At 57.3% G+C, this 54,883-nt stretch carries 47 protein-coding genes, 1 pseudogene and 1 riboswitch; of the genes and pseudogenes, 21 read left to right on the forward strand and 27 right to left on the reverse strand.

Annotation, left to right across the window (positions count from 1 at the left end; translation table 11 throughout):
• Both carB and ACI2JR_RS03955 read left to right on the forward strand, forming a co-directional pair.
• Positions 1-609, forward strand: a pseudogene (carB, locus tag ACI2JR_RS03950) (carbamoyl phosphate synthase large subunit); the annotation flags it as partial.
• Positions 610-777: 168 nt separating this feature from the next.
• Positions 778-1,011, forward strand: a complete 234-nt coding sequence (locus tag ACI2JR_RS03955; protein ID WP_004857757.1) for a YgdI/YgdR family lipoprotein — start codon at positions 778-780, stop codon at positions 1,009-1,011.
• A 51-nt stretch (positions 1,012-1,062) separates the two neighbouring features.
• On the opposite strand, the gene ACI2JR_RS03960 is transcribed toward ACI2JR_RS03955, so the two are convergent.
• The 3 genes from ACI2JR_RS03960 to idnO are packed head-to-tail and all read right to left on the reverse strand — an operon-like array spanning position 1,063 to position 2,836.
• Entirely contained in the window at positions 1,063-1,530 is a 468-nt protein-coding gene (locus tag ACI2JR_RS03960; RefSeq protein WP_132729955.1) for a NanQ anomerase/TabA/YiaL family protein, read from the reverse strand.
• On the reverse strand, positions 1,527-2,057 hold the full coding sequence (locus ACI2JR_RS03965) for a gluconokinase (protein ID WP_032698183.1): 531 nt from the start codon (positions 2,055-2,057) through the stop codon (positions 1,527-1,529). Before ACI2JR_RS03965 ends, ACI2JR_RS03960 begins: the two co-directional genes overlap by 4 nt.
• Positions 2,058-2,071: 14 nt before the next feature.
• Complete coding sequence (gene idnO, locus ACI2JR_RS03970; protein WP_132729954.1) at positions 2,072-2,836, reverse strand: gluconate 5-dehydrogenase; 765 nt, start codon at positions 2,834-2,836, stop codon at positions 2,072-2,074.
• Positions 2,837-3,123: 287 nt separating this feature from the next.
• Here idnO and ACI2JR_RS03975 point away from each other — a divergent pair, with 287 nt between their 5' ends.
• The 6 genes from ACI2JR_RS03975 (at position 3,124) to folA (ending at position 9,800) form a co-directional block, all read left to right on the forward strand.
• Positions 3,124-4,116 (forward strand): LacI family DNA-binding transcriptional regulator, encoded by a 993-nt coding sequence (locus ACI2JR_RS03975; RefSeq protein ID WP_132729953.1) that lies wholly within the window; start codon positions 3,124-3,126, stop codon positions 4,114-4,116.
• Between the two features lie 210 nt (positions 4,117-4,326).
• Complete coding sequence (locus tag ACI2JR_RS03980; RefSeq protein WP_132729952.1) at positions 4,327-5,277, forward strand: 2-hydroxyacid dehydrogenase; 951 nt, start codon at positions 4,327-4,329, stop codon at positions 5,275-5,277.
• A gap of 72 nt (positions 5,278-5,349) precedes the next feature.
• The gene (locus ACI2JR_RS03985; protein ID WP_132729951.1) at positions 5,350-6,654 is read left to right on the forward strand and encodes an MFS transporter; all 1,305 of its coding nucleotides are present in this window, start codon (positions 5,350-5,352) and stop codon (positions 6,652-6,654) included.
• A gap of 95 nt (positions 6,655-6,749) precedes the next feature.
• Positions 6,750-7,280, forward strand: coding sequence for a glutathione-regulated potassium-efflux system oxidoreductase KefF (gene kefF, locus ACI2JR_RS03990; protein WP_462477931.1), 531 nt, complete (start codon positions 6,750-6,752; stop codon positions 7,278-7,280).
• On the forward strand, positions 7,273-9,138 hold the full coding sequence (gene kefC, locus ACI2JR_RS03995; protein ID WP_462477932.1) for a glutathione-regulated potassium-efflux system protein KefC: 1,866 nt from the start codon (positions 7,273-7,275) through the stop codon (positions 9,136-9,138). Before kefF ends, kefC begins: the two co-directional genes overlap by 8 nt.
• A 182-nt stretch (positions 9,139-9,320) precedes the next feature.
• A complete protein-coding gene (folA, locus tag ACI2JR_RS04000; RefSeq protein WP_132729948.1) occupies positions 9,321-9,800 on the forward strand; it encodes a type 3 dihydrofolate reductase in 480 nt (159 codons plus the stop codon).
• A gap of 82 nt (positions 9,801-9,882) precedes the next feature.
• On the opposite strand, the gene apaH is transcribed toward folA, so the two are convergent.
• The 6 genes from apaH to lptD form a co-directional block, all read right to left on the reverse strand.
• The gene (apaH, locus tag ACI2JR_RS04005) at positions 9,883-10,731 is read right to left on the reverse strand and encodes a bis(5'-nucleosyl)-tetraphosphatase (symmetrical) ApaH (protein WP_132729947.1); all 849 of its coding nucleotides are present in this window, start codon (positions 10,729-10,731) and stop codon (positions 9,883-9,885) included.
• 4 nt (positions 10,732-10,735) lie between these two features.
• Positions 10,736-11,113: a Co2+/Mg2+ efflux protein ApaG gene (gene apaG, locus ACI2JR_RS04010; protein WP_132729946.1), complete on the reverse strand. Its 378-nt coding sequence runs from the start codon at positions 11,111-11,113 to the stop codon at positions 10,736-10,738.
• A 2-nt stretch (positions 11,114-11,115) separates the two neighbouring features.
• Positions 11,116-11,937, reverse strand: a complete 822-nt coding sequence (gene rsmA, locus ACI2JR_RS04015) for a 16S rRNA (adenine(1518)-N(6)/adenine(1519)-N(6))-dimethyltransferase RsmA (protein WP_132729945.1) — start codon at positions 11,935-11,937, stop codon at positions 11,116-11,118.
• Positions 11,934-12,923 carry a 4-hydroxythreonine-4-phosphate dehydrogenase PdxA gene (pdxA, locus tag ACI2JR_RS04020; RefSeq protein WP_165905724.1) on the reverse strand — a complete coding sequence of 330 codons (990 nt, stop codon included), beginning with the start codon at positions 12,921-12,923 and terminating at the stop codon, positions 11,934-11,936. Before pdxA ends, rsmA begins: the two co-directional genes overlap by 4 nt.
• A 124-nt stretch (positions 12,924-13,047) precedes the next feature.
• Positions 13,048-14,334, reverse strand: coding sequence for a peptidylprolyl isomerase SurA (surA, locus tag ACI2JR_RS04025; protein WP_132729943.1), 1,287 nt, complete (start codon positions 14,332-14,334; stop codon positions 13,048-13,050).
• Positions 14,335-14,388: 54 nt separating this feature from the next.
• On the reverse strand, positions 14,389-16,734 hold the full coding sequence (gene lptD / locus ACI2JR_RS04030; RefSeq protein ID WP_132729942.1) for an LPS assembly protein LptD: 2,346 nt from the start codon (positions 16,732-16,734) through the stop codon (positions 14,389-14,391).
• A gap of 244 nt (positions 16,735-16,978) precedes the next feature.
• Between lptD and djlA the strand changes: the two genes are divergently transcribed.
• Positions 16,979-17,809 (forward strand): co-chaperone DjlA, encoded by an 831-nt coding sequence (gene djlA, locus ACI2JR_RS04035; protein WP_132729941.1) that lies wholly within the window; start codon positions 16,979-16,981, stop codon positions 17,807-17,809.
• 30 nt (positions 17,810-17,839) lie between these two features.
• On the opposite strand, the gene ACI2JR_RS04040 is transcribed toward djlA, so the two are convergent.
• A complete protein-coding gene (locus ACI2JR_RS04040) occupies positions 17,840-18,538 on the reverse strand; it encodes a response regulator (RefSeq protein WP_132729940.1) in 699 nt (232 codons plus the stop codon).
• Positions 18,528-20,153 carry an ATP-binding protein gene (locus ACI2JR_RS04045; protein WP_462477933.1) on the reverse strand — a complete coding sequence of 542 codons (1,626 nt, stop codon included), beginning with the start codon at positions 20,151-20,153 and terminating at the stop codon, positions 18,528-18,530. The genes ACI2JR_RS04040 and ACI2JR_RS04045 overlap by 11 nt, the downstream gene beginning before the upstream one ends.
• 463 nt (positions 20,154-20,616) lie before the next feature.
• Here ACI2JR_RS04045 and ACI2JR_RS04050 point away from each other — a divergent pair, with 463 nt between their 5' ends.
• Together ACI2JR_RS04050 and citX are read left to right on the forward strand one after the other, a co-directional pair.
• Positions 20,617-21,981: a 2-hydroxycarboxylate transporter family protein gene (locus ACI2JR_RS04050; protein ID WP_132729938.1), complete on the forward strand. Its 1,365-nt coding sequence runs from the start codon at positions 20,617-20,619 to the stop codon at positions 21,979-21,981.
• Between the two features lie 170 nt (positions 21,982-22,151).
• Positions 22,152-22,682 (forward strand): citrate lyase holo-[acyl-carrier protein] synthase, encoded by a 531-nt coding sequence (gene citX, locus ACI2JR_RS04055; protein WP_462477934.1) that lies wholly within the window; start codon positions 22,152-22,154, stop codon positions 22,680-22,682.
• Between the two features lie 115 nt (positions 22,683-22,797).
• On the opposite strand, the gene rluA is transcribed toward citX, so the two are convergent.
• From rluA to araB, 6 genes are all read right to left on the reverse strand, one after another.
• Entirely contained in the window at positions 22,798-23,457 is a 660-nt protein-coding gene (gene rluA, locus ACI2JR_RS04060) for a bifunctional tRNA pseudouridine(32) synthase/23S rRNA pseudouridine(746) synthase RluA (protein ID WP_132729936.1), read from the reverse strand.
• 12 nt (positions 23,458-23,469) lie between these two features.
• Complete coding sequence (gene rapA / locus ACI2JR_RS04065; RefSeq protein WP_132729935.1) at positions 23,470-26,376, reverse strand: RNA polymerase-associated protein RapA; 2,907 nt, start codon at positions 26,374-26,376, stop codon at positions 23,470-23,472.
• 188 nt (positions 26,377-26,564) lie between these two features.
• Positions 26,565-28,922: a DNA polymerase II gene (gene polB, locus ACI2JR_RS04070; RefSeq protein WP_462477935.1), complete on the reverse strand. Its 2,358-nt coding sequence runs from the start codon at positions 28,920-28,922 to the stop codon at positions 26,565-26,567.
• A gap of 98 nt (positions 28,923-29,020) precedes the next feature.
• Positions 29,021-29,716, reverse strand: coding sequence for an L-ribulose-5-phosphate 4-epimerase (gene araD / locus ACI2JR_RS04075; protein WP_462477936.1), 696 nt, complete (start codon positions 29,714-29,716; stop codon positions 29,021-29,023).
• 85 nt (positions 29,717-29,801) lie between these two features.
• Entirely contained in the window at positions 29,802-31,304 is a 1,503-nt protein-coding gene (araA, locus tag ACI2JR_RS04080; RefSeq protein WP_462477937.1) for an L-arabinose isomerase, read from the reverse strand.
• A 10-nt stretch (positions 31,305-31,314) separates the two neighbouring features.
• A complete protein-coding gene (araB, locus tag ACI2JR_RS04085; RefSeq protein WP_462477938.1) occupies positions 31,315-33,024 on the reverse strand; it encodes a ribulokinase in 1,710 nt (569 codons plus the stop codon).
• Positions 33,025-33,361: 337 nt separating this feature from the next.
• On the opposite strand from araB, the gene araC reads away from it, so the two are divergent.
• Together araC and ACI2JR_RS04095 are read left to right on the forward strand one after the other, a co-directional pair.
• Positions 33,362-34,207 (forward strand): arabinose operon transcriptional regulator AraC, encoded by an 846-nt coding sequence (araC, locus tag ACI2JR_RS04090; protein ID WP_132729930.1) that lies wholly within the window; start codon positions 33,362-33,364, stop codon positions 34,205-34,207.
• A 128-nt stretch (positions 34,208-34,335) separates the two neighbouring features.
• Positions 34,336-35,100 carry a DedA family protein gene (locus tag ACI2JR_RS04095; RefSeq protein WP_462477992.1) on the forward strand — a complete coding sequence of 255 codons (765 nt, stop codon included), beginning with the start codon at positions 34,336-34,338 and terminating at the stop codon, positions 35,098-35,100.
• On the opposite strand, the gene thiQ is transcribed toward ACI2JR_RS04095, so the two are convergent.
• From thiQ to sgrR, 4 genes are all read right to left on the reverse strand, one after another.
• The gene (gene thiQ, locus ACI2JR_RS04100) at positions 35,087-35,788 is read right to left on the reverse strand and encodes a thiamine ABC transporter ATP-binding protein ThiQ (RefSeq protein WP_462477939.1); all 702 of its coding nucleotides are present in this window, start codon (positions 35,786-35,788) and stop codon (positions 35,087-35,089) included. The genes ACI2JR_RS04095 and thiQ overlap by 14 nt on opposite strands.
• A complete protein-coding gene (gene thiP, locus ACI2JR_RS04105; protein WP_462477940.1) occupies positions 35,772-37,382 on the reverse strand; it encodes a thiamine/thiamine pyrophosphate ABC transporter permease ThiP in 1,611 nt (536 codons plus the stop codon). Before thiP ends, thiQ begins: the two co-directional genes overlap by 17 nt.
• Positions 37,358-38,341: a thiamine ABC transporter substrate binding subunit gene (thiB, locus tag ACI2JR_RS04110; RefSeq protein WP_165905723.1), complete on the reverse strand. Its 984-nt coding sequence runs from the start codon at positions 38,339-38,341 to the stop codon at positions 37,358-37,360. The genes thiP and thiB overlap by 25 nt, the downstream gene beginning before the upstream one ends.
• A 32-nt stretch (positions 38,342-38,373) precedes the next feature.
• Positions 38,374-38,496, reverse strand: a riboswitch (TPP riboswitch).
• A gap of 149 nt (positions 38,497-38,645) precedes the next feature.
• Entirely contained in the window at positions 38,646-40,301 is a 1,656-nt protein-coding gene (gene sgrR, locus ACI2JR_RS04115; RefSeq protein ID WP_132729926.1) for an HTH-type transcriptional regulator SgrR, read from the reverse strand.
• 87 nt (positions 40,302-40,388) lie between these two features.
• Between sgrR and sgrT the strand changes: the two genes are divergently transcribed.
• The gene (gene sgrT / locus ACI2JR_RS04120; protein WP_132729925.1) at positions 40,389-40,541 is read left to right on the forward strand and encodes a glucose uptake inhibitor SgrT; all 153 of its coding nucleotides are present in this window, start codon (positions 40,389-40,391) and stop codon (positions 40,539-40,541) included.
• 188 nt (positions 40,542-40,729) lie between these two features.
• Positions 40,730-41,914, forward strand: a complete 1,185-nt coding sequence (locus ACI2JR_RS04125) for a sugar efflux transporter (RefSeq protein WP_462477941.1) — start codon at positions 40,730-40,732, stop codon at positions 41,912-41,914.
• 40 nt (positions 41,915-41,954) lie between these two features.
• Here ACI2JR_RS04125 and aroD read toward each other — a convergent pair whose 3' ends face one another.
• The 6 genes from aroD to leuL form a co-directional block, all read right to left on the reverse strand.
• Positions 41,955-42,710 (reverse strand): type I 3-dehydroquinate dehydratase, encoded by a 756-nt coding sequence (gene aroD / locus ACI2JR_RS04130; protein ID WP_132729923.1) that lies wholly within the window; start codon positions 42,708-42,710, stop codon positions 41,955-41,957.
• Between the two features lie 111 nt (positions 42,711-42,821).
• On the reverse strand, positions 42,822-43,427 hold the full coding sequence (leuD, locus tag ACI2JR_RS04135; RefSeq protein ID WP_132729922.1) for a 3-isopropylmalate dehydratase small subunit: 606 nt from the start codon (positions 43,425-43,427) through the stop codon (positions 42,822-42,824).
• A gap of 10 nt (positions 43,428-43,437) precedes the next feature.
• A complete protein-coding gene (gene leuC, locus ACI2JR_RS04140; protein ID WP_132729921.1) occupies positions 43,438-44,838 on the reverse strand; it encodes a 3-isopropylmalate dehydratase large subunit in 1,401 nt (466 codons plus the stop codon).
• A gap of 2 nt (positions 44,839-44,840) precedes the next feature.
• Entirely contained in the window at positions 44,841-45,932 is a 1,092-nt protein-coding gene (gene leuB / locus ACI2JR_RS04145; protein WP_132729920.1) for a 3-isopropylmalate dehydrogenase, read from the reverse strand.
• Positions 45,932-47,503 carry a 2-isopropylmalate synthase gene (gene leuA, locus ACI2JR_RS04150; RefSeq protein WP_462477942.1) on the reverse strand — a complete coding sequence of 524 codons (1,572 nt, stop codon included), beginning with the start codon at positions 47,501-47,503 and terminating at the stop codon, positions 45,932-45,934. The genes leuB and leuA overlap by 1 nt, the downstream gene beginning before the upstream one ends.
• A gap of 96 nt (positions 47,504-47,599) precedes the next feature.
• Positions 47,600-47,686, reverse strand: coding sequence for a leu operon leader peptide (gene leuL, locus ACI2JR_RS04155; protein WP_132730087.1), 87 nt, complete (start codon positions 47,684-47,686; stop codon positions 47,600-47,602).
• A 606-nt stretch (positions 47,687-48,292) separates the two neighbouring features.
• On the opposite strand from leuL, the gene leuO reads away from it, so the two are divergent.
• The 6 genes from leuO to rsmH form a co-directional block, all read left to right on the forward strand.
• Complete coding sequence (leuO, locus tag ACI2JR_RS04160; RefSeq protein WP_132729918.1) at positions 48,293-49,264, forward strand: transcriptional regulator LeuO; 972 nt, start codon at positions 48,293-48,295, stop codon at positions 49,262-49,264.
• A 393-nt stretch (positions 49,265-49,657) separates the two neighbouring features.
• A complete protein-coding gene (gene ilvI, locus ACI2JR_RS04165; RefSeq protein ID WP_462477943.1) occupies positions 49,658-51,382 on the forward strand; it encodes an acetolactate synthase 3 large subunit in 1,725 nt (574 codons plus the stop codon).
• Between the two features lie 2 nt (positions 51,383-51,384).
• Positions 51,385-51,876, forward strand: a complete 492-nt coding sequence (ilvN, locus tag ACI2JR_RS04170) for an acetolactate synthase small subunit (RefSeq protein ID WP_132730086.1) — start codon at positions 51,385-51,387, stop codon at positions 51,874-51,876.
• Positions 51,877-52,056: 180 nt separating this feature from the next.
• A complete protein-coding gene (gene cra, locus ACI2JR_RS04175) occupies positions 52,057-53,061 on the forward strand; it encodes a catabolite repressor/activator (RefSeq protein ID WP_462477944.1) in 1,005 nt (334 codons plus the stop codon).
• A 646-nt stretch (positions 53,062-53,707) separates the two neighbouring features.
• Entirely contained in the window at positions 53,708-54,166 is a 459-nt protein-coding gene (mraZ, locus tag ACI2JR_RS04180; RefSeq protein ID WP_132729915.1) for a division/cell wall cluster transcriptional repressor MraZ, read from the forward strand.
• 1 nt (position 54,167) lies between these two features.
• Positions 54,168-54,883, forward strand: a 716-nt coding sequence (gene rsmH / locus ACI2JR_RS04185) for a 16S rRNA (cytosine(1402)-N(4))-methyltransferase RsmH (protein WP_462477945.1), incomplete at its 3' end; no start/stop codon positions are given.

A 54,883-nucleotide genomic window follows, 5' to 3' on the forward strand; every position in this document is an offset into this window, starting at 1 on the left:
ACGCTGGCTCAGCAGGGCGTGACCAAAGAGATTATCCCGCCGTACTACTCGGTGAAAGAAGTGGTGCTGCCGTTCAACAAATTCCCGGGCGTGGACCCGCTGTTAGGGCCGGAAATGCGCTCTACCGGGGAAGTGATGGGCGTAGGTCGTACCTTCGCGGAAGCTTTCGCCAAGGCGCAGCTGGGCAGTAGCTCCACGATGAAAAAGCAGGGGCGCGCGCTGCTCTCAGTACGCGAAGGCGACAAAGAGCGCGTGGTGGACCTGGCGGCGAAGCTGCTGAAGTTCGGTTTCGAGCTGGATGCGACCCACGGCACTGCGATTGTGCTGGGTGAAGCCGGTATTAACCCGCGTCTGGTGAACAAGGTGCATGAAGGTCGTCCGCACATTCAGGACCGTATCAAGAATGGCGAGTACACCTACATCATCAACACCACCGAAGGTCGTCAGGCGATTGAAGACTCCAAGCTGATTCGTCGCAGCGCCCTGCAGTACAAAGTGCATTACGACACCACCCTGAACGGCGGTTTCGCGACGGCGATGGCGCTGAACGCCAACGCTATCGAGAAAGTGACCTCGGTCCAGGAAATGCACGCCCAGATTAAGAAGTAAGCCGCTTCGCTAACGGCGAGTAAGGCAACAAAAAGGCTGACGCGCGAACGTCAGCCTTTTTTTATTGTGGGCATCTTCGGAGAGTTCTGCTTTTAACTGACCGCCTGCTGGGGCTAACTAGAGTTAGCATCATAACGATATCAATTGACGGAAAGACAGGAGGATACAATGCGGAACAAAATTCTGATGGCATCCGCGCTGGCGGCGACGGCAATGTTATTTGTGGCGGGCTGTTCATCAAACCAGTCGCTGAAGACCACGGATGGTAAGACGATCGTGACGGATGGCAAACCGCAGGTGGATGACGATACCGGCATGGTGTCTTATAAAAATGCTGAAACCGGTCGTACCGAGCAGATCAATCGCGATCAGGTCAAGTCAATGGATGAGCTGGATAACTAAGGGTATCCATGGCCCCGCATGACACTGCGCGGGGCCGGTATTACGCCATCGCTAAAGCAGGGCGTGGTCGATCTTTACGATGATCTTGCGCAGCGGCGCGCCGGCATCCATGGCGCCCATCGGCCGGTGCAGTTCGCCCGGGAACAGAATCGCCAGCTCTTCCGGATGCAGATGAATCAGCGTTTCGCTGCCGATCTTTTCACAAAAGCCAATATCGTGCGCCTCTTTAAACGGGCCGTCCGGGACGATCGCCAGGCCTTTATTGCCGGCGCCGATAATCTCCACCCCTGCCAGGACAATATGAATATCAATATACTGACGATGGTACTCCGGGCGTTGTTCCGCCAGTGGCCGCGTCTGGCCTTCGACCACGGTGAAAAACAGATTGTCTCCATCGACGGTATATTTTCCCGGCGGTAGGGAGTGTGGATCCTGCTGGGCGACGGCCTGTAAAGCTTTGCGGATCACCGGCGGATAGAACGCGTTTTTTGCGCCAGCGTTGAGGGTATCGATAATCATGCCGGGACTCCCTGTAGTGGGTGAGGGTCAAGTAAGGTGATGGATTGCGCGACGATAGTCGCCACGTCGGGGGCGATATCAACGGCGATGATATCGCGCTCGCTGGCGTCCGGCGTTTCCAGGGCGGCAAACTGGCTGCGCAGCAGCGCTTCCGGCATAAAGTGGCCTTTACGCTGCTGCATCCGCTGCAGAATGCACTCATAGTCGCCGGTCAGCCACAGAAAACGCAGGTTGTCGCTGCCTTCACGCAGACGGTCGCGATAGCGTTTTTTCAGCGCCGAGCAGACCAGCACGCCGGATTCATTCTTTTGCTCCAGGCTGAAAATCACGTCGGCAATCCGCTCCAGCCAGGGCCGGCGATCGTCATCATCGAGCGGCTGGCTGGCGGCCATTTTGACAATATTCTGCCGTGGATGCAGATCGTCGCCATCGATGAACTTCGCGCCAAGCGCCTGGGCCAGCGCCTGCCCGACGGTGGTTTTGCCGGTGCCTGAGACGCCCATCAAAATAATGCATTGTCCTGCCATCTTGCGCTCCTTAATCAGACGGCAACCAGCATGCCGCCGTCGACGAATAACAGGTGACCATTAACGAAATCGGAGGCTTTGGATGACAGAAACACCGCCGCGCCAACCAGCTCCTGTGGGTCGCCCCAGCGGGCGGCGGGAGTACGTTTGCATAGCCAGTCGGTAAAGGCGCGATCGTCCACCAGCGCCTGGGTCATGGCGGTCTTAAAGTAGCCCGGGGCGATACCGTTAACCTGAATGTTATAGCGCGCCAGTTCGACACACATCCCGCGGGTCAGCATTTTTACCGCGCCTTTGGCGGCGGCGTAAGGCGTAATCGTGTCGCGCCCCAGTTCGCTCTGCATGGAGCAAATATTGACGATTTTTCCGCGCTGGCGGCTGACCATGCGTTTGGCCACGGCCTGGGAGACAAGAAAGACAGCGGTCTGATTGACGGAAATAACATCATTCCATTCCTGTACCGGAAATTCGGTAAACGGGTGGCGCCGCTGGATCCCGGCATTATTAAAGAGGACGTCAATGACGCCAATTTCTTCTTCAATTTTGCTAATCGCGTTTTCTACCGCGTCGGCGTCGGTGACATTAAATACCGCGGAATGAGCGACGGCACCTTCATCACGTAATTTCATCACCGCATCATCTGCTCGCGACGCAGAAATATCGTTGATAATAATTTCTGCGCCATATTGTGCAAGGCCCTGGGCCATGACAAAACCAATACCTTGTCCGGCGCCAGTAATTAAAATTCGTTTGCCTTGTAAGCTGAAAAGATCTTTCATCTTGATATCCTGATTAACGGCTGAATATAAATGATGCTGTGCGTTTTCATTGCGGATTAACCAACAACAAACCGCAACAACCTGTGCTCTATCTCACGGATTTTTGCCGGGTAAAACCGTGATGGAGATCACTCAAAACGGTGTTACGAAAAGGGGTTACATTAAACGTGAAGTCGGGTGGAAATTACCGTGTCTCAAGGGGTTAACGGGGAAAGGGTTCGATTCTCTTTTTCTTCAGCGGCAGGCATAATGGCCTGATGCAGCGGATGTATTTGACGGGCAGATAGATGAAAGCACAACGTATTACGCTCAATGATATTGCAGCGCTGGCTGGCGTAACCAAGATGACCGTCAGCCGCTATTTACGTACGCCGGACAAAGTGAAACCGGAAACGGCGGAACGTATCGCCAGCGTGATTGCGGAAATCGGCTATGAGCCCGATCCCGATAATCCGGCGATGACCAGCGTCGTCGTGCCGCGCATAGGCGTGCTGATCCCTTCTTTTCATAACCAGATCTTTGCCGACCTGCTGGCCGGTATCGAGTCGGTCACCGCCGCGCACGGCTATCAGACGCTGGTGGTGAACTACGATTACGACCGCCAGCGCGAAGAGGAACAGATTGCCGCCGTGCTGGCCTTTCACGTCAAAGGCCTGCTGCTGACCGAGTCTCTCCATACGCTACGGGCGGATAAGTACCTGAATGCGGCAAAAATCCCGGTGGCCGAAGTGATGGGGCTGGCCGAGAATCCGGGGCGGATCAACGTCGGGTTCGACAACTTCAAGGCCGGGTTTGACATGACCAATATGCTGCTGGCGAGCGGCAAGCGGCATATTATCTATTTTGGCTCAATGTCCGATGTGCGCGACGAACAGCGCTATGCCGGCTATTGCCAGGCGATGGAGAATGCCGGGCTGGCCACCGGACGTATTGCGCCGAATAAGGTATCGTCGGTGTCGATCGGTACCGGGATGATGAACCTCGCGCGTCAGATGTATGCCAGCATGGACGGGATTCTGTGTACTAACGACGATCTGGCGGTAGGCGTGTTACAGGAGTGCCTGGCAACGGGTATCACGGTCCCGCAGGAGTTGGCCATCGCCGGTTTTCATGGTCTGGAGATCGGCCAGATAATCGCTCCGCGCCTGGCGAGCGTCCTGACCCCGCGCTTTGAAATGGGGAAGGTGGCGACAGAGATTTTAATTAAAAAAATCAAAGGGCTGCCCACCATAGAAAAAGTTGACTTGCACTATCGTCTGTCGATGGGCGAAACCATCTAGCCCTCTCTGAACGGCGGTGACGTACTGTTAGTAAAACGTTAACGTCGCGCCGCGCGCCACCTGCGCAACCGCGGGTTTTGTCTTACCGATCACGGACGCCGTAACAGCTATTTTTAACACGATTCAGCGTGATGCAGATCGCAAAACGTCCGGCTAAAAAACCGTTTGATAGTGGCTACTGTCGTAATGAACCGTCAAACAGGTGATCTGATGAAGAGTACTATTACCCGCGCCGTCCTCCTGGTGGCTCCCGTGCTTGATTCGCTGCAGGAAAAGCTGGCGGCCGAATTCCCGCTGCTGCGTCTGTACGAACAGGACGATCCGATCGGCTTTCTGCGCGAGCAGGGAGAGAACATCGCCGCCGTCGTTACCCGCGGCGATATTGGGGTGCAGAACAGCGTGCTTGAACTGCTGCCGCACGTCGGGCTGATTGCTATCTTCGGCGTGGGTACCGACGCCGTGGATTTAGAGTATGCCCGTTCCCGGCAGATTGCCGTCTCCATCACTTCCGGCGTGTTGACCAACGACGTGGCCGATCTGGCAATGGGCCTGCTGCTGGCCGGTTCCCGCAACCTGTGTCAGGGCGATCGCTTTGTGCGCGAAGGGCGCTGGGAGAAAGGCGGCATGCCGCTGGCCACCCAGGTGAGCGGCAAACGTATCGGCCTGCTTGGGATGGGGAATATCGGCCAGGCGATTGCCCGCCGCGCCCGCGGTTTTGATATGCAGGTGCTCTATACCGACCGTAAACAGGTCCCGGGGCTGGATTATCAGTGGTGCGCCGATCTGCATACCCTGGCGCATGAGAGTGATTTTCTGGTGATTGCCGCCTCCGGCGGCGAAGCGAACCGCGGTCTGATAGAGGCGTCGGTCTTTAACGTCATGCCGAAACACGCGTGGCTGATTAATATCGCCCGCGGGTCATTGGTGGATGAAAAGGCGCTGATCGCGGCGTTACAAAACGGTGTTATCGCCGGGGCCGCGCTCGACGTCTTTGAAGATGAGCCTCATGTGCCGGCAGAGCTGATTGCGCTCGATAATGTGGTGTTGCAACCTCATGTCGCCAGCGCGACCCATGAAACCCGACAGAAAATGAGTGATGTCGTTTTCGCTAACGTCGCCGCTTATTTCTCCGGCGCCGCTTTGCCGAACGCTATTAATTAATTTTCGCGTCTTATTTCTGTACCCAGCTCGAATTTCATTACAACGATAACCTCTGCATAGAGAGTGCGAAATATGAACGATAAAATCCCCAGCACCCGCTGGTGGCGTATTATTACGCCGGTGTTGATCGCCTGTATTATTTCGTTTATGGACCGGGTAAATATTAGTTTTGCCTTACCCGGGGGGATGGAACAGGATTTAGGTATTACCAGCCAGATGGCCGGTGTCGCCAGCGGTATATTTTTTATTGGTTATTTATTTCTGCAAATACCCGGTGGGCGTATTGCGGTAAACGGCAGCGGTAAACGCTTTATTGCCTGGTCGCTGATGGCCTGGGCGGTGGTGTCAATTGCGACCGGTTTCGTGACCCACGAATACCAATTACTGGTGCTGCGTTTTATTCTCGGCGTTTCCGAGGGGGGAATGCTGCCGGTAGTGCTGACAATGGTCAGCAACTGGTTCCCGGAAAAAGAGCTGGGGCGCGCCAACGCCTTTGTGATGATGTTCGCTCCGCTGGGCGGTATGCTGACCGCGCCGGTCTCCGGGGCGATTATTGCCGCGCTCGACTGGCGCTGGCTATTTATTATCGAAGGTCTGCTCTCGGTGGTGGTGCTGGCGGTATGGTGGTACATGATTAGCGACCGGCCGGAAGAGGCCCGCTGGCTGCCGGAGAAAGAACGCGACTATCTGGTCGCCACCCTCGCAGCCGAGCGGGCGGCGAAGCTGGCGGAAGATGCGGTGAGCAACGCGCCGGTGAAAGACGTTTTCCGCAACGGCGGGCTGATGAAGCTGGTGATCCTCAACTTCTTCTACCAGACCGGGGATTACGGCTACACCCTGTGGCTGCCGACGATCCTCAAAGGGCTGACCGGCGGCAATATGGCCAGCGTCGGCTTCCTGGCGGTGCTGCCCTTCGTGGCGACGCTGGCGGGGATCTATGTGATTTCGTTATTCAGCGATCGCAGCGGTAAACGTCGTCTGTGGGTGCGCTTCTCGCTCTACAGCTTCGCGGCGGCGCTGCTGGCCTCGGTAATACTGCGCGAACATGTGGTGGCGGCCTATATTGCGCTGGTGATTTGCGGCTTCTTCCTCAAATCAGCCACCAGTCCGTTCTGGTCGATGCCGGGGCGTATCGCCTCCGCAGAAGTGGCCGGCAGCGCCCGCGGAGTGATTAATGGTCTTGGCAACCTCGGCGGCTTCTGTGGTCCGTACCTGGTGGGGGTGATGATCTATCTGTATGGTCAGAATGTGGCGGTCTGCGCGCTGGCGGGATCGTTAATTATCGCCGGGACCATGACCTTCCTGCTGCCGAAACGCTGCGATCTCACGGTCAGTGAAGCCGATATCGCCGTCAGCAAGCAGCCGCGCAATGCCTGAGCGGTCAGGAGATAAAACAAGGTTGTGATTGTAAGCGCTTTGATTAACTGACTACACTCTTGCTGATTACAACGAGAGTTAACGCAGGCTAATCAATGATTCTGATAATTTATGCCCATCCCTATCCGCATCACTCGCATGCGAATAAACGGATGCTTGAGCAGGCAGGGACGCTGGATGGCGTAGAAATACGCTCCCTCTATCAACTTTACCCCGATTTCAATATCGACGTCGCCGCCGAACAGGCGGCGCTGGCGCGTGCCGACCTGGTTATCTGGCAGCACCCGATGCAGTGGTACAGCGTTCCGCCGCTGCTGAAGCTGTGGATGGATAAAGTGCTGTCGCACGGCTGGGCCTACGGGGATAACGGCATTGCGCTGCATGGCAAATCGCTGATGTGGGCGGTGACCACCGGCGGCGGCGAAAGCCACTTTGATATTGGCTCATTCCCCGGATTCGATGTGCTGGCCCAGCCGCTTCAGGCTACCGGGCTGTACTGCGGTATGAAGTGGCTACCGCCTTTCGCCATGCACTGCACTTTTATCTGTGACGATGAGACCCTGCAGGCGCAGGCGCGTCACTACCGTCAACGCTTAATCGAATGGCAGGAGACGCATCATGGATAGCCATACGCTCATACAGGCGCTGATATATCTCGGGTCCGCCGCGCTGATTGTGCCGATTGCCGTACGCCTTGGGTTGGGGTCGGTACTCGGCTATCTGATTGCCGGCTGTATTATCGGGCCGTGGGGCCTGAGGCTGGTGACCGATGCCGGGGCGATTTTGCACTTTGCCGAAATCGGCGTGGTGTTGATGCTGTTTGTGATCGGTCTGGAGCTTGATCCGCAGCGGCTGTGGAAATTGCGCGCCGCGGTGTTCGGCGGCGGCGCGCTGCAGATGGTGGTATGCGGGGTATTGATTGGCCTGTTTTGCATGCTGCTGGGCATGCGCTGGCAGGTGGCTGAGCTGATTGGCATGACGCTGGCGCTGTCATCTACGGCTATCGCCATGCAGGCGATGAACGAACGCAACCTGACGGTCTCGCAGCTGGGGCGCAGCACATTTGCCGTGCTGCTGTTTCAGGACATCGCGGCGATCCCGCTGGTGGCGATGATCCCGCTACTGGCGGTCAGCGGAGGGTCAACGACGCTGGGGGCATTCGCTCTGTCAGCTCTCAAGGTTGCGGCGGCGCTGGCGCTGGTGGTGGCGCTGGGGCGCTATGTGACCCGTCCGGTGCTGCGCTTTGTTGCCCGCTCCGGCCTGCGTGAGGTGTTCAGCGCCGTGGCGCTGTTCCTGGTCTTCGGCTTTGGCCTGTTGCTGGAAGAGGTGGGGCTGTCGATGGCGATGGGCGCCTTCCTTGCGGGGGTACTACTGGCGAGTTCGGAATATCGCCACGCGCTGGAAAGCGACATCGAACCGTTTAAAGGGCTGCTGCTGGGGTTGTTCTTTATCGGCGTCGGGATGTCGATTGATTTCGGCACCCTGGTGAGCCATCCGCTGCGCATTCTGATTTTACTGGTCGGCTTCCTGATCATTAAAGGGGTGATGCTGTGGCTGATTGCGAAACCGCTCGGGGTGCCGCGCGCCCAGCGCCGCTGGTTTGCCGTGCTGCTGGGGCAGGGGAGCGAGTTTGCCTTTGTGGTCTTCGGCGCGGCGCAGATGACCGACGTGCTGGATAGCGAGTGGGCCAAAGCGCTGACCTTAGCGGTGGCGCTATCGATGGCGGCGACGCCGGTTCTGCTGGTGCTGCTGACCCGCCTGGAGAAATCTTCCGCTGGTCAGGAGCGCGAAGCGGATGAGATTGATGAAGAACAGCCGCGGGTGATTATTGCCGGTTTTGGCCGCTACGGGCAGATTGCCGGCCGTGTGCTGCTTTCCGGCGGGGTGAAGATGGTGATCCTCGATCACGATCCTGACCATGTGGATACGCTACGTAAGTTCGATATGAAAGTGTTCTATGGCGACGCCACGCGCGCGGATCTGCTGGAATCCGCAGGCGCGGAAAAAGCCGAGGTGCTGATTAACGCCATCGACGATCCGCAAACCAGCCTGCAGCTGGTCGCGCTGGCGAAAGAACATTTCCCGCATCTGCAGATCATCTCCCGCGCCCGCGATGTCGACCACTATATTCAGCTGCGTCAGGCCGGGGTGGAGGCGCCGGAGCGTGAAACTTTCGAAGCGGCGCTGAAATCCGGGCGTATGGCGCTGGAGGCGCTGGGGCTGGGAGCTTATGAAGCGCGTGAGCGTGCCGATCTGTTCCGGCGCTTCAACCACAAAATGGTGGAAGAGATGGTGGCGATGGCCGAAAACGATGCGGCTTCTCGCGTGGCGGTGTTCAAACGGACCAGCGACATGCTGACCGGCATTATCAACGAGGATCGCAATCATCTGTCGTTAGTGCAGCGGCATGGCTGGCAGGGAACCGAAGAGGGCAGGCATACCGGCGATGTTGCCGATGAGCCGGAGAACAAGCCTGCCGTCTGAGGCGCGGCCTGCTGTAGTTAACATTTTGTTTTCGATTTAAATCCTCTGCTGGCGGCTCAGGTGGCTTACGTGGGCCCGCCAGCAAATCCGAAAATTTTCTTATTCTTTACTCTCCGCCCAGTCGACGAAGTATTACGCTTTACGTATAGTGGCGGCAATTTTTTGCATTCGGGAAATTTTCAATGATCAGTCTGATTGCGGCGTTAGCGGTAGATCGCGTCATTGGTATGGAAAACGCCATGCCATGGAACCTGCCTGCCGATCTCGCCTGGTTTAAACGTAATACGTTAAACAAGCCGGTGGTGATGGGGCGTCTGACCTGGGAGTCTATTGGCCGTCCGCTGCCGGGGCGTAAAAATATCGTTATCAGCAGCCAGCCCGGTAGCGACGATCGCGTGCAGTGGGTGAAATCGGTTGATGAAGCGATTGCCGCCTGCGGCGATGTTGAAGAGATGATGGTGATCGGCGGCGGTCGCGTGTATGAGCAGTTCCTGCCGAAGGCCCACAAGCTCTATCTGACGCATATTGATGCGGAAGTGGAAGGCGATACCCATTTCCCGGATTACGATCCGGATCAGTGGGAGTCGGTATTCAGTGAATTCCATGATGCAGACGCGCAGAACTCGCATAGCTACTGCTTCGAGATTCTCGAACGTCGCTAAGACCAACCCCGGCTGCATGGCGCTAACCGGGGTTGTATCGTATCCCGGATAAGAGGCGGCAGGCCGCTATCCGGGGTCGTTCTCAGGAGGCGACCGCCTCGCCTTCGTCCATATTCTTCTGCCGGTTAGACGGCTGGGTGAAATAGCGTTTATCTTCCCAGCGCAGGCAGGTGAGATCCCCGCCCCAGCAGCAGCCCGTATCCAGGGCGTAAATCCCCTCAGGCGTACCGCGGCCTTCCAGCGAAGCCCAATGGCCGAAAACAATGCTGTATTCACTGGCGATCGGCCCTGGAATGGTAAACCACGGTTTTAACGGCGCCGGGGCGTTTTCCGGCGCCTCTTTGGCATACATATCCAGCTGCCCGTTCGGGAAGCAGTACCGCATGCGGGTAAAGGCGTTGGAGATAAAACGTAGACGGGCCAGGCCGCTCAGCTCGTTGCTCCAGTTATTGGGCATATCGCCATACATCGCGTCGAGGAAGAACGGGTAGGAGTCGCTGGAGAGCACGGCTTCGACATCGTGCGCGCACTGCTTTGCCGTTTCCAGATCCCACTGCGGCGTGATGCCGGCATGGGCCATCACCAGTTTTTTCTCTTCATCGATCTGCATCAGCGGCTGGCGACGCAGCCAGTTGAGCAGTTCATCGGCATCCGGGGCTTCGAGCAGCGGTTTCAGCCGGTCTTTCGGCTTGTTGCGACTGATCCCGGCGAAAACCGCCAGCAGGTGCAGATCGTGATTGCCGAGGACGAGGCGTACGTCATCGCCCAGGGATTTAACGTAGCGTAACACCTCAAGCGAACCCGGACCGCGCGCGACTAAATCGCCCGTGAGCCACAGCGTATCGCGCCCTGGGGTAAACTCCACCTGCTTTAATAATGCGATCAGTTCATCGTAGCAACCGTGAACGTCGCCAATAAGATATGTAGACATTGTTTTAGTGAATGAGCGTTGGTACTGCGAGACGGAAAACAGGGATGTCGATCGAGAACGGCACGCCGTTCACATCGATCATTTCATAATGTCCCTGCATGGTGCCCAGCGGCGTTTCAATGACGGCCCCGCTGGTGTATTGAAATTCACCGCCTGCGGGAATATGCGGCTGTTCGCCGACAACCCCTTCACCCTGAACTTCAGTCTCACGACCGTGGCCGTTGGTGATAAGCCAGTAGCGGCCCAGCAGCTGAACCTGAGTCCGCCCCAGATTGCGAATGGTGACGGTATAAGCGAAGACGTAGCGCTCCTCTTCCGGGGAAGATTGCGATTCGATATAGACGCTTTGCACCTGCACGCAAACTCGAGGCGAATTGATCATGGTTAGCTCTCCTTGGTGGGCGAGTTGTCAGATAACCAGTTAGCTAACTGGCAGTACTGCGCCACGGAAATATTCTCTGCACGCTTCGCCGGATCGATGCCCAGCTCGGTCAGCACTTCTACGCTGAACAGGTTGCCGAGACTGTTACGAATCGTTTTCCGACGCTGGTTGAAGGCCTCGGTGGTGATTCGGCTCAGTACGCGAACCTCTTTCACCGGATGCGGCAGGGTGCGATAAGGCACCAGACGCACGACGGCGGAATCCACTTTAGGTGGCGGCGTAAAGGCGCTCGGCGGGACTTCAAGTACCGGGATAATCTGGCAGTAATACTGCGCCATAACGCTCAGTCGACCATACGCTTTGCTGTTCGGCCCGGCAACCAGACGATTGACGACCTCTTTTTGCAGCATAAAGTGCATATCGGCGATGGCATCAGTATAGCTGAACAGATGGAACATCAGCGGCGTCGAGATGTTGTACGGCAGGTTGCCGAACACGCGCAGCGGCTGACCCATAGTCTGCGACAGCTCGCCAAAGTTCATGGTCATCGCATCTTGCTGATAAATCGTCAGCTTAGGCCCTAAGAACGGGTGCGTTTGCAGACGTGCGGCCAGGTCGCGATCCAGTTCGATAACGGTGAGTTCGTCCAGGCGTTCACCGACCGGTTCGGTCAGCGCCGCGAGGCCCGGACCGATCTCGACAATTGCCTGACCTTTCTGTGGGTTAATGGCCGAGACAATGCTGTCGATCACAAATTGATCGTTGAGAAAGTTTTGCCCGAAGCGTTTACGGGCTAAGTGGCCCTGATGGACTCGATTATTCATTGCGTATTAACAATCATTTTGATGGCGAGATTAAGCGCCGTGATAAAACTGCCGACATCCGCTTTTCCCTGGCCCGCCAGTTCAAGCGCGGTACCGTGGTCAACGGAGGTTCGAATAAAAGGTAAACCGAGCGTAATATTCACGCCACGGCCAAAGCCCTGGTATTTTAGCACGGGAAGGCCCTGATCGTGGTACATCGCGAGTACCGCATCGGCATTGTCGAGATATTTGGGCTGAAACAGGGTATCGGCCGGTAGCGGGCCGCTCAGATTGATGCCCTGAGCGCGCATCTCTTCCAGCACCGGAATAATGGTATCGATCTCTTCCGTCCCCATGTGACCCCCTTCGCCCGCATGCGGGTTCAGGCCGCACACCAGCACGTGCGGCCGGGCGATACCGAATTTATGCCGCAGGTCGTGGTCCAGAATGGCGATCACTTCGCGCAGCAAATCGGGGGTGATCGCCTCGCTGATCGCCTTCAGCGGCAGATGGGTGGTCGCCAGCGCGACGCGCAGCTCTTCCGTCGCCAGCATCATCACCACTTTGCTGGCATGGGAGCGCTCTTCGAAGAACTCGGTATGGCCGGTAAAGGCGATGCCGGCGTCATTGATATTGCCTTTATGTACCGGCCCGGTAATCAATGCCGCAAATTCGCCGTGCAGGCAGCCGTCGCAGGCGCGAGCCAGCGTCTCTACCACATAGCTGCCGTTCTCCACGTTCAGGACGCCCGCTTCGACAGGAGCGTTCAGGGCGACGGGGAGAAGCGTCAGGGTGCCGGCGCGCTGTGCGGCGGCGGGGAGAGAAGGATCATAGGGCAGGAGAGATAAAGGAAGACCGAGCCGTTGGGCTCGGTCGGATAACAGGGCGCCGTCAGCGCACACCACCAGCTCTACCGGCCAGTCGCGCTGCGCAAGCTCTACCACGAGGTCGGGGCCAATTCCGGCGGGCTCGCCAGGGGTGATAACAACTCGGTTCATACACTTCATCCTTCAGGACGGGTTTGTGTTGGCAGAGCCAGCGAGCCCGGCAACCTGGTGGGTTGCGCCCCGGAACCGGCTGGCTTGCCGCCTCAATACACCCTGAATACCGTTGTGTATGAGGCCGTTCTTTTTAGTTGCTCAGAATTTTGACGTAAGCGCTGGCGCGCTGTTCCTGCATCCAGGTCGCCGCTTCTTCAGAGAATTTACGGTTCATCAGCATCCGGTATGCGCGGTCTTTCTGCGCCGCGTCGGTTCTGTCGACCTGACGGCTGTCCAGCAGTTCAATCAGGTGCCAGCCGAAGGAGGAGTGAACCGGAGCGCTGGTCTGGCCTTTGTTCAGGCGCATCAGCGCATCGCGGAAGGCAGGGTCGAAGATATCCGGCGTCGCCCAGCCTAAGTCACCGCCCTGGTTGGCTGAGCCCGGATCTTCGGAGAAATCTTTCGCCGCTTTAGCGAAGGTGGTTTTGCCGCTCTTAATATCTGCCGCGATCTGCTCCAGTTTGGCCCGCGCCTGATCGTCGTTCATGATCGGCGAGGGTTTGAGCAGAATGTGTCGCGCGTGAACTTCGGTCACCGAGATATTCTTGCTGCCGCCGCGCATATCGTTAATTTTCAGGATGTGGAAGCCAACGCCAGAACGAATCGGGCCGACGATATCGCCTTTCTTCGCGGTGCTCAGCGCCTGGGCGAAGATCCCCGGCAGCTCCTGAATGCGGCCCCAGCCCATCTGGCCGCCTTTCAGCGCCTGCTGGTCGGCAGAGTAGGTGATCGCCAGTTTACCGAAGTCAGCGCCGCCGCGCGCCTGTTCAACGATGGAGTTAGCCTGTTCCTGAGCGGCGGCAACTTCGTCGGAGGTCGGGTTTTCCGACAGCGGAATCAGGATGTGGCTCAGGTTCAGTTCGGTGCTGGCATCGTTCTGATCGCCAATCTGTTTGGCCAGAGATTCCACTTCCTGCGGCAGGACGGTGATACGACGACGAACTTCGTTGTTGCGCACTTCCGCAATCAGCATCTCTTTACGGATCTGATTGCGGTAGGTGTTGTAGTTCAGGCCGTCATAGGCCAGACGGCTACGCATCTGATCCAACGTCATGTTGTTCTGTTTGGCGATGTTGGCAATGGCCTGATCGACCTGATCGTCAGTGACTTTCACGCCCATCTTCTGGCCCATCTGCAACACAATCTGGTCCATGATCAGTCTTTCGAGGATCTGATGACGTAGGGTCGCGTCATCCGGCAGCTGTTGACCGGCCTGGCCAGCGTTGAGCTTAACCGATTGCATCAAACCATCGACGTCGCTTTCAAGCACAACGCCATTATTGACGACAGCCGCTACTTTATCGACAACCTGTGGGGCAGCGAAACTGGTATTCGCGATCATGGCGATACCGAGAAGCAGCGTTTTCCAGTTCTTCATACTTTTTCCATTTCAATTAACCGCAAAGGCGGATTACGTTTTAAACCAGCCACATCACAGGGAGTTCTGGTACGGTAAAATGTTCGAACGCAGCATCTGCTGAGTGCCGAGACCGTAGTTGGAGCTCAGGCCACGCAGCTCAATGTTGATGCCAAAGGTGTTATCGTATTTGCTCTCGCCGTTGCCGTTACTATCCCAGCCGTTGATCTTACGTTCGTAGCCGAGGCGAATTGCGTAGCAGCAAGAGTTATACTGGACCCCTAACATCTGGTCGGCGCTCTTTTTGGTATTGGTGTCAAAGTAGTATGCACCCACCACGGACCAGCGATCGACGATCGGCCAGCTGGCGGTCATGCCCACCTGAGAAATACCATTTTTGTACTGCTCAGCGGTAGAATACGACGGCAGCGTGGCCTGAATGTATTCCGGGCTGGCATAACGATAGTTAAGTTGGACTAAGCGGTTTTCATCGCGACGGTATTCCACGGTGCCGTTACCGGTTGCGACGTTATCCAGACGCGTATCGTACTGAATCCCCCCGCGTAAACCCCAGTTATCGGCGATGCGCCAGTAAGTATCGCCAGCCCATACCAGTGAACCCGTTGTGTCGTTGTTCTCCCAGTTGATGTTGTCATCACCGGTCCGGGACTCGGTGAAATAATAGATTTGACCAACGGAAATATTAAAACGTTCAACGGCGGCGGAATCATATACGCGAGAAGTGACGCCGGTGGTGAGCTGGTTCGCTGAAGCAATACGGTCCAGGCCGCTGTAGGTGCGGTCGCGGAACAGGCCGCTGTAGTCAGACTGCAGCAGCGTGGAGTCGTAGGTACCGATATGGCTCTGGTCGCGATACGGGATATACAGATACTGCATGCGCGGTTCCAGCGTCTGGGTGAACCCCTCCTGCATGTCGCGCTCGAAGACCATTTTCCCGTCGACTTTAAACTGCGGCATCACGCGGTTAACGGACTCTTTATAGTCGGCGTTATTGGCGGCGTTGTAGTCATCAAGGTTGCTCTGCTGATAGTGCGTCGCCAGCAGCTTGGCTTCGGTATTAATACTGCCCCAGCCGTTAGACAGCGGCAGGTTGATCGTCGGCTCGAAGTGAACACGCGTGGCTTCCGGCATGTTGCCGTTGGTGTTGACGAAGTGCACCGCCTGACCATAGAGATGGGTATCAAACGGACCGACGTCGTTCTGGTAATAGTTGACATCCAGCTGCGGCTGAGCGGCGTAGGAGTTGCTCGACTCACGGTTGAAGACCTGGAACTGTTTGGTCGACACGGTGGCGTCGAAGTTCTGGTTTACGTAGCCCGCGCTAAATTTCTGCGTGGCGTAGCCGTCGGTGCTGGAGCCGTATTTGGAGCTGAAATCGTTAAAGTAGTCCGGATCGCTGACCTTGGTGTAGTCGGCGTTAAGACGCCATACCTGGTCAATCACCCCAGAGTGGTTCCAGTAGAACAACCAGCGGCGGCTGTTGCTGTCGCTGGAGTGATCGTCCTGGTAGACTTTATCAGACGGCAGGTAGTCAAACTCGAACAGGCCCATACCGGCTTTGGTCAGATAGCGGAATTCGTTTTCCCACATCACGCCGCCGCGCTCGCTCATATAGTGCGGCGTCAGGGTGGCGTCAAAGTTAGGCGCGATATTCCAGTAGTACGGCAGAGAAAACTCGACGCCGTTCTTGGTACTGTATTTGGCGTTCGGAATCAGGAAGCCCGAACGACGTTTATCGCCCACCGGCAGCTGCAGGTAGGGGCTATAGAAAATCGGCACCGAACCCAGCTTGAAGCGAGCGTTCCAGATTTCCGCCACCTGTTCTTCGCGGTCGTGGATGACTTCGCTACCGACCACGCTCCAGGTGTCAGACCCCGGCAGACAGGAGGTAAAGCTGCCGTTTTCCAGAATGGTGTAGCGGTTTTCGCCACGCTGTTTCATCAGGTCGGCGGTACCGCGGCCCTGACGACCGACCATCTGGTAATCGCCCTGCCAGACGTTGGTATCTTTGGTGTTGAGGTTGGCCCAGCCTTTCGGGCCTTTCAGAATGACCTGGTTATCGTCATAGTGAACGTTGCCGAGCGCATCAACCGTGCGCACAGGTTGAGGCTGGCCCGCCGCCTGTTGTTGATGGAGCTGGACCTCGTCCGCCTGCAGACGGCTATTCCCCTGGTTAATATCGACATTACCCGTAAAGACCGCGTTGTCAGGGTAATTGCCCTTCGCATGATCGGCATCGATCGTCACCGGCAGCTCGTTTGTTTGACCTTCAACGAGGGGACGATTATAGCTTGGAACGCCAAGCATACATTGCGTGGCGAGATCGGCGGCGAGGCCTTGTTGGCTATACAAGGCGCTGGCGATCATGGTGGCCAGGAGGCTGGGAATACGTTTTTTCATACGTTGTATTTGTTGTTCCGTCATCTTGTGGCAGCGGCTTGCAAACGGTCAGAGCCTAACGTACTCATCTTCATCGCGCTAGTGTTAATCCTGCCCGTTTGGATCCCGAGCGTTAGGCACCGTGTAGAATGACGAGTATGATAAAGCAAATTATAGGCTATGTCCCACAATTGACCGAAGCGTCAGTGCTTTGTAACGTGCGGTCATATATAGCTTAACTGCCGGCATAAAGATTGGGGAGTCTATGCAGTATTTGGGAAAAATAATTGGGGTTGCGGTAGCGCTGATGATGGGCGCGGGATTTTGGGGCGTGGTGCTGGGTTTATTAGTCGGCCATATATTTGACCGCGCGCGAAGCCGACGGATCAATGTTTTTGCCAACCAGCAGGAGCGGCAGGCGCTGTTTTTTTCCACCACCTTCGAGGTGATGGGGCATTTGACCAAATCGAAAGGTCGCGTAACCGAAGCCGACATCCACGTCGCCAACGCTCTGATGGATCGGATGAATCTGCACGGAGAGTCGCGTACGGCGGCACAGCAGGCGTTTCGTACCGGTAAAGCAGACAATTACCCGCTGCGTGAGAAAATGCGTCAGCTGCGTAGCGTCTGTTTCGGGCGTTTCGATTTGATTCGGATGTTTCTGGAAATTCAGCTGCAGGCGGCCTTCGCCGATGGTGAGCTGCATCCCAATGAACGTGAGGTGCTGTTTGTTATTGCCGATGAGCTGGGCATCTCCCGCGCGCAGTTTGAACAGTTCCTGCGCATGATGCAGGGCGGCGCCCAGTTTGGCGGCGGCGGTTCTCAGCAGGGCGCTTACGGCCAGGGCGGCGGCAATGGCGGCTGGCAGCAGGCGCAGCGCGGTCCGACCCTTGAGGATGCCTGTAATGTGCTGGGCGTGAAGCCCACTGATGATGCCGCGACCGTGAAGCGCGCCTACCGCAAGCTGATGAGCGAGCACCACCCGGATAAGCTGGTGGCGAAAGGTCTGCCGCCGGAGATGATGGAGATGGCCAAGCAGAAAGCGCAGGATATTCAGAAGGCGTGGGAACTGGTTAAAGAACAGCGCGGATTTTAAGCCCGCGGCCTCTCCCTGCCGGGAGAGGCTTCAGGAGGCGCTTTTCACGCGGCGGTACATCCGCCGCGGATGGCCAATTTTACCGTACAGCATATCCACTTCCAGATAACCTATCTCCACGCAGTGCTCCAGGTAGCGGCGGGCGGTGGTTTTACTTAACCCGGCCTCGTTCACCACCTCATCGACGGAAAAGCAGCCGTCTTCCCGGCCGTTGAACAGGTTCTGCACCAGCGCCAGCGTTTTCTCCTCAATCCCTTTGCTGCCGCTATCGGCGCGATAGTTTTTCGCCTGCAGTTGGTAGAGCGAATCGACGTTCTGCTGATCGACAATTTTCCATTCGCGCTGCTGATCGTAAAACTGGACGAACCGCTCCAGCGACTGGCTCAGACGCTTCCACGACACCGGTTTCAGAATGTAATCGAAGGCGCCGTTGCGAATCGCCTGACTACAGGTTTCCATATCGCTGGCGGCGGTAATGAAAATCACCGAACAGTTGGCCCCCGCGAGCACGGGATCGGTCATCAACGTTACCCCTTTGCCGTCGGGTAAATAGTTGTCGAGCAGCACCAGCTGCGGCGGTTGATGATTTAACATCTGCCGCGCCTGGGAGAGGGAGGCGGCCATCCCCGCCAGCCGCATACGCGGATGTTTCTGAATCAGCTCGGCATGCAGCCGCGCCAGTTCGCTTTCATCTTCGATGATCAACACATCGACCAGATCATGATGCATAGTTCGCCTCGTGTTGGGGATGGACGGGGCCGTCAGCGGGGATAAACAGCGTAAAGATCGCCCCGTGCGGCGCGTTATCGGCGACCTCAATGGTGCCGCCTGCCTGCGTCACATAATGTTCAATAAGATACAGGCCAATGCCGTGATCGCCACGGGTTTTGGTGGTGATGCCGCGTTCAAAAATATGGTCGCGGATGTCCGGGTGGATACCGACGCCGCGGTCGGCGACTTCAATCATCAGCTCCCGGGCGTTGAGCTGAATCAGCACCTCGACCGGTTCGTGCGGCAGCTCGGCGCGCTGGGTGGCCTCAATCGCGTTATCCAGCAGATTGCCAATAATCGAAATCAGCTCTGACTCCATTAAGGAAGGCAGCGGGCGATCGATATGGCAGGCGGGGTCGAAACTGAGTACGACCCCTTTTTCCCGGGCGCGGGCGGCTTTGCCCAGCAGCAGGCCGCAGAGCGTCGGCGAGCGGAAACGCGAGGAGATAAAGTCCAGCAGCTCCTGCGCATGTTCCGACTGCGCCTGAATGTAGCGAATCGCTTCGTCATAGTGGCCCATGTGCAGCAGGCCGGAGAGCGTCGTCATGCGGTTCAACTGCTCATGACGCATGATGCGCAGGTTATCGACATAGCGTTTGACCTGGCTGAGCTGGGCGCTGAGGGAGTTGATTTCATCCCGGTCGCGGAAGGTGATCACCCAGCCCTGCAGCGAATCCTCCAGCATAATGCGCACCCGGCTGGCGAGCACCGTCAGCTGATTGAAGCGGCACAGTTCATCGTGGGTGTCGTTTTCCAGCATTTCCTCGCTGGCGAAAAACGGTTGGGGGGCAATGACGCTATCGATGGATTGGCCGCGTAGCAGACGCGTGGGCTGACTCAGCCCCAGCAGGCCGCGCGCCGCATGGTTGATCACCTCGATGTGCCGGTGGCGATCGATGACGATCACGCCTTCATAGATGGATTCCATTACCGCCTTCTGCTGGCGTACCAGCAGGCCGATTTCACGCGGTTCGAGGGAAAAGATCTGTTTCTTGATGCTGCGGGTAAAATACCAGGAGAAGATAAATAGCGCGATCAGCAGCAGCACGGCGGCGACGAAGATGTTGATGACCTTTTCCAGGGTAATGCTGTCGAGATAGCTGGTCAGGTAGCCCACCGAGACGATCCCCACGACCTGGCCGGTATCATTGAATATCGGCGCTTTGCTGCGCAGGGAGACTCCCAGCCCGCCTTTGCGGATGGTGGTGATGGATTTGCCGTCCAGCACCGCCTGATTATCGCCGCCGACCAGCTGAGTGCCGACCCATTCCGGGTGAACGGAGTGAAACAGGTGCACGCCCCGGGCGTCGCCAATCACGATAAAGCTCGCGTCGCTATGGGCGGCGATCTTTTGCATAAAGGGGTTGAGCGTCTGCGGATCGTCCTCGAGGACCTGCTGGCGTAAATTCGGCATCAGCGCGATCTCTTCAGCCTGTATTTTCGCGCGGGTGCTCATTTCCTGATACAGCTGATGGCTGGCATCAATATAATAATAAACCCCCAGTAAGGCGAACAAGACCGAGAAAAAGGCGACCAGCGAAATAAATAGCTTAAATTGAAAGGAAACCTTCATAAGTCGTATACAGCGTCTCTACGATACCGGCACTGTCACATTTTCCCGGTGCAGGCAGGGGTTATGCGGGAAACTTGCGCGGGCTGACGCAAGCGATAAACCACAAGAATCATCTACTGGCGATGATTTATCAAGATCGGGCGGGGCGGCGAAGGCCTCGACGCGGTGGACGATCTATCGGGCGTCGGCAGGCGAGTGAATCCTCTGAAACCCGCGCGGGTCAACGGCTGCACGAAACGAAAGCCGCCTGCGCGGCGGCGGCCGGAATGATGATGGCGATAAAAACCATAAAAACCACGCTAATAAATCAGAGGGATATCACGCCCGTTAATAAAAACCATAAAAACCATAGTGACCATTAAAACTTCATTTCTAATCTGTCGGTCCTCACATTAAGTCTGTTTAAGGCCCCCTAACCTGAAAATGAATTCAGAAGGTGAATAATAACTAAAGGGCCAAACCTATGAGCACGACAGACAATGCATTCTCTGCGACCCACGATCCCATCGACACCCCGAAAGCGACGCTGAAACAACGCTGGTGGCACGTGATGGATAATCTGAAAGTCGGGATTATCCCGCTGCCTCTGTTTTTGCTGGCTGGCGGATTAATTGCCCTCGATTGCCTGGGCGGAAAACTGCCGAGCGATATCGTGGTGATGGTCGCGACGCTGGCATTTTTCGGTTTTGCCTGCGGTGAGTTTGGCAAGCGCCTGCCGATCCTCGGTAAACTGGGCGCGGCGGCGATCTGCGCCACCTTTATTCCCTCCGCGCTGGTGCATTACGGCCTGCTGCCGGATGTGGTGGTAGAGTCCACCACCAAATTCTACAAGTCGACCAATATTCTCTATCTCTACATCTGCTGCATTATCGTCGGCAGCATCATGAGTATGAACCGTACCACGCTGATTCAGGGCTTCCTGCGTATCTTCTTCCCGATGGTATGCGGTGAAATCGTCGGCATGCTGGTGGGCGTTGGCGTCGGTACGGCGCTGGGGCTGGATCCGTTCCAGGTGTTCTTCTTTATCGTTCTGCCGATCATGGCCGGCGGCGTAGGGGAGGGGGCGATTCCGCTGTCAATCGGCTATGCCGCGCTGATGCATATGGATCAGGGAGTGGCGTTAGGCCGCGTGCTGCCGATGGTGATGCTGGGCAGCCTGACGGCGATTGTCATCTCCGGCGGCCTGAATCAGCTGGGCAAGCGCTTCCCGCACCTGACCGGCGAAGGTCAACTGATGCCGAATCGCAGCAATGAAACGCATCACGAAACCAGCAGCGACGTCTCCGCCGGCAAGACCGACGTGACCACTCTGGCCTCGGGGGCTCTGCTGGCGGTGCTGCTGTATATGCTGGGGATGCTGGGACAGAAGATGATGGGTTTACCTGCGCCGGTGGGGATGCTGTTTCTGGCGGTGCTGCTGAAACTGGCGAACGGCGTCTCTCCGCGCCTGCAGGAAGGTTCGCAGATGGTGTACAAGTTCTTCCGTACCGCGGTGACCTACCCGATTCTGTTTGCCGTGGGCGTGGCGATCACCCCGTGGCAGGAGCTGGTGAACGCTTTTACCCTGACCAATTTGCTGGTGATTATCAGCACCGTCTCCGCGCTGGTGGCGACCGGGTTTTTTGTCGGCAAAAAGATCGGCATGCACCCGATTGATGTGGCGATTGTCTCCTGCTGTCAGAGCGGCCAGGGCGGGACCGGCGATGTGGCGATTCTGACTTCCGGCAACCGCATGAACCTGATGCCGTTCGCCCAAATCGCCACCCGCATCGGCGGCGCGATTAATGTTTCATTGGGGCTGCTGTTCCTCAGTCACTTCCTGGCATGATTTAGCTCTGTGCTAACAGGAAAATCTGCGATTTTCCTCCACAGGACGAAGAAAATTTCTCTGTCCTGTGTCCTAAATTCTGTCCATTTAGCGCTACAATCAGCGCCGTGAACCGCTATCGCGACGGGGGCTTTGCCGCCGTTATTTTATCAAGTGAAGGAGAGGAATGAATGTCCGTGGATACCCCCGCCCCTGCGGGCGTCAGCGAGGAAGCTCTGCTGGCGGCGAAAGAGCAGCGCGCAGCCCGTCAGGCCGACTGGCTTAGTCATTATCAGCAACCGGTGATTTCACTCACCCTGGTGTCGCCGGGCGCGGAAAAAGACAGCATTCGCTATCGCAATATGATGGGCGTCGCGCTGCAGGCCTGCGATCAGCTGCTGTGGAAGCATCGCTGGAAAACGCGCGATCGCCAGGTGCTGTGGCTGCCCACCGGGCCGGAGGCGTTGTGGTGCGTTGAGCACTCCGCCAGTGAAATAAAAGCGCTATGCACGGAGCTGGAGCAGACTCATCCGCTGGGGCGTTTGTGGCATATCGAGGTGATTTGTCCGCAGCAGGGGCTGCAAACGCAGGGGGAGAACGCGCGGCGTTGCCTGCTGTGCGACGAGCCGGCACCGGCGTGTGAGAGCCAGCATCGCCACGATGCCGAGCAGGCTGTCGCGCGCGTCGAGCAGATGATTGATGCGTGGTTTGCCCGCGATTAACCGCCGGTATTAAGAACCAGTAGTCCGGATAAGCCGCTGACGGCGCTGTCCGGGGGAACGCCCCCGGCGCGCCAGCTTACCGGGGTGACAGAGAGTCCCCCGGGTTAACGCGCTATCAGAAATCGACGGGCGCGCGGAAGGTCATGGCATTGCCGAAAGCCGGGTGGGTGATGGTCAGGGTTTCGGCATGTAGCAGCAGCCGTGGCGCCATCGCCAGCGCTTCCGGCGTGGCGTAAAAGCGGTCGCCAAGAATCGGGTGACCCAGCGCCAGCATATGCACCCGCAGCTGGTGCGACCGTCCGGTAATCGGCTTCAGGCGTACGCGCGCGCTGTTATCGTCCGCATATTCCACTACTTCATACCCGGTCTGCGCCGCTTTACCCGTTTCGTAGCACACCTTCTGCTTTGGCCGGTTCGGCCAGTCGCAGATCAGCGGCAAATCCACCAGCCCTTCCGCAGGCTGCGGATGCCCCCACACGCGGGCGACGTACTGCTTCTTCGGCTCACGTTCGCGAAACTGACGCTTCAGCTCGCGCTCCGCCGCTTTGGTCAGCGCCACCACAATCACGCCGCTGGTGGCCATGTCGAGGCGGTGCACCGACTCGGCCTGCGGGAAGTCGCGCTGTACGCGCGTCATCACGCTGTCTTTATGCTCCTCCAGTCGCCCCGGCACGGACAACAAGCCGCTCGGCTTGTTGACCACCATAATGTGCTCATCCTGATAGAGGATAACCAGCCAGGGATCCTGTGGCGGATTGTAGTTTTCCATCGCCATATTCGCGTTCCGTTACTGGTGGGTGACCACGATTAAGCGCAGCGCGTCAAGACGCCAGCCCGCCTGCGCCAGCGCGTCCATCACCTGCTGACGGTTGCTCTCAATCGCAGCAAGTTCATCGTCGCGGATGTTCGGGTTAACCGCTTTCAGCGCTTCCAGACGGGACAGCTCCGCCGACAGCTTGTCGTTGGCTTCATCGCGGGCCGCGTCGATCAGCGCCTGCGCGGCTTTAGCGACCTGGGCTTCGCCGAGCTGCAGGATGGCATGAACGTCCTGCTGCACCGCGTTGACCAGCTTGCTGCCGGTATGACGGTTGACGGCGCTCAGCTGGCGGTTGAAGTTCTCAAATTCCACCTGGCCGGCGAGGTTATTGCCGTTTTTATCCAGCAGCATGCGCACCGGCGTGGCGGGCAGGAAGCGGTTAAGCTGCAGCTGCTTCGGCGCCTGAGCCTCCACGACGTAAATCAGTTCCAGCAGCAGCGTGCCGACCGGCAGCGCCTTGTTCTTCAGCAGGGAGATGGTGCTGCTGCCGGTATCGCCGGAGAGGATCAGATCCAGGCCGTTGATAATCAGCGGGTGCTCCCAGGTGACGAACTGCGCATCTTCGCGGGACAGCGCGACATCGCGCTCAAAGGTGATGGTGCAGCCGTCTTCCGGCAGGCCCGGGAAATCCGGTACCAGCATATGGTCGGATGGCGTCAGCACGATCAGGTTTTCGCCGCGATCGTCCTGGTTGATGCCGACAATATCGAACAGATTCATGGCGAAGGCGATCAGGCTGGTATCGTCATCCTGCTCTTCAATGCTTTCGGCTAACGCCTGGGCCTGCTCGCCGCCGTTGGAGTGGATTTCCAGCAGCCGGTCGCGCCCCTGTTCCAGCTGCGCCTTCAGCGCATCGTGCTGCTGGCGGCAGGATTTGATTAGCTCATCGAAGCCATCGGTGGTTTCCGGCGCGGCAAGATAGTTAATCAGTTCGTTATGCACGCTATCGTAAACGGTGCGCCCGGTCGGACAGGTGTGCTCAAACGCATCCAGCCCTTCGTGATACCAGCGAACCAGTACGGATTGCGCGGTTCTTTCCAGATACGGCACGTGGATCTGGATATCGTGCGCCTGGCCGATACGGTCGAGACGGCCGATACGCTGCTCCAGCAGATCCGGGTTGAACGGCAGGTCAAACATCACCAGGTTGCTGGCAAACTGGAAGTTGCGACCTTCGGAACCAATTTCAGAACACAGCAGCACCTGCGCGCCGGTATCTTCTTCGGCAAACCATGCGGCGGCGCGGTCGCGTTCGATGATCGACATACCTTCATGGAATACCGCCGCGCGGATGCCTTCGCGCTCGCGCAGTACCTGCTCCAGCTGAAGCGCGGTGGCGGCTTTCGCACAGATCACCAGCACCTTCTGCGAGCGGTGGCTGGTCAGGTAGCCCATCAACCACTCCACGCGCGGGTCGAAGTTCCACCAGGTACCGCTATCGCCTTCAAATTCCTGATAAATCTGCTCCGGATAGAGCATGTCGCGCGCGCGCTCTTCCGCGGTTTTACGCGCGCCCATAATACCGGAGACTTTAATCGCCGTCTGGTACTGGGTTGGCAGCGGCAGACGAATGGTATGCAGCTCGCGTTTCGGGAAGCCTTTGACGCCGTTGCGGGTATTACGGAACAGAACGCGGCTGGTGCCGTGGCGGTCCATCAGCATGGAGACCAGCTCCTGGCGGGCGGCCTGCGCGTCGTCGCGGTCGCTGTTAGCGGCCTGCAGCAGCGGCTCGATATCCTGCTCGCCGATCAGATCGCCCAGGGTGTTGAGTTCGGCGTCGCTCAGCTTGTTGCCTGCCAGCAGCAGGGCGACGGCATCGGCCACCGGACGGTAGTTTTGTTGCTCTTCGACGAACAGCTCAAAGTCGTGGAACCGGTTAGGATCCAGCAGGCGCAGGCGGGCGAAGTGGCTTTCCATACCCAGCTGTTCCGGCGTGGCGGTCAACAGCAGAACGCCCGGCACGCGCTCGGCCAGCTGTTCAATGGCCTGGTATTCGCGGCTCGGCGCCTCTTCGCTCCACACCAGGTGATGCGCTTCATCGACGATCATCAGGTCCCATTCGGCATCGCACAGGTGCTCAAGACGCTGCTTGCTGCGGCGTACGAAATCCAGCGAGCAGATCACCAGCTGCTCGGTTTCGAACGGGTTATAGGCGTCGTGCTGGGCTTCGGCATAGCGCTCGTCGTCGAACAGGGAGAAACGCAGGTTGAAGCGGCGCAGCATTTCGACCAGCCACTGGTGTTGCAGGGTTTCCGGCACGATGATCAGCACGCGCTCGGCGGCGCCGGCGAGCAGCTGTTGATGGAGGATCATCCCGGCTTCAATTGTTTTACCGAGGCCGACCTCATCCGCCAGCAGGACGCGCGGCGCGTGGCGACGGCCGACGTCATGGGCGATGTGCAGCTGATGCGGGATCAGGCTGGTACGCTGCCCGCGCAGGCCGCTCCACGGCATGCGGTACTGTTCGCTCTGATATTTACGTGCGCGATAGCGCAGCGCAAAGCGGTCCATACGGTCAATCTGCCCGGCAAACAGGCGGTCCTGCGGTTTGCTGAACACCAGTTTGCTGTCGAGCAGCACTTCGCGCAGCGTGACGTTGGTTTCTTCGGTGTCGAGACGGGTACCGGTGTAGGCCAGCAGGCCGTTTTCTTCATTAACTTCGTCAACCTGGAGCTGCCAGCCTTCGTGGCTGGTGATGGTATCACCCGGGTTAAACATCACGCGGGTGATAGGTGAATCGTTACGCGCGTACAGACGGTTTTCGCCGATGGCGGGGAAAAGCAGGGTCACCATGCGCGCATCCAGCGCGACTACCGTCCCTAATCCCAGTTCGCTCTCTGTGTCGCTAATCCAGCGTTGACCAAGTGTAAAAGGCATATATGTTCAGCTCTTGAGTTCTTAAATTGCAGGCAATAGTTGATCATCTCCGGAATGGTCGGAGAGAGATCAAGATTGGGTCCAGGAATGGAAAGGGCGCTATATTACTGGATGGCAGGTCGTTCGTCACGTCCTCGTCACCCTTCAATTTGCAGATGTGTTGGCTGGAAATTGAAATTGCGAGGAAATCAAAATAGCCCCAGTTGCCCTGTCACTATTGTAGCAAAATCATCGTCGACAAAGGGAAGTATTCCTTCCGCCACCGGCTGTAATTGTTTTGACAAATAGTGCTCATAATCCAGCGGCGATAGTTGATAATCCACCGGTTCCGGTCCGCTGGTGGTCCAGACGTACTTGATGCTGCCGCGCTGCTGGTACTGCTGCGGCCGGCCCAGCCTGACGTTTTGCTCGTCCGCCAGTCTGGCCGCGCGGACGTGCGGCGGCACGTTGCGTTGATACTCCGCCAGCGGACGGCGCAGGCGCTTACGATAGATCAGCCGGTCGTCGAGTTCCCCGCTCATCAGCTTATCAATGGTCTCCAGGATGTAGTCGCGGTATGGCTGGTGACGGAAAATACGCAGATATAACTCCTGCTGAAACTGCTGGGCCAGCGGCGTCCAGTCGGTTCGTACCGTTTCCAGCCCTTTAAACACCATCCGCTGCGCGTCACCCTCCTGAATCATCCCGGCATAGCGTTTTTTGCTGCCGGTATCGGCGCCGCGAATGGTCGGCATCAAAAAACGGCTGAAATGGGTTTCAAACTCCAGCTCCAGGGTGCTGGTAAGCCGATCTTTGCGCAGTTCGCTGGCCCACCAGTCGTTGACAAACGTTACCAGCGAGCGCCCGATTTGCGCCGCTTCCTCTTCATCATGGGGGCGTTTGAGCCAGACAAAGGTGGAGTCGGTATCGCCATAAATCACCTCATAGCCCTGCGACTCAATCAGCGCTTTGGTCTGGCGCATAATGGCATGCCCGCGCATGGTGATCGAGGAGGCCAGGCGAGGATCGAAAAAACGGCAGGCGCTGGTGCCGAGTACGCCATAGAAGGCGTTCATGATGATCTTCAGCGCCTGTGAAAGCGGTTTATTTTTTTGCTGTTTCGCCTCGTCGCGGCCGTGCCAGATTTGGCCGACAATTCCCGGCAGACAGTGATTGCGGCGCGAAAAGCGAGCGCCGAGAAACCCCTCGGTGCTGTGTTCGTTGTCCGGCTGCGCCATCCCTTCGATAAGCCCCACCGGGTCGATCAAAAAGGTGCGGATAATGGAGGGGTAGAGGCTTTTGTAATCCAGCACCAGCACCGAATCATAGAGGCCGGGACGCGAATCCATCACATAGCCGCCGGGGCTGGCCTGCGGCGGGACCTCGCCGAGATTGGGAGCGACGTAGCCCAGCCGGTGCATGCGCGGAAAATAGAGATGGCTGAAAGCGGCGACGGATCCGCCGTGGCGGTCTACCGGCAGGCCGTTCACCGTGGCGCGCTCCAGCAGAAACGGCATGATCTCCGTTTTATGGAAGATGCGGGTCACCAGCTCGCAGTCCTGCAGATTGTAGGTCGCCAGCGCGGGCTTATCTTCGTGGAAGCGGCGGTCGATTTCGTCCATCCGATCCCACGGGTTATCAATGGCTTTCCCTTCGCCGAGCAGTTCGCGGGCCACCGCTTCAAGGGAAAAAGAGGAGAAATTCCAGAAGGCGGACTTCAGCGCTTCGATGCCGTCAACGATCGGGCGGCCGTTGGCCTGGGCGAAGAAGACGCCGTTTTTAAACCCGTGCTCGCGCCACTCCAGCTCGCTGTTGCCGCGGCCGAGGAGTAGCGGAATGCGGTAGCGCTCGGCATGCTTTTGCAGGACGCGCAAATCGAACTGGATGACGTTCCAGCCAATCAGCACGTCCGGATCGTGCTCGGCAAACCAGGCGTTGAGTTTTTCCAGCAGCTGCGGGCGGCTGGAGACGTACTCCAGCTGGAAATCGACGGCGGGAGAGATCGCCGGTTCCGGCCCGAGCATGTAGACCACCCGTTGCCCGCAGCCTTCCAGCCCGATGCAGTACAGCTCGCCGTGGCGGCTGGTTTCAATATCCAGCGAAACCCACTTCAGCGGCGGCCGATAGCGCGGATTGGGCTTCATGCGGGCGTTGACCAGCTGCGATCCGCGCGCGTCACCTTCGACCCAAACCGGAGCGGTAATAAAGCGCTCCATCAGGTAGCGTTCCGGCGGGCGGATATCGGCTTCATAAACGGTGATGCCGTTTTCACGCAGCTTCTTTTCCAGACGCATCAGCTGACGATGCGCGCGGCAATAGAGGCCAAAAACCGGCTGACGGTGAAAGTCTTTTAAGCTGAGCGGGGCAAGCCGTTGGCCGTTTTCGTCCTGCAGCAGACGTTCTACCTGGGCGCGCTGCACCTCGGGAATAAACGCCACCGACTCCTGCGGCGGGAGGGTGATCTGAAGCGGGCCGTTGTCTGTCGCCAGCCAGAAGGACAGCTCGGTGCCCTGCGGGGTATCCCGCCAGTGACGGGTCAGTAAGAAACCTTCTCGTGGCTGGGTCACGCCGTGTTCTCATAAAATAAACCAGGCCTGATTATAGCCTGGTTCAACTGATAATGCTGGGGTTTTATACAGGTGTGGCGCGAACGGGGAGATGAGGCTTACTGGCCGTAATAGGCTTTGGCTCCGTGCTTGCGCAGGTAATGTTTATCCAGCAGCGTTTGCTGCATCTCCGGGAGCTGCGGCGCCAGCTGGCGGCAGAAGATGCCCATATAGGCGATCTCTTCCAGCACGATGGCGTTATGCAGCGCATCTTCGGCGTTTTTCCCCCAGGCGAACGGGCCATGCGAATGGACCAGCACGCCGGGCATCTGCGCCGCATCGATCCCCTGGTCGCGGAACGTCTCGACGATGACGCGCCCGGTTTCCCACTCATACTCACCGTTGATTTCTTCATCGGTCATCAGACGGGTGCAGGGCACCGGACCATAAAAATAGTCGGCATGGGTGGTGCCGGTCGCCGGAATGGATTGCCCGGCCTGCGCCCAGATGGTGGCGTGGCGCGAATGGGTATGGACAATACCGCCCAGGCTCGGAAATGCCTGATACAACAAACGGTGGGTGGGCGTATCTGACGAGGGTTTCTTTGTCCCTTCAACCACTTCGCCGGTTTGCAGGCTCACCACCACCATATCGTCGGCGCGCATCGCGCGATAATCGACGCCGGAGGGTTTAATCACCAGCACCCCCCGCTCGCGGTCGACGGCGCTGACGTTGCCCCAGGTTAAGGTCACCAGATTGTGTTCTGGCAACGCTAAGTTGGCTTCCAGCACCTGACGTTTTAGCTCTTCTAACATTGTGTGCTCCGAATAGCAGCAGAGTTCGAACTTCCCTCGTTCAGCTCACCCGATGGCGCGGCGAGCGGAACGAGGAGCGGCGCGCTTAACGTCTGGCAGCGTAATAGACTTCGTTCCAGCGCAGGGCGTCCTTGAAGGACGGCAGACGGGTTTCGTTGTCGATCACGCTCAGCTCGATATCCTGCAGCTCGGCAAACTGGCGCATATCGTCGAGCGTCAGCGCGTGGCTGAAGACCGTATGGTGTGCGCCGCCGGCGATGATCCAGGCTTCAGATGCGGTGCGCAGATCCGGCTGCGCTTTCCACAGGGCGTTGGCCACCGGCAGCTTCGGCAGATCGTGCGGCGTCGTGACCGTTTCCACGGTGTTAACCAGCAGGCGGAAACGATCGCCAAGATCGATCAGGCTGGCGACGAGCGCCGGGCCGCTTTGGGTGTTAAAGATCAGGCGCGCCGGATCGGCTTTACCGCCGATGCCCAGAGGCTGGACGTCGAGGAGCGGTTTGTCGGCGGTGGCGATCGTCGGGCACACTTCCAGCATGTGCGAGCCCAGCACCAGATCGTTGCCGTTGTCGAAGTGGTAGGTGTAATCCTCCATAAAGGAGGTGCCGCCCTGCAGACCGGTTGACATCACCTTCATAATGCGCAGCAGAGCGGCGGTTTTCCAGTCGCCTTCACCGGCAAAGCCGTAGCCCTGCTGCATCAGACGCTGTACGGCGAGACCCGGGAGCTGTTGCAGGCCGTGTAAATCTTCAAAAGTGGTGGTGAAGGCGTGGAATCCCCCCTGTTCGAGGAAGCGTTTCATTCCCAGCTCAATCCGCGCGGCATCTAGCACGTTCTGGCGCTTGTCACCGTGAACCTGCGCCGCCGGGGTCAGACGGTAGCTGCTTTCATACTCATCAACCAGCGCGCTGATATCGCCGTCGCTGATGCTGTTGACCACCTGCACAAGGTCGCCGACCGCCCAGGTATTCACCGAGAAGCCGAATTTAATCTGCGCGGCGACTTTATCGCCATCGGTCACCGCCACTTCACGCATGTTGTCGCCGAAGCGGCAGACTTTCAGATGGCGGGTATCCTGTTTAGATACCGCCTGGCGCATCCATGCACCGATCCGCTGATGAGCCTGTCGATCCTGCCAGTGGCCGGTCACCACGCTGTGCTGCTGGCGCATACGCGCGCCGATGAAGCCGAACTCGCGGCCGCCGTGCGCGGTCTGGTTCAGGTTCATAAAGTCCATATCGATGCTGTCCCACGGCAGCGAGGCGTTGTACTGGGTGTGAAACTGCAGCAGCGGCTTGTTGAGGAGCGTCAGGCCATTAATCCACATTTTGGCCGGGGAGAAGGTATGCAGCCATACCACCAGGCCTGCGCATTTATCGTCATAGTTTGCATCGCGGCAGACGTGGGTTATCTCGTCCGGGGTGGTAGCCAGCGGTTTTAATACCAGTTTGCACGGCAGTTTGGCTTCAGCATTCAGGCTGTTCACCACATGTTCGGCATGTTTTGTCACCTGACGCAGCGCTTCCGCACCGTACAGATGCTGGCTGCCAATCACGAACCATACTTCGTAGTTATCAAAAATCGTCATTTGGGTGTCCTTAATGGGTGAGTGCTGCCTGAGTGTGCGGGGTCTTTTCCGCCGGCGCAGCCGAAGGGAGATACAGTTGCCCGGCGCTGACCGACCACTGCTGGTAGCGCTGATAAAGTTGTTCAAAGCGTTGGGCCTGAGCCGGTCGCGGCTGCAGAGTGCTTTCGACCTGGCTTGCCATGTTGTGCTGAGCCGTCGGGATATCCTGATACACGCCGGCGGCGACGGCGGCGAAGATCGCCGCGCCGAGCGCGCAGCATTGATCGGAAGCGACAATTTGCAGCGGTCGGTTCAGGACATCGCAGCAGGCCTGCATGATGACCGGGTTTTTGCGCGCGATTCCGCCCAGCGCCATCACGTTGTTGACCGGGATACCCTGTTCGGTGAAGCACTCCATAATCGCGCGCGCGCCGAAGGCGGTGGCCGCGACCAGGCCGCCAAATAATGCCGGCGCATCGGTGGCGAGGTTCAGGTCGGTGATGACCCCTTTCAGACGCTGGTTGGCGTTTGGCGTGCGGCGGCCGTTGAACCAGTCCAGCACCACCGGCAAATGTTCAAGCGATGGGTTGGCCGCCCAGGCCTCGGTGAGCGAAGGCAGCAGCTGTTTCTGCTGAGCGCTAATCTGCGCTTTCAGTTCCGGATGCTGTCGGGCCAGCTGTTCCAGCGGCCAGCCGAGAATACGGCCAAACCAGGCGTAGATATCGCCAAAGGCGGACTGCCCGGCTTCCATACCGATAAAGTCCGGGACCACGCTGCCGTCGACCTGGCCACAGATCCCTTTCACCGTGCGATCGCCCACGCTTCGTTTGTCGGCGATCAGGATGTCGCAGGTGGAGGTGCCGATCACTTTGACCAGCGCGTTGGGCTGTGCGCCGGCCCCCACCGCGCCCATATGGCAATCGAACGCGCCGCCGGAGAGAATGACGGTTTCCGGCAGCCCAAGGCGCCGGGCCCATTCGGCGCAGAGGGTGCCGACCGGCACATCGGCAGTCCAGGTCTCGCTGAACAGCGGCCAGACAAGATGCTGATTGAGCAGCGGATCGAGTTCATCAAAGAAGCTGGCCGGCGGCAGTCCGCCCCAGCTCTTGTGCCACAGGGATTTATGCCCGGCGCTACAGCGGCCGCGGCGAATATCCTGTGGGCGGGTCGTTCCGCAGAGCAGGGCGGGGATCCAGTCGCACAGTTCAACCCACGATGCCGCCGCCTGCGCAACGGCGCTGTCCTGGCGCGTGACGTGGAGGATTTTGGCCCAGAACCATTCGCTGGAGTAGATGCCGCCGATATAGCGGGAGTAGTCTTCTTTACCCGGCTGGTGGCACAGGCGGGTGATGGCTTCCGCCTCTTCAACCGATGTGTGGTCCTTCCAGAGGACGAACATGGCGTTCGGGTTAGCGGCGAACTCGTCGCGCAGCGCCAGTACGTTGCCGTCGGCATCGATCGGCGCTGGCGTGGAACCGGTGCTGTCGACGCCGATGCCGACCACGCTGGCGCGCTGTTCGGCGCTCAATAACGCCAGCACGCTGTTCAGCGCCGCTTCCATCGATTCAATATAATCGCGCGGATGGTGGCGGAACTGGTTATTCGCGCTATCGCAAAACAGCCCTTGCTGCCAGCGCGGATACCACTCTACGCTGGTGGCAAGCTCTTCGCCGGTGGCGCATGCCACCGCCAGTGCGCGTACCGAATCACTACCAAAATCGAGGCCAATCGCAATCGCCATGCTGTTACTCCATGCTGAAAATCATTCATGGTGAAACAGTAGATATCCCCGGCGAAAACCGTCAGGCCGTATTCGCTAATCTTATGGACTATTTGGCTATGCCATCGCAAAGTGTGACGCTGTGCAAATATTGAATGTGGACTTTCCTGTCGTCGTTATAGACACTTTTGTTGTACAGTCAAATGGCTTTCATGGTGCGATATCGTCGGTTTTTACCGCGATGAGGCGGGTTTTAAGCTAAATTTCAACCGCCATCCCAGTACGGGGCGTCGCGTTGACGGTACAATACTGAATATGGACAATTGGTTTCCATAATATCTCCGGGAGCGCTGAGCTTATGGCTGAAATACAAAACGATCCGTTGTTGCCAGGTTACTCTTTTAACGCCCATCTGGTGACGGGGCTGACGCCGATTGATGCCGATGGCTATCTCGATTTCTTTATTGACCGTCCGCTCGGCATGAAAGGTTATATTCTGAACCTGACGGTACGCGGTGAAGGGGTGATTAATAACCACGATGAGCAGTTTATCTGCCGCCCGGGCGATATTTTGTTGTTTCCGCCGGGAGAAGTTCATCACTACGGCCGTCATCCCGATGCCCGGGAGTGGTATCACCAGTGGGTCTACTTCCGTCCGCGGGCGTACTGGCATGAATGGCTGAACTGGCCGACGATCTTCGCCCAGACCGGTTTTTTCCGTCCGGATGAGCAGTGGCAGGAGCGTTTTTGCGCGCTGTTTGGCCAGATCGTCGAGGCTGGTCAGGGAGCCGGACGTTATTCGGAACTGCTGGCGATAAACCTGCTGGAGCAGCTGCTGCTGCGACGTATGGAAGCGATCAATGAATCTCTGCATCCGCCGCTGGATAATCGCGTGCGCGATGCCTGCCAGTATATTAGCGATCACCTGGCCGATAGCCATTTCGATATCGCCAGCGTGGCCCAGCACGTCTGTCTGTCGCCGTCGCGTTTATCGCATCTGTTCCGCCAGCAGCTGGGGATCAGCGTGCTGGGATGGCGGGAAGATCAGCGGATCAGCCAGGCCAAACTGCTGCTCAGCACCACGCGTATGCCCATTGCCACGGTAGGGCGCAACGTAGGTTTCGAAGATCAGCTCTATTTTTCACGGGTGTTTAAAAAATGCACCGGCGCCAGTCCGAGTGAATTCCGCGCCGGGTGTGAATAAAACGTAAATAAAGTGAAATGACGCGCCGAATAATAGTCACAACCGGTAAACTATTCAGACAATTGATGGCTTGACGAAGGCGCGACGGCTCTGGAGAATCCGTGCTTCGTTTTGATACCGGGCACATTATGCAAGCATTGCTGGAACATTTTATCACCCAGTCCACGGTTTATTCGCTGATCGCCGTGATGCTGGTCGCTTTCCTTGAGTCGTTGGCGCTGGTGGGGCTGATATTGCCGGGGACGGTGATGATGGCGGGGCTGGGCGCACTGATCGGCAGCGGAGAGGTTAACTTCTGGCAGGCGTGGCTGGCGGGAATTGTCGGCTGTTTATTCGGTGACTGGATCTCATTCTGGCTCGGCTGGCGGTTTAAAAAGCCGCTGCACCGCTGGTCTTTCATGAAGAAAAATAAAGCGCTGCTGGATAAAACGGAGCATGCGCTGCATCAACATAGCATGATCACCATTCTGATCGGGCGTTTCGTCGGCCCGACGCGGCCGCTGGTGCCGATGGTCGCCGGCATGCTCGATCTCCCGGTCGCGAAATTCATTCTGCCTAACGTTATCGGCTGCCTGCTGTGGCCGCCGCTGTATTTTATGCCGGGGATTCTGGCCGGCGCGGCGATCGATATTCCTGCCGATGAAAACAGCGCCAGCTTTAAGTGGCTGCTGCTGCTGGCCGCGCTGCTGGTGTGGCTGGCGGGCTGGCTGTGCTGGCGCCTGTGGCGCAGTGCGAAAACGCAGGATCGGCTGACGCGGATCCTGCCGCGCGCGCGCCTGCTGTGGCTGGCTCCTGGTATGGTGGTATTGGCTGGCGTCGCGTTAACCGTGGCGCTGCGTCATCCGCTGATGCCGGTGTATCTCGATATTCTGCACAAGGTTATCGCGCGCTAATGCCCAGCAGGTGAGAGGCGCTGCTGTTACCGCTTAATAGCGCGTCGGTCGCGCCGTCCCAGGCTATCCGCCCGTCGGCCACCACCAGCGAGCGTGGGGCGATGCGGGCGGCATCTTCCACGCTATGCGACACCATCAGCAGGGTTAAATGCTGGCGCTGGCACACTTCGGCAACCAGCGTCAGCATCTCCTGACGCAGCGCCGGATCGAGCGCCGAGAAGGGTTCATCCAGCAGCAGGACCGGCTGTTCCCGCACCAGACAGCGCGCCAGCGCCGCGCGCTGCCGCTGGCCGCCGGAGAGTTCGCCCGGCAGTCTGTCGAGTAAATCCCCAATCCCCATTTGCCCGGTAATCGTCTGCAGGCTGGCGTGTTGCGTCGCGTTCAGCCTGAGGCCCGGATGCATGCCGAGGCCGATATTCTGGCGGATGGTGAGGTGGTTAAAGAGGTTGTTTTCCTGAAACAGCATCGACACCGGACGACGGGCCGGCGGGGTATCGGTATGCGGCTGGCCGTCAATCACAATGCTGCCGCTGACCGGCGGTAAAAAGCCAGCGATCAGATTCAGCAGCGTGCTCTTCCCCGCGCCGCTGGGGCCGAGGACGGCGAGGCGTTCACCCTGCGCGACGGAAAGCGTGAAACGCATCGGCAGATGCTGGTAAAGCCAGGTCACATCATTCAGTTTTAACATCACGCCCCGGGAGTTTCTCAATCACCGTAAAGAGTAAAAAGCACAGCAAGAGCAGCAGCAGGGCGGTCACGGCGCCGTCCTGGCTGCGATAGGCGCCAATTTGCTGATACAGATAGAACGGCAGCGTGCGGAACGCTTCATTGCCAAACAGCGCAACGGCGCCAAAATCCCCGATCGACAGCACGCAGGCAAAGGCCAGCGCCTGGGCCAGCGGCCGCTTTAACGCGCGTAGCTCAACGACCCTCAGGCGGGTAACACCGTTCATGCCGAGAGAGTGGCACAGCATGCCGTAGCGGGAGGCGATATCGCGCATGGGGTTTTCCAGCACCTTCAGCGCGTAGGGGATAGCCATCAGGGCGTTGGTGAAGATGACAATTCCGTCGGCGGATTCCGGCAGCCCGACGCTGTTATTGAGCAGTAAGAAGAAGCCGGTCGCCAGCACGATACCCGGCATCGCGAGGATCAGCATTCCGCTGAGCTCCAGCGCCTGGCCGGCCAGCGGCCGGCTGCGGAGACGCAGTTCGCGACTGCTCCATAGCAGCATCATGGTCAGGATGACGCTCAGCAGACCGGCGGCTAGCGCGATGCGCAGAGAGGTCCAGAACGCCTGCCACAGCGCGGGCTGGGCCAGCACGTTGAACAGATTGTTATTCAGACCGTCAACCACCACCGCCAGCAGCGGCGGCAGTAGCAACAGCAGGGCGATAACGATCAGCGCCACGTCGGCAAGACGGCTGTGCAGGCGGTCATCAGGATCGCGCCAGCCGTGAACCTGCGTCACCCCGATGGCAACCGCTTTGCTCAGCCGTTGGGCGAGCAGGACCAGCCCGAGGCAGCAGATCATCTGGATCAGCGCTAGCATCGCCGCGCGGGCCGGGTCATAATCAAAATTCAGCGCCTGATAGATCGCCAGTTCAATAGTGGTAGCCCGCGGGCCGCCGCCGAGCGACAGCACGGTGGCAAAGCTGGCGAAACAGAGCATAAAAATCAGCGCCGCCACGGGGGGAATCTGCCGTCGTAGCCACGGCCATTCCACCAGGCGAAAAAAGTGATAGCCGCGCATGCCCAGCTGGGCGGCTATCTGCCGCTGTTCACCGGGAATATTCTCCAGCGCCTGCAGCAGCAGGCGGGTTGCCATCGGCATGTTGAAGAAAACGTGGGCCAGCAAAATGCCCTGTAGGCCATAGGGGGAGAAATCCCACTGCCAGCCGACGGCGTGAAACAGCGTCGCCAGCCAGCCCTGATGGCCATAGACGCTAAGAATACCAAACACGGCCACCAGCACCGGGAGGATCAGCGTCATCGCGCACAGGCGCAGCAGCAGGGTGCGTCCCGGAAAGCGGCGGCGGTACAGCGCGCGGGCGAGAAAGATAGCCGGTACGACGGAGAGAAGCGCCGAGAGAAACGCCTGCCAGAAGGAGAAACGCACCACGTGCCACAGATAGCTATCGCGGAACACCGAATGCCATGCCGCCTCCGGCGCGCTGCTCCAGAGCGCCAGAAACGCGGCCAGCGCGACGGCGACCAGCACCGTGGCGGCCGTCAGGCCCGGTACCAGCCAGCCGATGCTTAGCGGCTGACGGCGCGTTGCCATGCGCTGATCCAGGTCTGACGTTCTGCGGCGACCTGCTGCGGGGTAAACTCGAGGGTGGTTTGCGGTTTCACCAGCGTGTCAAAACCCGCCGGCAGCGCAACCTGGGTCACCGGATACATCCAGTTGCCGGTCGGGATCGCGTTCTGGAAACCTGGGGAAACCATAAACCGGAGGAATTTTTCCGCCAGCTCAGGCTGTTTGCTGGCGGCGGTGCGCGCCGCGACTTCAACCTGCAGATAGTGGCCTTCGGCAAAATCGGCGGCCGCGTAGTGGTCTTTCTTCTCTTCAATCAGATGGTAGGCCGGCGAGGTGGTATAGCTGAGGACCAGATCGCTTTCCCCTTTCAGGAACAGACCGTAGGCCTCACTCCAGCCTTTCGTGACGGTGACGGTTTTCGCCGCCAGTTTCTGCCAGGCCTCCGGCGCCTTATCGCCATATACTTTCTGCATCCACAGCAGCAGCCCCAGCCCCGGCGTACTGGTGCGCGGATCTTCGTAGATCACGCGCCATTTTTGTTCGCTTTCGACCAGCTCTTTCAGGCTTTTCGGCGGATTTTTTAGCTTGTTTTTATCGTAGACGAAGGCGAAGTAGCCGTAGTCGTACGGCACAAAGGTATCGTTATTCCAGCCGCCCGGCACCGTGACCGCGGTGGTCGGGATATGACTTTTGGCGAACAATTTGCTCTGCGCCGCCGCTTCCAGCAGATTGTTATCCAGCCCGAGCACCACATCGGCTTTGCTATTTTTGCCTTCCATCCGCAGACGGTTAAGCAACGACACGCCGTCTTCCAGCGCCACGAACTTCAGTTCGCAGCCGCAGTCGGCTTCAAAGGCTTTTTTGACCACCGGACCCGGGCCCCATTCGGCTGAGAAAGAGTCATAGGTGTAGACGGTAAGCACCGGTTTGGCAAAAACGGGGGCGGCGACCAGCGCCAGCAGCGGAAGTAATTTTTTCAACACTTTGCACCTCATAAAAAAGGGGGGGCAAAGGATTTTGAGTGGGCCTCAAATCCCTTCGCCGGCGTTATCCGGATCAGGTTCGACGGGTATTTTCTCAGCCTGTACGCTTCATCAGATGAGTCTGCGCACGTTTATCAGCACCCCGTTGAGAACGGCGTTAGTGTAATGATTTTGTGAGTGGACGGAAAGCGCTTAAACGCCCGGCTCATCAGGACTATTTGATGGTTATGTTGCGCCGGGGCCGCGCGCAAAACCCTCACGCGCCCGCCGCTGGCAGCAACAATGGCGCCTGCGGAGAAAAACGCTACGGCTCCGGCGGCGCAAACCATGCGGATTTGAAATCAAACCAGCCGAGGGTATTCATTCTCACGCCGCGCATACTGCGCTGCCCCTGGATCATCAGCCAGTGGTGGATCAGCGGGACGATGGTTTGACTGGCCAGCAGCTGCTGGCTCCAGGTGGCCGGGTTTAACTCGCCCGCATGCCAGCGGCTGGCGTCCTTCTCCCAGTCGATGGGGATACAATGCCGGATCAGCGGGACTTCATACAGCCAGGCGAAAAGAGAAAAATCAATCGGCAGGGTAAAGTTGGCGCTGTTCAACCAGACGTCGCTGACGACATCGCCGCGGTGCCACTCTTCATACTCCAGCTCCTGAATCACCAGCTTCACCTCGTGCTCCGCCAGCAGCGTCGCCATGATCCCGCCCATGACGCGGTGCTCGACGTGGTCCTGGTAATAGGTCAGGGTGACGGATTCCAGACCCGGCGGTTTTTCACAGACGTGGCTGCGGGCGTGGTGCCAGCGGGGCAGCAGGCCATAGGCCGGAAACCAGTTGCCCTGGTAGTGTTCGCCCGCGTGGTAAAGCAGGTTCGCAGGCTGGAACAGATAGCTCAGCCACTGGCGCACCGCGGCGTTGCCGCCAAGCGGGCTGCGCGCATCAAACAGCAGGTAATAGCACCCTTCCTCAAGACGGCTCTCTATCGCTTTCTCACTGTGCGTTGTCCCCTGCAGGGTTAAGCCGCCGTTGGGTTCGTCGCTAATCTCCGGGAGCACCCAGACGTTAACCTCATCGATTAACGCCCGGTAGCCGAAATAGTCGTCGAAGGCGTGGATCTTCAGCTGATTTTGATTGTTGCGCACCACCGCATAAGGGCCGGTGCCTACCGGCATGCTGGCGAAGTTTGCCATCGACTGCCATTCACGCGGCAGCACCACCGCCGAAACCTGCCCCAACAGCCACGGTAGCCAGCGATCGGGTTGGGTAAGATGAATATCCAGCGTCCAGGCCGTGGGCGAGACAATACGCGCGATGTGTGAGTAGAGCGGCAGGGTATTGCTGCGTTGCAAAGAGGCGATGACATCCTCCATCTCCAGCTCTCTGCCGTGGTGAAAATGAATGCCGGGGCGCAGAAAAAAGCGCCAGTGGGTCGGTGAAAGCTGCTGCCAGTGGTGGGCAATATCGGCTTCCAGTTCCCCGTTTTCCTCATTTACCCGCGTCAGGGCGCTGAAGATCTGCCTGGCGATATGGTTTTCCGAGCGGCGCAGCGCGCTGCCGGGCAACAGATTTTTCATTGGCCGGTAGTAGAGCACGCGCAGAATATGCCGCCCCTGACGGAAGCTGCGGCCAAGGTGCGAGACCAGCATCTGACGTACCGCGGCTTTATCGCCGACCAGCTGCACCAGCTGATCGATACGATCCTGCTCAAGCAGATCCTCCGCCCTCTGCTGCTGCAACGCCAGCCCGGTATAAAGGAAAGCCAGCTTTGAACGCTTGCCGCGTCCGGCTTCCGCCTTCCAGGTTAACCAACCGCGTTCTTCCATCATATTCAGCAGCGTGCGCATATGTCGGCGCGAGCAGCACAGCATCTCCGCCAGCTCGTTGAGGGTCGTCTCCTGCGATTGACCGTCGCAGCATTGCCATAAGCGGATGAACTGTTGTTGCAGACGAGCGGAAGACATAAAAGGGGAACTCCTGATGAAAACTCAGCAATTTATTAATCCCTATATTAGGCCAATAATAGATTCCGATGAAGCGAGGAGGTGAATATGATGAGGTCAACCGCGAAACAGTTCTACCAACGCTACTTTTCTGCGACGCAGGACGCGTCATGGCTGGCCCGCCTGATGGCAGGGAGACAGCAGGAAATACTCGGCGAACTGATGCAGTGGGGAGTTACGTCACCGACCTCTGATCATTGACTTGCCTACATCATGTGTGACTGAGTATTGGTGTGTACTTATCGTCTTTCAAACCCAGGCCAGTTGGCTGAGCCAGAACGTTCCGGTCGCCTGCCTGTCACTTGAAATAGATAGAGTATAAAATCACCCGCCAGCAGATTGCTTCTGCTGGCTTTTTTCGTTTTCTTCGCGTGCTTTAAGGACATGACATGCTGTGGTTAATGACGATGGGACGCCGGCTTAACGGCGTCTACGCGGCTTTTATGCTGGTTGCTTTTATGATGGGCATAGCGGGCGCGCTGCAGGCACCTACCCTCAGCTTATTCCTCAGCCGCGAGGTCGGCGCACAGCCTTTCTGGGTGGGGTTGTTTTATACCGTTAACGCGATCGCCGGGATCCTCGTGAGTCTGGCGCTGGCGAAACGGTCCGATAGTCAGGGCGATCGCCGTCGGCTGATCATGTTCTGCTGCCTGATGGCGGTAGGCAATGCGCTGCTGTTTGCCTTTAATCGTCACTACTTAACCTTGATCACCTGCGGCGTGATGCTGGCGTCGATAGCCAATGCCGCGATGCCGCAGCTGTTCGCCCTGGCGCGGGAATATGCCGATAGTTCGGCGCGGGAAGTGGTGATGTTCAGCTCGATCATGCGTGCTCAGCTGTCGCTGGCGTGGGTGATCGGTCCGCCGCTGGCCTTTATGCTGGCGCTGAATTATGGCTTTACCACTATGTTCACGATTGCCGCCGGGATTTTCGTCATTAGCCTGGTGCTGATCGCGTTCAAGCTACCGTCGGTTGCCCGGGTGGAACAACCTTCAGAAACGGCGGGGGCGCTAGCCCAGGCCGGCGGCTGGCAGGATAAAAACGTCCGCATGCTGTTTATCGCCTCGACGCTGATGTGGACCTACAACACCATGTATATCATCGACATGCCGTTGTGGATCAGCAGCGATCTTGGCCTGCCGGACAGCCTTGCCGGGATCTTAATGGGCACCGCGGCCGGTCTGGAAATTCCGGCGATGATCCTGGCGGGTTATTACGTGAAGCGCTGGGGCAAGCGTAAAATGATGGTCGCGGCGGTCGCGGCCGGGGTGCTGTTTTATCTCGGCCTGATAGTGTTTCACGACCGTACCGCGCTGCTGGCGCTGCAGCTGTTCAATGCGATTTTCATCGGCATTGTCGCCGGGATCGGCATGCTGTGGTTCCAGGATCTGATGCCTGGCCGGGCTGGCGCGGCGACCACGCTGTTTACCAACAGTATTTCCACCGGCGTGATTCTGGCCGGGGTGCTGCAGGGCGCGCTGTCGCAAAGCTACGGTCACGCCAGCGTCTACTGGGTGATTGCGGCGATTTCGCTGGTGACCCTGTTCCTGACCAGTAAAGTTAAGGATATTTAGCTTGTTGTCCCGCACCACGAAGTGCCGTGCGGGATGCGATTCAGGAAAGGATATCCATCATTTCGCGCAGCTGGCGTACGGCAATTTGCCCGGGTGCCGATGCCTGCCCCACGCTGCCGAAGGTCATGGCTGAACCAAATATGCGGCCGGTAACCCGGCTGACGCCGCCCAGTTTTCCCATTGACATGGTGATTAACGGGCGCGTGGCGTAGCGCTCTTTCATCACCAGCGTGGCTGAGAGTAAGGTCAACACATCCTGCGGCGACTGAGGCATTACCGCTATTTTGGGTAAGTCGGCGCCCAGATCCTGCATGCGACGCAGCCGGGAAACGATCTCATCCTGCGCCGGCGTCTGGTGGAAGTCATGATTGCTCATAATCACTTTCACTCCGGCAAAGTGAGCCGTGTTGACCAGCGTCCGGATCGACCTTTCATCATTGAACAGTTCAATATCAATCACGTCGACCAGCCCGCTGGCGACCGCCTGACGGTTAAGCGCAAAGTATGCTTCGTCAGTGAGTTCAGTTTCTCCACCCTCTTTTTGGCTGCGAAAGGTGAACAGCAGCGGAGTGCCGACAAGCAGCGGGTGTATCTCCGCCAGCGCCTGCAGGACCTGCTGCGGCTCATGGACCGCGGTAAAGTGGTCGACACGCCATTCGATAATATCGGCGCCGACTGCAGCCAATGTAGCGGCATGGGTTTTCAGTTCATCAAGCGTTTTACCGATCAGCGGTACGCAAATCAGCGTTGTCCCTTCCTGGAAGGTGATGTTTTTAACCGTTACAGCGTTTGTCATGGCGGTGCTCGCGCGAGTGGAGGGGAACGACTTCCGGCTGTCGCCGCAGCATCAGAAGGCATAAAAAAATGCCCGGTCACATGGGACCGGGCAGGGGAGACAGCGGCGATATTAGTTCATAAAGGCCGGCAGCTTGTTCTCGTAGGCCGAAATCGCCTCTTCGTGCTGCAGGGTCAGGCCGATGCTATCGAGGCCATTGAGCATGCAGTGGCGGCGGAAGGCGTCAATGTTAAAGCGATAGGTTTTGTCGCCCGCTTTCACCACTTCCGCTTCCAGATCCACCTCGAACCTGATGCCCGGATTGGCCTGAACCAGCTTAAACATCTCATCGACCTGCTCATCGCTCAGGGTCACCGGCAGCAGCTGGTTGTTAAAGCTGTTACCGTAGAAGATATCGGCAAAGCTGGGGGCGATGACCACTTTAAAGCCATAATCGGTCAATGCCCACGGCGCATGTTCCCGCGAGGAGCCGCAGCCGAAGTTTTCGCGCGCCAGCAGGATCGAGGCGCCTTTAAACTCCGGGAAGTTGAGGACGAATTCCGGGTTGGGCTGCTGCCCCTGGTCGTCGAGAAAACGCCAGTCATTGAACAGATGCGCGCCAAAACCGGTGCGCGTGACTTTCTGCAGGAACTGCTTGGGAATGATCGCATCGGTGTCGACGTTTGCGGCATCCAGCGGAACCACCAGACCCGTATGTTGGGTAAATTTCTCTGCCATGATGGTCTCCTTATTTGATGTCGCGGATGTCGGCAAAATGGCCGGTAACGGCTGCCGCTGCGGCCATTGCCGGGCTGACTAAGTGGGTACGTCCGCCGCGGCCCTGACGGCCTTCAAAGTTACGGTTGCTGGTGGATGCGCAGCGCTCGCCCGGGTTCAGGCGGTCATTATTCATCGCCAGACACATGGAGCAACCCGGCAGGCGCCATTCAAAACCGGCTTCGATAAAGATCTTATCCAGGCCTTCGGCTTCCGCCTGGGCTTTCACCGGCCCTGAGCCAGGTACCACTAACGCCTGTACGCCAGGCGCCACTTTACGCCCTTTGGCGATTTCCGCTGCCGCGCGTAAATCTTCAATACGCGAGTTGGTGCAGGAGCCGATAAAGACTTTATCGATAGCCACGTCGGTTAACGGGATCCCCGGTTTCAGGCCCATATAGGCCAACGCTTTTTCCGCGCTGGCGCGTTCAACCGGATCGGCGAAAGAGGCCGGGTCGGGAATCATTTCGGTGACGGAGATAACCTGCCCTGGATTGGTGCCCCAGGTAACCTGCGGGGCAATCTCTTCTGCCTGCAGGGTGACCACGGTGTCAAAAGTGGCATCGGCGTCGGTTTTCAGGGTTTTCCAGTATGCAACGGCCTCGTCGAAGTTCTGGCCCTTCGGTGCGTGCAGACGCCCCTTCACATAGTTGAAGGTGGTTTCATCCGGTGCGACCAGGCCCGCTTTGGCGCCCATCTCAATCGCCATATTACACAGGGTCATACGGCCTTCCATGCTCAGATCGCGGATGGCTTCGCCGCAGAATTCCACCACGTGGCCGGTACCGCCGGCGCTGCCGGTTTTGCCGATAATCGCCAGAACGATATCTTTCGCGGTGATACCCGGCGCCGCTTTACCTTTTACTTCAATCTTCATGGTTTTGGCGCGACCCTGCTTCAGGGTCTGGGTCGCCAGAACGTGTTCTACTTCGGAGGTCCCGATACCGAAGGCCAGCGCGCCAAATGCGCCATGAGTGGCGGTATGGGAATCGCCGCAGACGATGGTCATCCCCGGCAGGGTGACGCCCTGTTCCGGCCCCATCACGTGGACGATACCCTGGTACGGGTGGTTCAGGTCATACAGCTCCACGCCGAACTCTTTACAGTTCTTAATCAACTCCTGCATCTGGATACGCGCCATCTCGCCAGACGCGTTGATGTCTTTCGTCTGGGTGGAAACGTTATGATCCATGGTGGCGAAGGTTTTACCCGGCTGGCGAACCTGACGGTTGTGTGCGCGCAGGCCGTCAAATGCCTGCGGCGAGGTCACCTCGTGTACCAGATGACGGTCGATGTACAGCAAAGGGGTTTCATTTTGCGCTGCATAAACGACGTGAGCATCAAACAATTTTTCGTATAACGTCTTCGCCATGATTACACCCCTTCAGCGATATAGCGGGCAATGATATCGCCCATTTCATCGGTACTGACCGCCGCCGCGCCGCGAGCTAAATCGCCGGTACGTACGCCTTCTTCTAATGCACGGTTGATGGCGTTTTCAATCGCCGTTGCCGCCGTATCGGCATCCAGGCTATAGCGCAACAGCAGCGCCAGAGAGAGGATTTGCGCGATCGGGTTGGCGATATTTTTGCCTGCGATGTCCGGGGCGGAGCCGCCGGCGGGTTCATACAGACCAAAGCCTTGTTCATTGAGGCTGGCTGACGGCAGCATCCCCATGGAACCGGTGATCATAGCGCACTCGTCAGACAGGATGTCGCCGAACAGGTTGGAGCACAGCAGCACATCGAACTGGGACGGATCTTTAATCAGCTGCATGGTGGCGTTGTCGATGTACATATGCGCCAGCTCAACGTCCGGATACTCTTTGGCGATTTCGCTGACGATTTCGCGCCACAGGATAGAAGATTGCAGAACGTTGGCTTTATCGATAGACGTGACTTTACGGCGACGCTTGCGGGCCGATTCAAAGGCGATGCGAGCGATGCGTTCGATTTCGAAGCGGTGATAAACCTCGGTATCAAACGCTTTCTCATGCTGGCCGCTGCCTTCACGGCCCTTTGGCTGGCCGAAATAGATGCCGCCGGTCAGTTCACGGACGCACAGAATGTCGAAGCCGTTCGCGGCGATATCCGCGCGCAGCGGGCAAAACTCTTCCAGCCCCTGGTACAGCTTCGCCGGACGCAGGTTGCTGAATAATTTGAAGTGTTTACGCAGCGGCAGCAAGGCGCCGCGCTCCGGCTGCCCGGCAGGGGGCAGGTGTTCCCATTTCGGGCCGCCGACGGAGCCGAACAGAATCGCGTCGGCCTGCTCGCAGCCGTCCACGGTCGCCTGCGGCAGCGGGGTGCCCTGGCGGTCGATGGCGATACCGCCAACATCATACTGGCTGGTGGTAATGCGCATATTAAAACGGTTACGGACAGCTTCCAGTACTTTCATCGCCTGGTTCATGACTTCCGGGCCAATGCCATCACCTGGCAAAACAGCAATATGGTAATTCTTCGACATTACACGGTTTCCTTCTTGTTCTCGTTATTTTGAGCTTTGCGTTGCAACTCTTTTTCCACTTCGGCGGCACGCCAGATGTTGTTGAGGACGTGAACCATCGCCTTCGCGGAGGACTCGACGATATCCGTCGCCAGCCCGACGCCGTGGAAGCGACGACCGTTGTAGTTCACCACGATGTCCACCTGACCCAGCGCATCTTTACCATGACCCTTGGCGCTCAGGCCATATTTCACCAGTTCGATATCATATTCGGTGACGCGGTTGATGGCCTGGTACACCGCATCGACCGGGCCGTTGCCGTTGGCGGCTTCGGATTTCACCTCATCACCGCAGGCCAGTTTGACGGAGGCGGTGGCGATAGCGTTAGAGCCGGACTGGACGCTAAAGTAATCCAGACGGAAATGTTCCGGTTCTTCCTGCTGTTTATTGATGAAAGCCAGCGCTTCGAGGTCGTAGTCGAAGACCTGGCCTTTTTTGTCCGCCAGCTTCAGGAACGCGTCATACAGGTGATCCATGTTGTAATCGCTTTCCTTGTAGCCCATCTCTTCCATGCGGTGTTTCACTGCCGCACGGCCGGAGCGGGAGGTCAGGTTCAGCTGTACCTGATTCAGACCGATGGATTCCGGGGTCATGATTTCGTAGTTTTCGCGATTCTTCAGCACGCCGTCCTGATGGATACCGGAGGAGTGGGCGAAGGCGCCGGTGCCGACGATGGCTTTGTTAGCCGGGATCGGCATGTTGCAAATCTGGCTGACCGTCTGGCTGGTACGCCAGATTTCATTGTGATTAATGGCGGTGTGGACATTCATAATGTCTTTGCGCACTTTGATCGCCATAATCACTTCTTCCAGCGAACAGTTGCCTGCGCGCTCACCGATGCCGTTCATAGCGCCTTCGACCTGACGCGCGCCAGCGTGTACCGCGCCGATGGCGTTGCCGACGGCCAAACCTAAGTCGTCATGGGTATGAACGGAGATGATGGCTTTGTCGATATTAGGGACGCGATCGTACAGGCCGGTAATGATGTTGGAGAATTCGAACGGCATGGTGTAGCCGACGGTGTCCGGGATATTAATGGTGGTGGCGCCGGCGTTGATGGCGGCTTCTACCACGCGCGCCAGGTCGGCAATCGGCGTGCGGCCGGCGTCTTCGCAGGAGAACTCGACGTCGTCGGTATAGTTGCGTGCGCGTTTAATCATGTAGATCGACCGCTCAATCACCTCATCCAGGGTGCTACGCAGCTTGGTGGCGATGTGCATCGGCGACGTGGCGATAAAGGTGTGAATACGGAACGCTTCGGCGACTTTTAATGATTCGGCCGCGACATCAATGTCTTTCTCGACGCAGCGGGCCAGACCGCAGACGCGGCTGTTTTTGATGGTGCGCGCGATAGTTTGTACAGATTCAAAGTCGCCCGGAGAAGAAACAGGAAAACCGACTTCCATCACGTCAACGCCCATACGCTCAAGGGCCAGGGCAATCTGCAGTTTCTCTTTGACGCTCAGGCTGGCCTGTAACGCTTGTTCCCCGTCACGTAAGGTCGTATCGAAAATAATGACTTGCTGGCTCATGGTTTAGATCCTTAATCGGTGTCCTGGGCGCCTTGCTGACGAGCATAAAAAAACCCGCGCAACGGCGCGGGTTTTATAGTCTTGCTGGAAGATGACTTAACGCTGAACGTCGCCCAACAGCCTACCGCGCATAATGGATGCGTTTAGTAGTAGTAGGCTGGTGAAACGAGTGCTGCGAATCATTGCGTCAAACTCCAGATGAAATCGATATGCTTTTAGAGTTACTGGATACGCGTTTTGATGTCAACCCCTGGGCAAGAAAAAACGCTTTTTACTTCAGAATGGAATTAGCGCATTGTGCTGAGGAACGGCCTTATTCGCCGAGGATAATTTTTTAAATCGCCTCATTTTGGGGCGGCAGTTAAACCTGCTGGCGTCATGGCTTTTCCGACAACGCAAAGTGCTGCCGGACATTGCCGGGAATTATCTGAATAAATGTCATGAATTTATCAGTCTTATGAATGTATTGATTTAAGTTTCGTGGAATTATCAATGATAATGAGCGGTAAATTCTGGAAAGTGCTAATGCAACGCCTTGAATAAGGCTTAAATTAAAGTGGGGGTAGGTAATAGCGTTTTTTTTCTGCCAATTACGCGTTCCTTTAACGTTATCAACTCATCAATGGACGTGAAGGTCTTTAGGATTTTTTCTAATAAATTAACGAGCGCGGCGTGACTTATAATTTTGATATATTCCTAAAATGCGTTTTTGCCCTTTTGCAAATGAAATATGTGTGGTAAATGATATTTCCTGTACTGATTGCCGCACTTTTAGAAAGGGAATTTAGCGTGATGGTGGAGTTAGATATGATAATTGAAACCTCTGAGCCTGAATCCACCCTCGAAGAAAGGGGAATGACGAAACCTCAGCTTCGAACGGTCGATCTTAATCTGCTTACCGTTTTTGATGCGGTGATGCAGGAACAAAATATTACTCGCGCGGCTCATTCCCTTGGTATGTCTCAGCCAGCGGTGAGCAATGCCGTATCACGACTGAAGGTGATGTTTAACGATGAACTGTTCGTTCGCTATGGCCGGGGGATTCAGCCGACGGCCCGCGCCTTCCAGCTGTTCGGCGCGGTGCGTCAGGCGCTGCAGCTGGTGCAGAATGAACTACCCGGCTCCGGCTTTGAGCCCATAAGCAGCGAACGGGTTTTCAATCTGTGCGTGTGCAGCCCCCTGGATCACTCTCTGACATCGGTTATTTTCAACCGGGTTAATGACATTGCGCCGAATATACAGTTAATTTTTAAAACATCGCTGAATCAAAACACCGAGCATCAACTACGTTACCAGGAAATTGAATTTGTTATTGGTTATGAAGAGTTCCGGCGGCCTGAGTTTGCCTGTATTCCGTTATTTAAAGATGAAATGGTATTAGTCACCAGTGGCAAACACCCGCGTATTTCCGGGGCTGCGGTGGAGGCAGATATTTATCGGGAGGAACATGCGGTTGTAGCCCTCGATCGCTATGCCTCATTTAGTCTACCCTGGTATCACTCCGTCGACCGGCAGGCGCGAATCGCCTATCAGGGTAATGCTATGATTAGCGTATTAAATGTTGTTTCGCAAACGGATATGGTGGCAATTGCCCCGCGCTGGCTGGCAAGCGAATTTGCAGAGAAGCTTGGGCTGCAATTACTACCTTTGCCGCTGAAGGAGAATAACCGCACCTGTTATCTTTCCTGGCATGAGGCCGCCGGTCGCGATAAAGGTCATCAGTGGATGGAAGAATTACTGGTGAGTATCTGCCAGCGCTAAGCGTTCTTTCACACAAACGGGAGCAAAGGTTCCCGCTTTGTGTGATTAACACCGCAGAATACAGAATTTTATTCTGTTTACTGTCTGGCGCTGCGCTGAACGGCAAATGAAAAATGGATGATTTTCTGTCGCCAGACCATTTGTCCGAGTAATTCATCCAACCGTTTCTCATTTATGAAGCTTTTAACCACGTTTCATATCAAATTCTTATCTTTTATTCTTTTGCTAGCCCGCGTGCCGGTGAGGAGGCGAATTGCCTGCCCGTTGGCGAGCAGTTATGGTAGGCATACGCAGTCCATTCACCTCAATACCAGGAGTCGATTCCTGGCATTGTGCGAACGCGCGGAAATTGAATTCTGCTGTCGTTAAAAACAATAAGCCTGGAGGCAAACCATGGAGATGTTGTCAGGAGCCGAGATGGTCGTCCAATCGCTTGTCGATCAGGGCGTCAAGCAAGTGTTCGGTTATCCCGGGGGCGCGGTCCTCGATATCTATGATGCGTTGCATACCCTTGGCGGTATCGATCATATTCTGGTGCGCCATGAGCAGGCGGCGGTGCACATGGCGGACGGTCTTGCTCGCGCGACCGGCGAAGTTGGTGTTGTCCTGGTGACCTCAGGTCCGGGCGCGACCAATGCCATCACCGGGATCGCAACGGCCTACATGGATTCTGTTCCGCTGGTGATCCTCTCCGGACAGGTGGCGACTTCCCTGATTGGTTACGATGCTTTCCAGGAGTGTGATATGGTCGGCATCTCCCGGCCGGTGGTGAAACACAGCTTCCTTGTGAAACAAACGGAAGATATCCCGGGCGTTCTGAAGAAAGCGTTCTGGCTGGCGGCCAGCGGGCGTCCAGGCCCGGTAGTGGTTGATTTACCCAAAGATATTCTCAATCCGGCTAACAAGCTGCCCTACGTCTGGCCAGATACCGTCAGCATGCGTTCCTATAATCCGACGACCAGCGGTCATAAAGGGCAAATCAAACGTGCTCTGCAAACGCTGGTGGCGGCGAAACATCCGGTCGTGTACGTCGGCGGCGGGGCGATTAACGCCCGGTGCGAAGAACAGCTGCGTACCCTGGTGGAAAAACTGAACCTGCCGGTTGCCTCATCGCTGATGGGGCTGGGGGCTTTCCCGGCCACGCATCCGCAGGCGCTCGGTATGCTGGGGATGCACGGCACTTACGAAGCCAATATGACCATGCACCACTCCGACGTCATTTTTGCCGTCGGCGTGCGTTTTGACGATCGCACCACCAACAATCTGGCGAAATACTGCCCGAATGCCACGGTGCTGCATATTGATATCGATCCGACCTCTATTTCGAAAACGGTGCCGGCGGATGTGCCGATCGTCGGCGATGCCCGTCAGGTGCTGGATCAAATGCTCGAACTGCTGGAGCAGGAAGAGGCGCAGCAGCCGCACGATGAGCTCCGCGACTGGTGGCAGCGGATCGAGCAGTGGCGCGCGCGCCACTGCCTGCAATACGATATGCAAAGCGGCAAGATCAAACCGCAGGCGGTGATTGAGACGATCTGGCGTCTGACCAACGGCGATGCCTACGTCACCTCCGATGTCGGCCAGCATCAGATGTTTGCCGCGCTGTATTATCCTTTCGATAAACCAAGACGTTGGATTAACTCCGGCGGTCTGGGCACCATGGGGTTTGGTCTGCCTGCCGCCCTCGGCGTGAAGATGGCGCTGCCTGAGGAAACCGTCGTTTGTGTGACCGGCGATGGCAGCATCCAGATGAATATTCAGGAGCTTTCCACCGCGCTGCAGTATGAGCTGCCGGTACTGGTGCTGAACCTCAACAACCGCTATCTCGGGATGGTGAAGCAGTGGCAGGATATGATCTATTCCGGCCGCCATTCACAGTCCTATATGGAGTCGTTGCCGGATTTTGTCCGGGTGGCGGAAGCCTATGGCCACGTGGGGATTCGCATCAGCGAACCGCAGGAGCTGGAGTCGAAGCTGGCCGAAGCGCTGGAGCAGGTGCGTAATCATCGTCTGGTCTTTGTCGATGTGACGGTAGACGGCAGCGAGCATGTGTACCCCATGCAGATCCGCGGCGGCGGCATGGATGAGATGTGGTTGAGCAAAACGGAGAGAACCTGATTATGCGCCGGATATTATCTGTCTTACTGGAAAACGAATCGGGCGCCTTATCGCGCGTCATCGGTCTCTTTGCGCAGCGTGGGTATAACATTGAAAGCCTGACGGTGGCGCCGACCGACGATCCAACGCTCTCGCGCATGACCATTCAGACCGTCGGCGATGAGAAAGCGATCGAACAGATTGAAAAACAGCTGCACAAGCTGGTGGACGTACTGCGGGTCAGCGAGCTCGGACAGAGCTCGCACGTGGAACGTGAAATTATGTTAGTTAAAGTTCAGGCGAGCGGCTTTGGTCGCGAAGAGGTGAAACGCAATACGGAGATTTTCCGTGGGCAGATCATCGATGTCACCCCGTCTATCTACACCGTTCAGCTGGCGGGTACCAGCGATAAGCTGGACGCCTTCCTCGCTTCGCTGCGCGACGTCGCGCGAATTGTCGAAGTGGCGCGCTCCGGCGTGGTGGGACTGTCGCGCGGCGATAAAATCATGCGCTGAGTCCCTGAAAGTGACGTAAAAATAGCCCGACACAATCTGTCGGGTTATTTTTTTGCGAAATCGGTGGGAACTGTAGACAAAAGCGGTTGCTGCGCTAACTATTCTGCGTTTAGATGTTATGTAAATGAATCCATAGCTGAAGAAAGGTTATGTTCTGTACTTATTACCCAAGGGGCAATTGTGAAACTGGATGAAATCGCCCGGCTGGCCGGTGTCTCGCGAACCACCGCTAGCTATGTGATTAATGGTAAAGCGAAGCAGTACCGCGTTAGCGACAAAACGGTTGAAAAAGTGATGGCTGTCGTTCGTGAGCACAACTATCACCCAAATGCGGTCGCTGCTGGCTTGCGTGCAGGACGTACGCGTTCTATTGGCCTGGTCATTCCCGATCTGGAAAATACCAGCTATACCCGTATTGCTAACTACCTGGAACGCCAGGCGCGCCAGCGCGGCTATCAGCTGCTGATCGCCTGTTCGGAAGATCAGCCTGATAACGAGATGCGCTGTATTGAGCATCTCCTGCAGCGTCAGGTCGATGCCATTATCGTCTCAACGTCATTACCACCTGAGCATCCGTTCTATCAGCGCTGGGCCAACGATCCTTTTCCGATTGTCGCCCTTGACCGTGCGCTCGATCGCGAGCATTTCACCAGCGTAGTCGGTGCCGATCAGGATGATGCGGAAATGCTGGCTGCTGAGCTGCGCAAATTCCCCGGCGAAAGCGTGCTCTATCTGGGCGCGTTGCCGGAGCTGTCGGTGAGCTTCCTGCGTGAACAGGGGTTCCGTAGCGCGTGGAGTGACGATCCGCGTGAGGTGCAGTATCTGTATGCCAACAGCTTTGAACGCGAAGCGGCGGCGCAGTTGTTTGAGAAGTGGCTGGAAACACATCCGATGCCGCAGGCGCTGTTCACCACCTCATTCCCGCTGTTGCAGGGGGTCATGGATGTGACGCTGCGTCGGGAAGGGAAACTGCCGTCCGAACTGGCGATTGCGACCTTCGGCGACAACGAACTGCTGGATTTCCTGCCGTGCCCGGTACTGGCCGTGGCCCAGCGCCATCGCGACGTTGCTGAACGCGTGCTGGAGATTGTGCTGGCCAGCCTTGACGAACCGCGTAAGCCAAAGCCGGGTTTAAGCCGTATCCGGCGTAATCTGTATCGCCGCGGTAGTCTGAACCGTCGCTGATCGCCAGGATTATTCGTATCGGGACGCCCGGATAATTTGTATCTGGCTCGCCAGACGAAGAATCGTCTGGCGATAATCCGTACAAATTATCATGAAAATGCCAAATTGAATCGCTTTCAGACAAATCCCTAAACTTCTTTACGCATTATTTTGTTTTATTCCGCAGGGCGTGTTCTGTAGTCTCCCCCGGCTATAAAAGAAGATAAATTGGCTTTTATTTGTATTATTTTGTTACATTCATTAAGTTAATCGCTGAATTAACAATCATTTTACGGCTAATCCGCCGCTCATCTCCCCGTACCCCGCAGCAAGAGTGCCTCTCCGACGACAAGAGACACTGTTAACGGACATCATAATCGCCTAAAATGCCGCTCGCGTCGCAAACTGACACTTTATATTTTCCCACCGAAGATATTTTGTTGCTTTTAACTGTTACGAATTTGTTGGTTGTTTTCTTACACGTATTCATAGCGTTAATTTGCCTCGTTTGGTGATGATTATTTCATCAGGCCTAATATCGGCTGCAAATAATGGGTTTTTGAGCTTCGTTGGTATTCGTGCTGGCTTGACAAGCTTTTCCTCCGCTCCGTAAACTCCTTCTGGTGGGAATTTGTGGGTTAAAGTGGCGAAAAGGGGTGAGGCTGGCATGTTCCGTGGGGCAACGTTAGTCAATCTCGACAGCAAAGGCCGTCTGGCCGTGCCGACGCGATACCGCGACGGGCTGATCGAAGACGCTTCCGGTCAACTGGTTTGTACCATTGACATTCATCACCCGTGCCTGCTGCTTTACCCCTTGCCTGAATGGGAAATCATCGAGCAAAAATTGTCGCGTTTATCGAGCATGAATCCCGTTGAGCGGCGTGTACAGCGTCTGCTTTTGGGTCATGCCAGCGAATGTCAGATGGATAATGCCGGGCGTCTGTTGATTGCGCCGGTGTTACGGCAACATGCCGGGCTGACAAAAGAAGTGATGCTGGTCGGGCAGTTCAATAAGTTTGAGCTGTGGGATGAAACGACCTGGTATCAACGGGTCAAGGAAGATATCGACGCTGAGCAGTCCGCTACCGACGAGCTATCGGAGCGTCTGCAGGATTTGTCTCTATAACATGATGGAAAATTTTAAACACACTACGGTACTTCTGGATGAAGCCGTCAAGGGCCTGAATATCCGTCCGGATGGTATCTACATTGATGGGACCTTTGGTCGCGGCGGACACTCGCGTCTGATCCTCTCCCAGCTGGGAGCGGAAGGCCGCCTGCTGGCTATCGATCGCGATCCGCAGGCTATCGCCGTGGCGAAGACCATTGATGATCCACGCTTTTCCATCATACATGGACCTTTCTCTGCGCTTGCAGATTATGTTAGTGAGCGCCAACTGACGGGCAAGATCGACGGGATTCTTCTCGATCTTGGCGTCTCTTCACCGCAGCTTGATGACGCTGAACGCGGCTTCTCGTTTATGCGCGATGGCCCGCTGGATATGCGGATGGATCCTACCCGCGGTCAGTCTGCCGCCGAGTGGCTCCAGACTGCCGAGGAGGCCGATATCGCCTGGGTGATTAAAACCTTTGGCGAAGAGCGTTTCGGTAAGCGTATCGCGCGCGCCATCGTTGAGCGCAACCGTATTGCACCCATGACCCGCACGAAAGAGCTGGCGGAAGTGGTGACGGCGGCGACCCCGGTGAAGGACAAGTTCAAACATCCCGCGACCCGTACCTTCCAGGCGGTGCGCATTTGGGTGAACAGTGAACTGGAGGAGATAGAGCAGGCGCTAAAAAGCTCGCTCAGCGTGAACAACTGGTTCTGGAACGTGACGCGCTG

Origin of the sequence: Klebsiella sp. NPDC088457, assembly GCF_044900465.1 — a bacterium.
GTDB lineage: Bacteria > Pseudomonadota > Gammaproteobacteria > Enterobacterales > Enterobacteriaceae > Klebsiella.

Excerpts from the sequence above, each read along its gene's own strand:
- ACI2JR_RS03955 (WP_004857757.1), top strand. The coding sequence starts at position 778 with ATGCGGAACAAAATTCTGATGGCATCCGCGCTGGCGGCGACGGCAATG.
- ACI2JR_RS03960 (WP_132729955.1), bottom strand. The coding sequence starts at position 1,530 with ATGATTATCGATACCCTCAACGCTGGCGCAAAAAACGCGTTCTATCCG.
- ACI2JR_RS03965 (WP_032698183.1), bottom strand. The coding sequence starts at position 2,057 with ATGGCAGGACAATGCATTATTTTGATGGGCGTCTCAGGCACCGGCAAA.
- idnO (WP_132729954.1), bottom strand. The coding sequence starts at position 2,836 with ATGAAAGATCTTTTCAGCTTACAAGGCAAACGAATTTTAATTACTGGC.
- ACI2JR_RS03975 (WP_132729953.1), top strand. The coding sequence starts at position 3,124 with ATGAAAGCACAACGTATTACGCTCAATGATATTGCAGCGCTGGCTGGC.
- ACI2JR_RS03980 (WP_132729952.1), top strand. The coding sequence starts at position 4,327 with ATGAAGAGTACTATTACCCGCGCCGTCCTCCTGGTGGCTCCCGTGCTT.
- ACI2JR_RS03985 (WP_132729951.1), top strand. The coding sequence starts at position 5,350 with ATGAACGATAAAATCCCCAGCACCCGCTGGTGGCGTATTATTACGCCG.
- kefF (WP_462477931.1), top strand. The coding sequence starts at position 6,750 with ATGATTCTGATAATTTATGCCCATCCCTATCCGCATCACTCGCATGCG.
- kefC (WP_462477932.1), top strand. The coding sequence starts at position 7,273 with ATGGATAGCCATACGCTCATACAGGCGCTGATATATCTCGGGTCCGCC.
- folA (WP_132729948.1), top strand. The coding sequence starts at position 9,321 with ATGATCAGTCTGATTGCGGCGTTAGCGGTAGATCGCGTCATTGGTATG.
- apaH (WP_132729947.1), bottom strand. The coding sequence starts at position 10,731 with ATGTCTACATATCTTATTGGCGACGTTCACGGTTGCTACGATGAACTG.
- apaG (WP_132729946.1), bottom strand. The coding sequence starts at position 11,113 with ATGATCAATTCGCCTCGAGTTTGCGTGCAGGTGCAAAGCGTCTATATC.
- rsmA (WP_132729945.1), bottom strand. The coding sequence starts at position 11,937 with ATGAATAATCGAGTCCATCAGGGCCACTTAGCCCGTAAACGCTTCGGG.
- pdxA (WP_165905724.1), bottom strand. The coding sequence starts at position 12,923 with ATGAAGTGTATGAACCGAGTTGTTATCACCCCTGGCGAGCCCGCCGGA.
- surA (WP_132729943.1), bottom strand. The coding sequence starts at position 14,334 with ATGAAGAACTGGAAAACGCTGCTTCTCGGTATCGCCATGATCGCGAAT.
- lptD (WP_132729942.1), bottom strand. The coding sequence starts at position 16,734 with ATGAAAAAACGTATTCCCAGCCTCCTGGCCACCATGATCGCCAGCGCC.
- djlA (WP_132729941.1), top strand. The coding sequence starts at position 16,979 with ATGCAGTATTTGGGAAAAATAATTGGGGTTGCGGTAGCGCTGATGATG.
- ACI2JR_RS04040 (WP_132729940.1), bottom strand. The coding sequence starts at position 18,538 with ATGCATCATGATCTGGTCGATGTGTTGATCATCGAAGATGAAAGCGAA.
- ACI2JR_RS04045 (WP_462477933.1), bottom strand. The coding sequence starts at position 20,153 with ATGAAGGTTTCCTTTCAATTTAAGCTATTTATTTCGCTGGTCGCCTTT.
- ACI2JR_RS04050 (WP_132729938.1), top strand. The coding sequence starts at position 20,617 with ATGAGCACGACAGACAATGCATTCTCTGCGACCCACGATCCCATCGAC.
- citX (WP_462477934.1), top strand. The coding sequence starts at position 22,152 with ATGTCCGTGGATACCCCCGCCCCTGCGGGCGTCAGCGAGGAAGCTCTG.
- rluA (WP_132729936.1), bottom strand. The coding sequence starts at position 23,457 with ATGGCGATGGAAAACTACAATCCGCCACAGGATCCCTGGCTGGTTATC.
- rapA (WP_132729935.1), bottom strand. The coding sequence starts at position 26,376 with ATGCCTTTTACACTTGGTCAACGCTGGATTAGCGACACAGAGAGCGAA.
- araD (WP_462477936.1), bottom strand. The coding sequence starts at position 29,716 with ATGTTAGAAGAGCTAAAACGTCAGGTGCTGGAAGCCAACTTAGCGTTG.
- araA (WP_462477937.1), bottom strand. The coding sequence starts at position 31,304 with ATGACGATTTTTGATAACTACGAAGTATGGTTCGTGATTGGCAGCCAG.
- araB (WP_462477938.1), bottom strand. The coding sequence starts at position 33,024 with ATGGCGATTGCGATTGGCCTCGATTTTGGTAGTGATTCGGTACGCGCA.
- araC (WP_132729930.1), top strand. The coding sequence starts at position 33,362 with ATGGCTGAAATACAAAACGATCCGTTGTTGCCAGGTTACTCTTTTAAC.
- ACI2JR_RS04095 (WP_462477992.1), top strand. The coding sequence starts at position 34,336 with ATGCAAGCATTGCTGGAACATTTTATCACCCAGTCCACGGTTTATTCG.
- thiQ (WP_462477939.1), bottom strand. The coding sequence starts at position 35,788 with ATGTTAAAACTGAATGATGTGACCTGGCTTTACCAGCATCTGCCGATG.
- thiP (WP_462477940.1), bottom strand. The coding sequence starts at position 37,382 with ATGGCAACGCGCCGTCAGCCGCTAAGCATCGGCTGGCTGGTACCGGGC.
- sgrR (WP_132729926.1), bottom strand. The coding sequence starts at position 40,301 with ATGTCTTCCGCTCGTCTGCAACAACAGTTCATCCGCTTATGGCAATGC.
- sgrT (WP_132729925.1), top strand. The coding sequence starts at position 40,389 with ATGATGAGGTCAACCGCGAAACAGTTCTACCAACGCTACTTTTCTGCG.
- ACI2JR_RS04125 (WP_462477941.1), top strand. The coding sequence starts at position 40,730 with ATGCTGTGGTTAATGACGATGGGACGCCGGCTTAACGGCGTCTACGCG.
- aroD (WP_132729923.1), bottom strand. The coding sequence starts at position 42,710 with ATGACAAACGCTGTAACGGTTAAAAACATCACCTTCCAGGAAGGGACA.
- leuD (WP_132729922.1), bottom strand. The coding sequence starts at position 43,427 with ATGGCAGAGAAATTTACCCAACATACGGGTCTGGTGGTTCCGCTGGAT.
- leuC (WP_132729921.1), bottom strand. The coding sequence starts at position 44,838 with ATGGCGAAGACGTTATACGAAAAATTGTTTGATGCTCACGTCGTTTAT.
- leuB (WP_132729920.1), bottom strand. The coding sequence starts at position 45,932 with ATGTCGAAGAATTACCATATTGCTGTTTTGCCAGGTGATGGCATTGGC.
- leuA (WP_462477942.1), bottom strand. The coding sequence starts at position 47,503 with ATGAGCCAGCAAGTCATTATTTTCGATACGACCTTACGTGACGGGGAA.
- leuL (WP_132730087.1), bottom strand. The coding sequence starts at position 47,686 with ATGATTCGCAGCACTCGTTTCACCAGCCTACTACTACTAAACGCATCC.
- ilvI (WP_462477943.1), top strand. The coding sequence starts at position 49,658 with ATGGAGATGTTGTCAGGAGCCGAGATGGTCGTCCAATCGCTTGTCGAT.
- ilvN (WP_132730086.1), top strand. The coding sequence starts at position 51,385 with ATGCGCCGGATATTATCTGTCTTACTGGAAAACGAATCGGGCGCCTTA.
- mraZ (WP_132729915.1), top strand. The coding sequence starts at position 53,708 with ATGTTCCGTGGGGCAACGTTAGTCAATCTCGACAGCAAAGGCCGTCTG.